Origin of the sequence: Citrobacter sp. Cy070, assembly GCF_030332245.1 — a bacterium.
GTDB classification, from domain to species: domain Bacteria; phylum Pseudomonadota; class Gammaproteobacteria; order Enterobacterales; family Enterobacteriaceae; genus Citrobacter; species Citrobacter youngae.
This window is the reverse complement of the sequence record NZ_JAOWIG010000088.1, coordinates 42,730-100,400: the sequence shown is the minus strand read 5'-3', so window position 1 is coordinate 100,400 and position 57,671 is coordinate 42,730. Positions and strand designations below refer to the sequence as shown.

50 protein-coding genes and 1 pseudogene are annotated in these 57,671 nt (G+C 52.6%); 11 read left to right on the top strand and 40 right to left on the bottom strand.

The window, feature by feature from the left end; genetic code table 11:
• Nucleotides 1–113: 113 nt before the first annotated feature.
• Both OGY19_RS19280 and OGY19_RS19275 read right to left on the bottom strand, forming a co-directional pair.
• Nucleotides 114–623: pseudogene (locus tag OGY19_RS19280) on the bottom strand (transposase); the annotation flags it as partial.
• A 23-nt stretch (nt 624–646) separates the two neighbouring features.
• Nucleotides 647–889: a DUF4102 domain-containing protein gene (locus OGY19_RS19275; protein WP_320337831.1), complete on the bottom strand. Its 243-nt coding sequence runs from the start codon at nt 887–889 to the stop codon at nt 647–649.
• Between the two features lie 152 nt (nt 890–1,041).
• Between OGY19_RS19275 and mutS the strand changes: the two genes are divergently transcribed.
• Nucleotides 1,042–3,603 (top strand): DNA mismatch repair protein MutS, encoded by a 2,562-nt coding sequence (mutS, locus tag OGY19_RS19270; protein ID WP_115601568.1) that lies wholly within the window; start codon nt 1,042–1,044, stop codon nt 3,601–3,603.
• 122 nt (nt 3,604–3,725) lie between these two features.
• Here mutS and OGY19_RS19265 read toward each other — a convergent pair whose 3' ends face one another.
• Genes OGY19_RS19265 through OGY19_RS19255 form a run of 3 tightly spaced genes read right to left on the bottom strand, consistent with a single transcriptional unit; the run spans nt 3,726 to nt 5,993 of the window.
• Nucleotides 3,726–3,962 (bottom strand): non-oxidative hydroxyarylic acid decarboxylases subunit D, encoded by a 237-nt coding sequence (locus OGY19_RS19265; RefSeq protein ID WP_061068471.1) that lies wholly within the window; start codon nt 3,960–3,962, stop codon nt 3,726–3,728.
• A gap of 10 nt (nt 3,963–3,972) precedes the next feature.
• On the bottom strand, nt 3,973–5,400 hold the full coding sequence (locus OGY19_RS19260; protein ID WP_061068472.1) for a non-oxidative hydroxyarylic acid decarboxylases subunit C: 1,428 nt from the start codon (nt 5,398–5,400) through the stop codon (nt 3,973–3,975).
• Nucleotides 5,400–5,993: a non-oxidative hydroxyarylic acid decarboxylases subunit B gene (locus tag OGY19_RS19255; protein ID WP_115601567.1), complete on the bottom strand. Its 594-nt coding sequence runs from the start codon at nt 5,991–5,993 to the stop codon at nt 5,400–5,402. The genes OGY19_RS19260 and OGY19_RS19255 overlap by 1 nt, the downstream gene beginning before the upstream one ends.
• A gap of 159 nt (nt 5,994–6,152) precedes the next feature.
• Between OGY19_RS19255 and OGY19_RS19250 the strand changes: the two genes are divergently transcribed.
• The gene (locus OGY19_RS19250; RefSeq protein WP_048213054.1) at nt 6,153–6,557 is read left to right on the top strand and encodes a MarR family winged helix-turn-helix transcriptional regulator; all 405 of its coding nucleotides are present in this window, start codon (nt 6,153–6,155) and stop codon (nt 6,555–6,557) included.
• A gap of 143 nt (nt 6,558–6,700) precedes the next feature.
• Here the strand turns inward: OGY19_RS19250 and rpoS are convergent, their stop codons facing one another.
• The 12 genes from rpoS to cysD all read right to left on the bottom strand — a co-directional run bounded on the left by rpoS (nt 6,701) and on the right by cysD (nt 16,540).
• Entirely contained in the window at nt 6,701–7,693 is a 993-nt protein-coding gene (rpoS, locus tag OGY19_RS19245; protein WP_000081498.1) for an RNA polymerase sigma factor RpoS, read from the bottom strand.
• A 61-nt stretch (nt 7,694–7,754) separates the two neighbouring features.
• Complete coding sequence (nlpD, locus tag OGY19_RS19240) at nt 7,755–8,837, bottom strand: murein hydrolase activator NlpD (protein ID WP_306308092.1); 1,083 nt, start codon at nt 8,835–8,837, stop codon at nt 7,755–7,757.
• A gap of 186 nt (nt 8,838–9,023) precedes the next feature.
• On the bottom strand, nt 9,024–9,650 hold the full coding sequence (locus OGY19_RS19235; protein ID WP_048213056.1) for a protein-L-isoaspartate O-methyltransferase: 627 nt from the start codon (nt 9,648–9,650) through the stop codon (nt 9,024–9,026).
• Nucleotides 9,644–10,405 (bottom strand): 5'/3'-nucleotidase SurE, encoded by a 762-nt coding sequence (surE, locus tag OGY19_RS19230; protein WP_003825728.1) that lies wholly within the window; start codon nt 10,403–10,405, stop codon nt 9,644–9,646. Before surE ends, OGY19_RS19235 begins: the two co-directional genes overlap by 7 nt.
• Nucleotides 10,386–11,435 (bottom strand): tRNA pseudouridine(13) synthase TruD, encoded by a 1,050-nt coding sequence (truD, locus tag OGY19_RS19225; protein ID WP_115601566.1) that lies wholly within the window; start codon nt 11,433–11,435, stop codon nt 10,386–10,388. The genes surE and truD overlap by 20 nt, the downstream gene beginning before the upstream one ends.
• On the bottom strand, nt 11,432–11,911 hold the full coding sequence (ispF, locus tag OGY19_RS19220; RefSeq protein ID WP_003034167.1) for a 2-C-methyl-D-erythritol 2,4-cyclodiphosphate synthase: 480 nt from the start codon (nt 11,909–11,911) through the stop codon (nt 11,432–11,434). The genes truD and ispF overlap by 4 nt, the downstream gene beginning before the upstream one ends.
• A 66-nt stretch (nt 11,912–11,977) precedes the next feature.
• Nucleotides 11,978–12,673 (bottom strand): 2-C-methyl-D-erythritol 4-phosphate cytidylyltransferase, encoded by a 696-nt coding sequence (gene ispD, locus OGY19_RS19215; RefSeq protein ID WP_115601565.1) that lies wholly within the window; start codon nt 12,671–12,673, stop codon nt 11,978–11,980.
• Between the two features lie 18 nt (nt 12,674–12,691).
• Nucleotides 12,692–13,003 carry a cell division protein FtsB gene (ftsB, locus tag OGY19_RS19210; protein WP_003034163.1) on the bottom strand — a complete coding sequence of 104 codons (312 nt, stop codon included), beginning with the start codon at nt 13,001–13,003 and terminating at the stop codon, nt 12,692–12,694.
• A gap of 215 nt (nt 13,004–13,218) precedes the next feature.
• Nucleotides 13,219–13,542, bottom strand: a complete 324-nt coding sequence (locus OGY19_RS19205) for a DUF3561 family protein (protein WP_048213060.1) — start codon at nt 13,540–13,542, stop codon at nt 13,219–13,221.
• Between the two features lie 47 nt (nt 13,543–13,589).
• Nucleotides 13,590–14,195: an adenylyl-sulfate kinase gene (gene cysC, locus OGY19_RS19200; protein WP_048213061.1), complete on the bottom strand. Its 606-nt coding sequence runs from the start codon at nt 14,193–14,195 to the stop codon at nt 13,590–13,592.
• A complete protein-coding gene (gene cysN, locus OGY19_RS19195; protein WP_286597025.1) occupies nt 14,195–15,622 on the bottom strand; it encodes a sulfate adenylyltransferase subunit CysN in 1,428 nt (475 codons plus the stop codon). Before cysN ends, cysC begins: the two co-directional genes overlap by 1 nt.
• Before the next feature lie 9 nt (nt 15,623–15,631).
• On the bottom strand, nt 15,632–16,540 hold the full coding sequence (gene cysD / locus OGY19_RS19190; RefSeq protein WP_005130891.1) for a sulfate adenylyltransferase subunit CysD: 909 nt from the start codon (nt 16,538–16,540) through the stop codon (nt 15,632–15,634).
• 254 nt (nt 16,541–16,794) lie between these two features.
• On the opposite strand from cysD, the gene OGY19_RS19185 reads away from it, so the two are divergent.
• Nucleotides 16,795–17,838: an aminopeptidase gene (locus OGY19_RS19185; protein WP_061068477.1), complete on the top strand. Its 1,044-nt coding sequence runs from the start codon at nt 16,795–16,797 to the stop codon at nt 17,836–17,838.
• A gap of 44 nt (nt 17,839–17,882) precedes the next feature.
• On the opposite strand, the gene cysH is transcribed toward OGY19_RS19185, so the two are convergent.
• The 3 genes from cysH to cysJ are packed head-to-tail and all read right to left on the bottom strand — an operon-like array spanning nt 17,883 to nt 22,168.
• Nucleotides 17,883–18,617 carry a phosphoadenosine phosphosulfate reductase gene (gene cysH / locus OGY19_RS19180; protein WP_115601563.1) on the bottom strand — a complete coding sequence of 245 codons (735 nt, stop codon included), beginning with the start codon at nt 18,615–18,617 and terminating at the stop codon, nt 17,883–17,885.
• Between the two features lie 39 nt (nt 18,618–18,656).
• Nucleotides 18,657–20,369, bottom strand: coding sequence for an assimilatory sulfite reductase (NADPH) hemoprotein subunit (gene cysI / locus OGY19_RS19175; RefSeq protein ID WP_115601562.1), 1,713 nt, complete (start codon nt 20,367–20,369; stop codon nt 18,657–18,659).
• On the bottom strand, nt 20,369–22,168 hold the full coding sequence (cysJ, locus tag OGY19_RS19170) for an NADPH-dependent assimilatory sulfite reductase flavoprotein subunit (protein WP_115601561.1): 1,800 nt from the start codon (nt 22,166–22,168) through the stop codon (nt 20,369–20,371). Before cysJ ends, cysI begins: the two co-directional genes overlap by 1 nt.
• A 305-nt stretch (nt 22,169–22,473) precedes the next feature.
• Here cysJ and queD point away from each other — a divergent pair, with 305 nt between their 5' ends.
• A complete protein-coding gene (gene queD, locus OGY19_RS19165; protein WP_115601560.1) occupies nt 22,474–22,836 on the top strand; it encodes a 6-carboxytetrahydropterin synthase QueD in 363 nt (120 codons plus the stop codon).
• Nucleotides 22,837–22,932: 96 nt separating this feature from the next.
• Here the strand turns inward: queD and queE are convergent, their stop codons facing one another.
• A complete protein-coding gene (queE, locus tag OGY19_RS19160; protein WP_048213069.1) occupies nt 22,933–23,604 on the bottom strand; it encodes a 7-carboxy-7-deazaguanine synthase QueE in 672 nt (223 codons plus the stop codon).
• A gap of 429 nt (nt 23,605–24,033) precedes the next feature.
• Here queE and OGY19_RS19155 point away from each other — a divergent pair, with 429 nt between their 5' ends.
• Nucleotides 24,034–25,143: an SDR family oxidoreductase gene (locus OGY19_RS19155; protein ID WP_115601559.1), complete on the top strand. Its 1,110-nt coding sequence runs from the start codon at nt 24,034–24,036 to the stop codon at nt 25,141–25,143.
• A 69-nt stretch (nt 25,144–25,212) separates the two neighbouring features.
• Here the strand turns inward: OGY19_RS19155 and eno are convergent, their stop codons facing one another.
• From eno to rlmD, 5 genes are all read right to left on the bottom strand, one after another.
• A complete protein-coding gene (eno, locus tag OGY19_RS19150; RefSeq protein ID WP_003034129.1) occupies nt 25,213–26,511 on the bottom strand; it encodes a phosphopyruvate hydratase in 1,299 nt (432 codons plus the stop codon).
• 86 nt (nt 26,512–26,597) lie between these two features.
• Nucleotides 26,598–28,235, bottom strand: coding sequence for a glutamine hydrolyzing CTP synthase (gene pyrG / locus OGY19_RS19145; RefSeq protein ID WP_005130912.1), 1,638 nt, complete (start codon nt 28,233–28,235; stop codon nt 26,598–26,600).
• Nucleotides 28,236–28,459: 224 nt separating this feature from the next.
• A complete protein-coding gene (mazG, locus tag OGY19_RS19140) occupies nt 28,460–29,251 on the bottom strand; it encodes a nucleoside triphosphate pyrophosphohydrolase (protein ID WP_048213071.1) in 792 nt (263 codons plus the stop codon).
• Between the two features lie 131 nt (nt 29,252–29,382).
• Entirely contained in the window at nt 29,383–31,617 is a 2,235-nt protein-coding gene (gene relA, locus OGY19_RS19135; RefSeq protein ID WP_048213072.1) for a GTP diphosphokinase, read from the bottom strand.
• A gap of 100 nt (nt 31,618–31,717) precedes the next feature.
• A complete protein-coding gene (gene rlmD / locus OGY19_RS19130; protein WP_115601558.1) occupies nt 31,718–33,016 on the bottom strand; it encodes a 23S rRNA (uracil(1939)-C(5))-methyltransferase RlmD in 1,299 nt (432 codons plus the stop codon).
• 57 nt (nt 33,017–33,073) lie between these two features.
• Here rlmD and barA point away from each other — a divergent pair, with 57 nt between their 5' ends.
• Nucleotides 33,074–35,830, top strand: coding sequence for a two-component sensor histidine kinase BarA (gene barA / locus OGY19_RS19125; protein WP_048213074.1), 2,757 nt, complete (start codon nt 33,074–33,076; stop codon nt 35,828–35,830).
• A 127-nt stretch (nt 35,831–35,957) separates the two neighbouring features.
• Here the strand turns inward: barA and OGY19_RS19120 are convergent, their stop codons facing one another.
• The 8 genes from OGY19_RS19120 to syd all read right to left on the bottom strand — a co-directional run bounded on the left by OGY19_RS19120 (nt 35,958) and on the right by syd (nt 44,340).
• A complete protein-coding gene (locus OGY19_RS19120) occupies nt 35,958–37,100 on the bottom strand; it encodes a glycerate kinase (protein WP_115601557.1) in 1,143 nt (380 codons plus the stop codon).
• A gap of 78 nt (nt 37,101–37,178) precedes the next feature.
• Complete coding sequence (gene gudD / locus OGY19_RS19115) at nt 37,179–38,519, bottom strand: glucarate dehydratase (RefSeq protein ID WP_115601556.1); 1,341 nt, start codon at nt 38,517–38,519, stop codon at nt 37,179–37,181.
• Between the two features lie 20 nt (nt 38,520–38,539).
• A complete protein-coding gene (locus tag OGY19_RS19110) occupies nt 38,540–39,880 on the bottom strand; it encodes an enolase C-terminal domain-like protein (protein WP_115601555.1) in 1,341 nt (446 codons plus the stop codon).
• A gap of 2 nt (nt 39,881–39,882) precedes the next feature.
• A complete protein-coding gene (gene gudP / locus OGY19_RS19105) occupies nt 39,883–41,235 on the bottom strand; it encodes a galactarate/glucarate/glycerate transporter GudP (RefSeq protein WP_061068486.1) in 1,353 nt (450 codons plus the stop codon).
• 346 nt (nt 41,236–41,581) lie between these two features.
• Nucleotides 41,582–42,031 carry a flavodoxin gene (locus OGY19_RS19100; RefSeq protein WP_115601553.1) on the bottom strand — a complete coding sequence of 150 codons (450 nt, stop codon included), beginning with the start codon at nt 42,029–42,031 and terminating at the stop codon, nt 41,582–41,584.
• Nucleotides 42,032–42,050: 19 nt separating this feature from the next.
• Nucleotides 42,051–42,833, bottom strand: coding sequence for a tRNA pseudouridine(65) synthase TruC (gene truC / locus OGY19_RS19095; RefSeq protein ID WP_061068487.1), 783 nt, complete (start codon nt 42,831–42,833; stop codon nt 42,051–42,053).
• Nucleotides 42,833–43,162, bottom strand: a complete 330-nt coding sequence (locus OGY19_RS19090) for a YqcC family protein (protein WP_048213080.1) — start codon at nt 43,160–43,162, stop codon at nt 42,833–42,835. The genes truC and OGY19_RS19090 overlap by 1 nt, the downstream gene beginning before the upstream one ends.
• 632 nt (nt 43,163–43,794) lie before the next feature.
• Nucleotides 43,795–44,340, bottom strand: coding sequence for a SecY-interacting protein (gene syd, locus OGY19_RS19085; protein ID WP_048213081.1), 546 nt, complete (start codon nt 44,338–44,340; stop codon nt 43,795–43,797).
• A 68-nt stretch (nt 44,341–44,408) separates the two neighbouring features.
• Between syd and queF the strand changes: the two genes are divergently transcribed.
• The 5 genes from queF (at nt 44,409) to xni (ending at nt 50,912) form a co-directional block, all read left to right on the top strand.
• On the top strand, nt 44,409–45,257 hold the full coding sequence (queF, locus tag OGY19_RS19080) for an NADPH-dependent 7-cyano-7-deazaguanine reductase QueF (RefSeq protein ID WP_048213082.1): 849 nt from the start codon (nt 44,409–44,411) through the stop codon (nt 45,255–45,257).
• 113 nt (nt 45,258–45,370) lie between these two features.
• Nucleotides 45,371–46,735, top strand: a complete 1,365-nt coding sequence (gene ppnN, locus OGY19_RS19075; protein ID WP_048213083.1) for a nucleotide 5'-monophosphate nucleosidase PpnN — start codon at nt 45,371–45,373, stop codon at nt 46,733–46,735.
• 559 nt (nt 46,736–47,294) lie between these two features.
• Complete coding sequence (locus tag OGY19_RS19070; protein WP_003034073.1) at nt 47,295–48,584, top strand: HAAAP family serine/threonine permease; 1,290 nt, start codon at nt 47,295–47,297, stop codon at nt 48,582–48,584.
• 53 nt (nt 48,585–48,637) lie between these two features.
• Complete coding sequence (locus OGY19_RS19065; RefSeq protein WP_042310732.1) at nt 48,638–50,005, top strand: L-serine ammonia-lyase; 1,368 nt, start codon at nt 48,638–48,640, stop codon at nt 50,003–50,005.
• Nucleotides 50,006–50,156: 151 nt separating this feature from the next.
• Nucleotides 50,157–50,912 (top strand): flap endonuclease Xni, encoded by a 756-nt coding sequence (gene xni / locus OGY19_RS19060; RefSeq protein ID WP_115601551.1) that lies wholly within the window; start codon nt 50,157–50,159, stop codon nt 50,910–50,912.
• Nucleotides 50,913–50,987: 75 nt separating this feature from the next.
• On the opposite strand, the gene fucO is transcribed toward xni, so the two are convergent.
• From fucO to OGY19_RS19030, 6 genes are all read right to left on the bottom strand, one after another.
• Nucleotides 50,988–52,136 (bottom strand): lactaldehyde reductase, encoded by a 1,149-nt coding sequence (fucO, locus tag OGY19_RS19055; RefSeq protein ID WP_048213086.1) that lies wholly within the window; start codon nt 52,134–52,136, stop codon nt 50,988–50,990.
• A 27-nt stretch (nt 52,137–52,163) separates the two neighbouring features.
• Entirely contained in the window at nt 52,164–52,811 is a 648-nt protein-coding gene (gene fucA / locus OGY19_RS19050) for an L-fuculose-phosphate aldolase (protein ID WP_005130946.1), read from the bottom strand.
• 142 nt (nt 52,812–52,953) lie between these two features.
• Complete coding sequence (locus OGY19_RS19045; RefSeq protein ID WP_061068493.1) at nt 52,954–53,952, bottom strand: LacI family DNA-binding transcriptional regulator; 999 nt, start codon at nt 53,950–53,952, stop codon at nt 52,954–52,956.
• A 66-nt stretch (nt 53,953–54,018) separates the two neighbouring features.
• Complete coding sequence (locus OGY19_RS19040) at nt 54,019–55,599, bottom strand: FGGY-family carbohydrate kinase (protein WP_286597016.1); 1,581 nt, start codon at nt 55,597–55,599, stop codon at nt 54,019–54,021.
• Between the two features lie 53 nt (nt 55,600–55,652).
• Nucleotides 55,653–56,603, bottom strand: a complete 951-nt coding sequence (locus tag OGY19_RS19035) for an ABC transporter substrate-binding protein (RefSeq protein ID WP_061068495.1) — start codon at nt 56,601–56,603, stop codon at nt 55,653–55,655.
• 73 nt (nt 56,604–56,676) lie between these two features.
• On the bottom strand, nt 56,677–57,594 hold the full coding sequence (locus OGY19_RS19030) for an ABC transporter permease (protein ID WP_213730297.1): 918 nt from the start codon (nt 57,592–57,594) through the stop codon (nt 56,677–56,679).
• Between the last annotated feature and the right edge of the window lie 77 nt (nt 57,595–57,671).

Here is a 57,671-nt window from a genome sequence, read left to right as displayed (position 1 = left end):
TCGATATTCAATAAGATAAAAAAGAGCAACCACGAAATGAATGAGTAATTTGATACAAACTTCACCAGCCACACTTCAATGGTACATTGGGGTGTGGTGTAAATAGACCCGTTTTAGTTCCAGGCATTTTTTGAGATCCCGGCCAGATAATAGTGCTGTCGGTATTCCTCCGGTGTCATATTGTTCAGTGATTCATGCGGGCGTTCACAGTTATATTCAGATAACCATTTCTCCGTGATTTCCCGCACTTCATTCAGCATTCTGAACAGATAAAAATCGGGTATTTCTGTACGGTATGTTCGGTTAAAGCGCTCAATAAAAGCGTTCTGTGTCGGCTTACCCGGCTGGATAAACTCCAGTTTTACTGCATGTTTCTCTGTCCATTCAGCCAGTGCCAGTGAGATAAATTCCGGACCATTATCCATGCGTAGCGTGACCGGATCGCCGCGATTTGCCGCGATCCTGTCGAGCACACGGACCACGCGCAGAGCTGGCTGATTCAGTTCGATTTCAATCGACAACGCCTCACGGTTAAAGTCATCAACGACATTGAACGTGCGAAAACGACGGCCACAGACCTGGGTATCAGGCATAAAGTCGATAGACCAGTTCTGGTTCAGACTCCGGCAGGCCCGACGGAGAAGCTTTAATTCGTGGAGTTTAAAACGTGCAGCAAACGAGAGAAGTTGTGGAAAGTTACCAATTTTAAACTGAACAAGTTTACCAGTCGGGGACTCGCGTAACGGTAGGAAAAAGACTTCATCCCGGTGGCACCACATGAGAGACCTAAACCACGATTTTCGCCCACGTCAGCCTCATCTTTGCCACCAGGCTTCATCATTTTTACCGCTTTAAACGAAAGTGGCTTTCCCTCTTGTTTTACTACCATAAAGACTCCGTTATCATGCACCTTATGCAGTCATGAATTCCTACTATTAACTGTAGGATTTCATGATATTCGATGAGACAACGTGAAACCTAATGATAACCATAAAATTCACTAACTCATTAAAAATTAAGAAATATGGACATCACACTCCAATGAGTACAATAGAAAATCTAGACTCTCACACCCCCATGATGCAGCAGTATCTCAAGCTGAAGGCTCAGCACCCGGAGATCCTGCTGTTTTACCGCATGGGCGACTTTTACGAACTGTTTTATGACGACGCGAAACGTGCGTCGCAGCTGCTCGATATCTCGCTGACCAAACGTGGCGCATCGGCAGGCGAGCCCATCCCGATGGCGGGCATTCCCCACCATGCGGTGGAAAACTACCTCGCTAAGCTGGTCAACCAGGGGGAATCTGTCGCTATTTGCGAGCAGATTGGCGATCCAGCAACCAGCAAAGGGCCGGTTGAACGCAAAGTGGTACGCATCGTCACACCGGGCACCATCAGCGATGAAGCACTTTTACAGGAACGTCAGGACAACCTGCTGGCCGCCGTCTGGCAGGACAGTAAAGGCTTTGGCTACGCCACACTGGACATCAGCTCCGGGCGTTTTCGCGTCAGTGAACCCGCAGACCGTGAGACGATGGCTGCGGAACTACAGCGCACCAATCCTGCCGAATTGCTGTATGCCGAGGATTTCGCAGAAACGTCGCTGATCGAAGGCCGTCGCGGCCTGCGTCGTCGTCCGCTGTGGGAGTTTGAAATTGATACCGCCCGCCAGCAGTTAAACCTGCAGTTTGGCACACGGGATCTGATTGGCTTTGGTGTGGAAAACGCGCCGCGTGGATTATGCGCTGCCGGCTGCCTGCTGCAATATGTAAAAGATACCCAGCGCACCTCACTGCCACATATTCGCTCCATCACCATGGAACGCCAGCAGGACAGCATCATTATGGATGCCGCCACGCGCCGCAATCTGGAAATTACCCAGAACCTGGCCGGTGGCGTAGAAAACACGCTGGCATCGGTGCTCGATTGCACCGTGACGCCAATGGGTAGCCGTATGCTCAAACGCTGGCTGCATATGCCAGTCCGCGATACGCAGATACTGATCGAGCGCCAGCAGACCATCGGCGCGCTGCAGGATTCCACCAGCGAATTGCAACCCGTACTACGTCAGGTGGGCGATCTGGAACGTATTCTGGCACGTCTGGCACTGCGTACCGCGCGCCCACGCGATCTGGCGCGGATGCGTCACGCCTTCCAGCAATTACCGGAACTGCGCACTCAACTGGAAAACGTAAACAGCGCTCCCGTACAGATGCTGCGCGAGAAAATGGGCGAGTTCACGGAACTGCGTGAACTGCTGGAGCGTGCCGTGGTTGATGCCCCGCCAGTGCTGGTACGCGACGGTGGCGTTATCGCACCGGGCTATAACGAAGAGCTGGACGAATGGCGAGCGCTGGCTGATGGCGCAACCGATTATCTGGACAGACTGGAGATCCGCGAGCGCGAGCGCACCGGCCTGGACACATTGAAAGTTGGATTTAACGCCGTCCACGGTTACTACATTCAGATCAGCCGTGGGCAGAGTCATCTGGCACCGATTAACTACGTACGCCGTCAGACGCTGAAAAATGCCGAGCGCTACATTATTCCTGAGCTGAAAGAGTACGAAGACAAAGTTCTGACCTCAAAAGGCAAAGCGCTGGCACTGGAAAAACAGCTGTATGACGAGCTGTTCGACATGCTGTTGCCGCATCTGGCTGATTTACAGCAGAGCGCCAGCGCACTGGCAGAGCTTGACGTGCTGGTCAACCTGGCCGAACGCGCTTATACCCTGAACTACACCTGCCCGACATTCAGCGATAAGCCCGGTATCCGTATTGCAGAGGGTCGTCATCCGGTGGTGGAACAGGTGCTGAGTGAACCGTTTATCGCCAACCCACTTAACCTTTCCCCGCAGCGGCGGATGCTGATTATCACCGGGCCAAATATGGGCGGTAAAAGCACCTATATGCGCCAGACCGCGCTGATTGCATTGCTGGCCTACATCGGTAGCTATGTGCCGGCACAAAAGGTAGATATAGGTCCAATCGACCGTATCTTTACCCGTGTGGGCGCAGCGGATGACCTCGCATCCGGTCGTTCAACCTTCATGGTAGAAATGACCGAAACGGCCAATATTCTGCATAACGCCACTGAGAACAGCCTGGTGCTGATGGATGAGATTGGGCGCGGGACCTCAACCTATGACGGTTTATCTCTGGCCTGGGCTTGTGCTGAAAATCTGGCGAATAAAATCAAAGCACTCACGCTGTTTGCTACCCACTACTTCGAACTGACTCAGTTACCGGAAAAAATGGAAGGCGTAGCGAACGTACATCTGGATGCGTTAGAGCATGGCGATACCATCGCCTTTATGCACAGCGTACAGGATGGCGCGGCGAGTAAGAGCTATGGTCTGGCGGTCGCGGCACTGGCTGGCGTTCCGAAAGAGGTTATCAAACGCGCACGGCAAAAACTGCGCGAGCTGGAAAGCATCACGCCAAACGCCGCGGCAACGCAGGTTGATGGGACGCAGATGTCACTGCTCAGTGCACCGGAAGAGACATCACCTGCCGTTGAAGCACTGGAGAATATTGACCCGGATTCGCTGACGCCGCGCCAGGCGCTGGAGTGGATCTATCGGTTGAAGAGTCTGGTGTAATGCTCGTGGTGCCGGATGACGGCTCCGCCTCATCCGGCCTACGGCCTGATTTGTAGGCCCGATAAGCACAGCGCCATCGGGCAAATTTACCGGGCGGGGCTTCGCCTCACCTGCATTTTTGATTAGCGCTTATCTTCCGCCAACAGCGGGGGGATACTTGGCACCATCGGTGCTTCATCAATATCCTTCTGCGTCATGCGAAACGCCTGCGGGTAGTGCTCACGGCTGGTGCGACGTAGCGGTTCAGTATTACGCCAGGTGTACAGACAATGCTGGCACTGATATACCGTCCAGACGCCTTTTACCGGCGAATTCGCCATCACTTCAATATGTTCATCGGCACAACGTGGACAAATCATCTGCAACTCCTTATTTACGGTTAGCCAGCATGGCGGTCAGCTTTTCAGCCCAGGCTTTCGTTTCCGGTAAATCACATACCGGCTGGCTGTAGTGCCCACGGTTATCCGGCGCGACCGGCGTGGTAGCATCAATAATTAACTTGTCGGTAATCCCCGCCGGACTGGAACCCGGATCAAGCTCCAGCACCGACATATTCGGCAATTGCACCAGATCCCCCGCCGGATTAACCTTCGACGACAGCGCCCACATCACCTGCGGTAAGTTGAACGGATCAACATCCTCATCAACCATAATCACCATTTTCACGTAACCCAGACCGTGCGGCGTGGTCATCGCCCGCAACCCTACCGCACGGGCAAAGCCGCCGTAACGTTTTTTGGTGGAGATAATCGCCAGCAAACCGTGGGTGTACATGGCGTTCACCGCCTGCACTTCCGGAAATTCTGCCTTCAACTGTTGATACAGCGGTACGCAGGTTGCTGGCCCCATCAGATAGTCGATTTCCGTCCACGGCATCCCGAGATACAGCGATTCAAAAATAGGTTTACTGCGATAAGAGACTTTATCAATGCGCACCACAGTCATGTTGCGCCCGCCAGAGTAGTGCCCGGTAAATTCACCAAATGGCCCTTCTATTTCACGCTTGCGGCTTTCAATGACCCCTTCGAGGATCACTTCTGAACCCCACGGTACGTCAAAACCGGTGAGCGGTGCGGTGGCGATCGGGTACGGGCTTTCTCGTAGCGCCCCCGCCATTTCGTATTCAGATTGATCGTACTTCAGCGGCGTTGCCCCCATCAGAGTGATGATCGGATCGTTGCCAAGGGTGATCGCAATCGGTAGATCCTCGCCGCGCTCTTCAGCCTTATGCAGGTGCAGCGCAATATCGTGCATCGGCACCGGTTGCAGGCCCAGTTTACGCTTGCCTTTTACTTCCATACGGTAAATACCGACGTTCTGCTTGCCGAAATTGTCGACATCCAGCGGATCGCGCGAAACCACGCAGGCTTTATCAAGGTAGAAACCACCGTCGCCATCGTTCAGACGAAACAGCGGCAGAATATCAAACAGGTTGATATCGTCACCGTCGACGCTGTTTTCCGCCCACGCCGGGTTGGCACGACGCTCCGGCGTAACCGGAAATTTATCCCAGCGGCGAATGAATTCATCGATCTGTTTTTTCACCGGCGTATTCGGTGGTAAACCCAACGAGATTGCATGGTTCTGCCAGGAGCCGATAGTGTTCATTGCCACACGGGCATCGGTAAATCCACGAATGTTGTCAAACCACAGCGCAGGCGCCCCGTCGCCAATACGTCCGGTGGCATTGGCAGCCGCTGCTAAATCCGGTTCGGCGTTCACTTCTTCACTGATTTTCAGCAATTGTCCCTGGTCGTCCAGCGCCTGCAAAAAGCTACGCAAATCATCAAATGCCATTACTCATTCTCCTGTAAAAAATTCTGCGCCTGCCGTAACCCCTGCCAGCGACGGGCGTTTGGGTGTTCCAGACCAAACTGATCGAGAACGCGAGCGACAATGTGCTGCGTAATGTCATCGACCGTTTGCGGATGGTTGTAAAACGCGGGCATCGGCGGAACCATTGCGACGCCCATACGGGAAAGTGCGAGCATATTTTCCAGATGAATGGTGCTCAGCGGCATTTCACGCGGAACCAGCACCAGCTTGCGCCCTTCTTTCAGCACCACATCAGCGGCGCGCCCCACCAGGCCTTCCGCGTAGCCTGCGCGAATACCGGCCAGGGTTTTCATGCTGCAGGGGATAATGATCATGCCGTCAGTGCGAAACGAGCCAGAGGAAATACTCGCTGCCTGGTCCGCCGGATGGTGGCAGTAGTTCGCCAGCGCAGACACATCGTTAACGCTGTACGGCGTTTCGAGCTCAATCGTCGTTTTAGCCCACTTCGATAACACCAGATGCGTTTCCACTTCCGGCATTTGCCGCAGCGCTTGTAGTAGCGCCACACCAAGCGGCGCTCCCGTTGCCCCGGTCATTCCTACGATGAGTCTCATTCAACCTCTCAACATTGTTCGTGTACGAACATTTTGCATAACATACTCCCACAACCGACTCCGGGCAAGGACACCTGGCACAGATAGCTAAAGTCGCGCTTATTAAAAAATCACGCGTTACCCGCTATGATAGAGACCGATCGTTTGCCCGGAGTTCCCATGGAGTTACGAAATACCGCGTTTCACTTACTACGTCAGCTTTTTCAAAAGCATACGGCTCGCTGGCAGCATGCATTACCGGAACTGACCAAACCTCAGTACGCAGTGATGCGGGCCATCGCTGAACAGCCCGGCATTGAGCAGGTTACCCTGACCGAGGCTGCAGTCTGTACCAAGGCGACGCTTGCGGAAATGCTGAGCCGGATGGAAAAACGCAATCTGGTCAGGCGTGAGCACGACCCGGCGGATAAGCGTCGACGGTTTGTTTATTTGACCGCGCAAGGAGAAGCGTTACTGGCCAGCGCAACCCCATTGGGAGATAGCGTGGATGATGAGTTTCTGGGCCGACTTAGCGGGGAAGAGCGCGAACAGTTTACGCAGTTGGTGCGTAAGATGATGAACTGATTTACCGGATGGCGACGTAAACGTCTTATCCGGCCCACAAAGCCCTGCTCTCCGTAGAGCCTGATAAACGCTGTGCCATCAGGCAACAAACAAAGAAAAAGGCCAGCCTCACCGAGACTGGCCTTTCTTGATAGAACTTGTGCTTACTCGCGGAACAGCGCTTCGATATTCAGCCCCTGTGTCTGCAGGATTTCACGCAGACGACGCAGGCCTTCAACCTGAATCTGACGAACACGTTCACGGGTCAGGCCAATTTCACGGCCCACATCTTCCAGTGTCGCAGCTTCGTACCCCAGCAGACCAAAACGACGTGCCAGCACCTCACGCTGTTTGGCGTTCAGTTCGAACAACCATTTGACGATGCTCTGTTTCATATCATCGTCTTGCGTGGTGTCTTCCGGACCGTTTTCCTTTTCGTCGGCCAGAATATCCAGCAACGCTTTTTCGGAATCGCCACCCAGCGGGGTGTCTACCGAAGTAATGCGCTCGTTGAGTCGGAGCATACGGCTGACGTCATCAACCGGTTTATCCAGTTGTTCCGCAATCTCTTCTGCGCTCGGTTCGTGGTCCAGTTTATGCGACAACTCACGCGCGGTACGCAGATAGACATTCAGCTCTTTTACAATGTGAATCGGCAGTCGGATCGTACGGGTTTGATTCATAATCGCCCGTTCGATCGTCTGGCGGATCCACCAGGTTGCGTATGTTGAGAAGCGGAACCCGCGCTCAGGGTCAAACTTCTCGACGGCACGGATAAGCCCCAGATTGCCCTCTTCAATCAGGTCCAGCAATGCCAGACCACGATTGCCATAACGACGAGCAATTTTCACCACCAGACGCAGGTTACTTTCAATCATGCGGCGGCGAGAAGCGACATCTCCACGCAGTGCGCGACGCGCAAAATAAACTTCTTCTTCGGCTGTTAACAGTGGCGAATAACCAATCTCACCAAGGTAAAGCTGAGTCGCGTCCAACACACGCTGTGTGGCCCCCTGCGATAACAGCTCTTCTTCAGCCAGGTCGTTATCACTGGGTTCCTCTTCACTCAAGGCTTTCTCATCAAAAGCCTCTACTCCGTTCTCATCAAATTCCGCATCTTCATTTAAATCATGAACTTTCAGCGTATTCTGACTCATAAGGTGGCTCCTACCCGTGATCCCTAACGGAACTAGCACGTGAAAGCCTGGTTCCGCCGAATTATCGCTGCGGTAAATAGCGCAGCGGGTTTACGGATTTCCCCTTGTAACGAATTTCAAAATGCAAGCGTGTAGAACTGGTTCCGGTGCTACCCATGGTAGCTATCTTCTGCCCCGCCTTGATTTCTTGTTGTTCCCGGACCAGCATTGTATCGTTATGGGCGTAGGCACTCAGGTAATCATCGTTGTGTTTGATGATAATAAGATTACCGTAACCACGCAGCGCATTACCGGCATATACGACGCGTCCATCTGCGGTCGCGACAATAGCCTGTCCTTTGCTGCCTGCAATGTCGATCCCTTTATTGCCACCTTCGGTAGCTGCGAAGTTTTCGATCACTTTGCCGTCAGTCGGCCAGCGCCAGGTAGAAATCGGCGAACTGGTAGAAGTTGAGCTTGCAGTCGATTCGGTTGCACTAACTGCCGGAGCCGTTACAGGCGCTGTGACGACGGTCCCAGCAGGCTTGTTGTTCGGCAACATTTTGTTAGCACTTTGTTCACCTGAATCCTCAGAATACGTAATTGTTGGTTTCGAAGCAACAGCAACGGTGGAATTTTGTGCAGGGTTGGTCACAACTCCTTGCTGTGCTGCATCCGCCTGGGTGATGGCATTACCACCGGTAATCGGTGCACCCGACGCGTTGCCCACTTGCAGAGTTTGTCCGACATTCAGGCCATACGGGGCCGGAACGTTATTGCGTTGTGCGAGGTCACGGAAATCGTTCCCGGTAATCCAGGCAATATAGAAAAGCGTGTCGCCTTTCTTAACAGTATAGGTACTGCCACCCGTATAGCTACCTTTCGGAATATTCCCATACTGACGATTGTACACAATCCGCCCGTTTTCCATCTGGACAGGCTGTTCTGCAACCGGCTGAACCTGTGTTGGCTGAGTCGCCGGGCGTTGCACCGGTTGGATCTGTGGCGTTTGTTGTACTGTCGCCGTTGATCCCATTTTTGGTGGAGGCGTGATCAGCATGCCGGAGCTGGTGTTCGATGATGCATTGCCGCCAACAGAGCTGACCGGCGCTGGTGGATTCGAGGTGTTTGAACAACCTGCCAGCCATAACGAAACCAGTGACAATGCCGCCATGCGGCGAACGGTAAATTTGTGGCTTCCCGCGCTCATTTATCCCCCAGGAAAATTTGGTTAATACCCAGTGACGTAATCACCGTGCAAGGCATCGGACTGGACACTGGAAAACGTGACCACGATACGCTTACTAATTCCAGAATATCCAGGAAAACTCCAGGTATTCAGCAGCGTTAGCTACGCCAGCTCCCCTTTGACTAAGGGAACAAAGCGTACGGCCTCCACGGTGTCGATAATAAATTCGCCTCCCCGACGACGCACCCGTTTCAAAAACTGGTGCTCATCGCCCACGGGCAAGACGAGAATGCCGCCTTCATCCAACTGCATCATCAATGCCGTTGGGATCTCAGGCGGTGCTGCCGTCACAATGATAGCGTCAAACGGCGCTCGCGCCTGCCAGCCTTGCCATCCATCACCATGACGGGTCGAAACATTATGTAAATCAAGCTGTTTCAGGCGACGACGCGCCTGCCATTGCAAACCTTTAATGCGCTCAACAGAGCACACGTGCTGCACCAGATGAGCCAGGATCGCCGTCTGGTAGCCAGAGCCGGTACCAATTTCCAGCACCCGAGACTGCGGCGTTAGCTCCAGCAGCTCGGTCATGCGAGCCACCATATAGGGCTGTGAGATGGTCTGCCCCTGGCCAATCGGCAGGGCGATATTATCCCAGGCCTTATGTTCAAACGCCTCATCAACGAACTTTTCACGCGGCACGGCGGCGAGCGCATCCAGGACATGCTCATCTCTGATGCCCTGCGCACGTAATTGTTCAAGAAGAGTGTGTACGCGTCTGCTTACCATTGCGTGTCGGCTCCCACGCTGTCTAACCAGTCAGAAACCACCTCATGCGCGCCATATGCGGTTAAATCGACATGCAGCGGCGTGATGGAAACATAACCTTCATCAACGGCAGCAAAATCCGTATCCGGACCGGCATCGCATTTTTCGCCCGGTGGTCCGATCCAGTACAGCGTATTGCCGCGGGGGTCCTGCTGTGGAATCACCTGATCCGCCGGATGGCGGCTGCCGCAGCGGGTAACGCGAATACCTTTGATCTGATCCAGGGGTAAGTCCGGCACGTTGATATTCAGAATGCGACCGGTGCGCAGCGGTTCGCGGCTTAACGCGCGTAAAATCCGGCAGGTTACTGCGGCAGCAGTATCGTAGTGTTTATGCCCATCGAGTGAGACCGCCAGCGCAGGGAACCCCAGATGACGACCTTCCATCGCCGCCGCCACGGTACCAGAATAGATAACATCATCACCCAGATTAGGACCCGCGTTAATACCAGAAACGACAATGTCCGGACGCGGACGCATTAATGCGTTCACGCCCAGATAGACGCAGTCGGTGGGTGTCCCCATTTGTACAGCGATATCGCCATTATCATAGGTAAACGTGCGAAGTGAAGACTCCAGCGTCAGCGAGTTAGACGCGCCACTGCGGTTACGATCCGGGGCAACCACCTGTACGTCAGCAAACTCACGCAGCGCTTTCGCCAGCGTTTGTATACCGGGCGCGTGGACCCCATCATCGTTACTCAGCAATATACGCATAATCACCCATTGTGTTAATAAGTTCCCTTACAACACTGGTGGCGAAGCTACCTGCCGGTAGCCAGAAGCGCAACTCAACGGTTACGTCATCCCACCAGTTCCAGCTTAATTGTTGTGGATACAGCAACATAGCGCGGCGCGACGCGTCGACTTTCTCGCGCAATAACAGAGACTGCAGCGCGGTTTCGTCAGCAATAGCGGCTTCTTCAAACGCCAGCGCATCGCGTTGAGTTCCCCACTCACCGCTGCCCGGCAATGCCGCTGTTATCATCAATTCTTTCTCATCGACGCGACGCTGTAATTCAGTTTGTTCTTCCTGTGTGGCGACAAACCAGCTTCCGCGTCCCGACAATTGTAGCGCATCGCCGTCAACAACTTGATTAAAGTCTGTTTTTTTCAGGCGTTCACTGACTATCTGATTAAACAACGCGCTACGGGCCGCCGACAACCAAAAACTGCGTTTATTGCGATCGCGCACCGGCGCATCGCTTTGCGCCCAGCGCAGCGCCCCTTGCAGGTTGCTGCCGCCGATACCAAAACGCTGAGCGCCAAAATAGTTCGGAACGCCGCGCTCGTTAATTGCCTGCAAACGCGCTTCAACATCATTTCGCTCGCTCACTTCACGCAGCACCAGCGTAAACGCGTTGCCTTTCAGCGCCCCTAAACGCAGCTTACGCTTGTGGCGCGCGTACTCCAGCACTTTACAGCCTTCAAGCTCAAATTTGCTTAAATCAGGCATCGCATTGCCCGGCACACGCGCACACAGCCACTGTTCCGTGACCGCATGCTTGTCTTTCTGGCCAGCAAAGCTGACTTCCCGGGCATGAATTTTCAGGAATTTCGCCAGCGCGTCAGCCACAAAACGGGTGTTACAGCCGTTTTTCAGGATACGCACCAAAATGTGCTCGCCTTCGCCATCGGGTTCAAAGCCTAAATCTTCGACGACGACAAAGTCTTCCGGATTCGCTTTCAGAACGCCATGGCCTTGTGGTTTGCCATGGAGATACGTCAGATCTTCAAACGCAGTCATTTCGTTGCCTTAATGAGTAACGCCACCGCTTCACAAGCAATCCCTTCCCCACGCCCGGTAAAACCGAGTTTTTCCGTGGTGGTCGCTTTCACGTTAACATCATCCATATGGCAGCCGAGGTCTTCGGCAATAAACACACGCATTTGTGGAATGTGCGGCAGCATCTTCGGCGCCTGGGCAATAATTGTCACATCCACATTACCAAGCGTATAGCCTTTGGCCTGAATACGCCGCCAGGCTTCACGCAATAATTCACGACTATCTGCACCTTTAAAGGCCGGGTCGGTGTCCGGGAATAGTTTACCGATATCCCCCAGCGCAGCCGCGCCCAGCAGAGCATCGGTTAGCGCGTGTAACGCTACATCACCATCAGAATGCGCCAGCAAACCTTTTTCATACGGAATGCGCACACCACCAATGATAATTGGGCCAACGCCGCCAAAAGCGTGTACGTCGAAACCGTGTCCAATTCGCATTATGTCTTCTCCTGGTATACACAACATCCTGCAAGCTGCCTCGTTGCAGCGTGAAGGATGAGGTGTCTAGATAGTTCGGGTCAGATAAAATTCCGCCAGCGCCAGATCTTCCGGGCGGGTGACTTTAATGTTGTCAGCGCGTCCTTCGACCAGCAGCGGATGAAAGCCGCAATATTCCAGTGCCGAAGCCTCATCCGTAATGGTTGCGCCTTCGTTGAGCGCTCGCGTCAGGCAGTCGTGCAACAGCTCGCGTGGGAAAAACTGCGGCGTCAACGCGTGCCATAAATCGGTGCGTTCGACCGTATGAGCAATCTCGGTCTTACCAGGCTCGGCACGTTTCATTGTGTCGCGTACGGGAGCCGCCAGGATACCGCCGATACGGCTGGCTTCACTTATTGCCAGTAAGCGGGCTAAATCATCCTGATGCAGACATGGCCGCGCGGCATCATGCACCAGTACCCACTGAGCCTCCCCTGCGGCTTGCAAACCGGCAAGGACAGAATCAGCACGCTCGTTGCCGCCATCCACTACGGTAATTTGCGGGTGCACAGCAAGTGGAAGTTGGGCAAAGCGACTGTCGCCTGAGCTGATAGCGATGACTACTCGCGTCACCCGGGGATGAGCCAGCAGCGCATCCACCGAGTGTTCAAGAATGGTTTTATTGCCAATAGAGAGATACTGCTTAGGACACTCTGTTTGCATTCGGCGGCCAAACCCGGCAGCCGGCACCACGGCGCAAACGTCCAATAAAGTGGCTGCCATGTTAAATCCCTGGACGGTTTATCGATTGTTTTGCCCTGCAGTCTGAGCACGTTTAGACGCGTCAGGCACCAGACGATAAAAGGTTTCGCCCGGCTTAGTCATACTGAGTTCGTTGCGCGCACGCTCCTCAATAGCCTCTTGTCCGCCATTGAGATCGTCAATTTCAGCAAAGAGCTGATCGTTACGCGCTTTAAGTTTCGCGTTTGTAGCTTGCTGCGCAGCAACATCATCGTTGACGCGACTATAGTCATGTATGCCGTTCTTACCGAACCACAGCGAATACTGCAGCCAGACTAATAAAGCCAGCAACAGCAGCGTTAGTTTACCCATCCTGCCCCCTGAAAAACGGCATTAACATCCCATAACTTCCGCAGACAACTTTACATCAACGGTCGGGAATGCCGCGACAACGCGGGCAAATGTACCACATTTGCCCGTTGTTACGTATACCCCGTGTAAGGAGAACATAATCTCATTGTTGGTTACGGTTTGAATTAGAGCTGCCGTTATGCGGCACCACTCACCATGAAAAAAGGGAAGTGAACCTAGCCCAGCAGCCACAGGAACAATGCGCCAAACATCGACCCGACCACCAGCAGGGTAAACGTAACGCTTAGCAGCAGCCGTCCCTGCATAAGCGAATGCAGGGCAATACCCGCCACAATGGCGACGGGCAGCAACGCGAGGAAAAAGGGCCAGGTATAAATGAAAAAAAACAGTGTATTAGGGCCATACATCAGACACGGGAATCCCAGCGCCAACAACCACGCAATAAAACCGACCACGGCCCCCGGTAGTGACCAGGTGGTTTCGTCGTCGGCGGCGAAGGTATCTGACTCTGTAATAGTAATGTTATGGCTGTTACGCATATCTAATCCTGTGACCGTGACTGACCGGGCATGTGAGCTCGGGTGTCTCAGGATCTGATAATATCTTCCTGCCTCAGCAGGTCTAATAATTGGGGTACCAAATTTGTTACCAATTGTTCACCATCAAGATGAATTTCTGGCGATTCAGGCGCTTCGTATACCGAGTCAATGCCAGTAAAATTGCGCAACTCACCCGCCCGCGCTTTTTTATACAGCCCTTTTGGATCACGTGATTCACAGGTCGCCAGCGGCGTATCGACAAACACCTCTATAAAACGCCCTTCGCCAACCCGCTCACGAACCATTTTGCGCTCGGCGCGATGCGGTGAAATAAAGGCGGTCAACACCACAAGGCCCGCATCCACCATCAGGTTAGCCACCTCACCAACCCGACGAATATTCTCCTTACGATCGGCATCGCTAAATCCAAGATCGCTACACAGACCGTGGCGCACGTTATCGCCATCCAGCAGATAAGTGCTAACCCCCAGCTTGTGCAACGCTTCTTCCAGCGCTCCCGCCACCGTGGATTTACCCGAACCAGAGAGTCCGGTGAACCACAGCACAACACCACGATGCCCATGGTGTTGCTCCCGCTGTTGCGGCGTAACAGGATGGGCATGCCAGACGACGTTTTCGTCATGCAGCGCCATTATTTTCCTCCCAGCAGATCGCGCGCACCCCAGTGTGGGAAATGGCGACGCACCAGCGCATTAAGCTCCAGCTCAAACGCGCTGAACTGGGATGTCGTGGCCTGCTCCTGGACGATCGGCTCGCGTACCAGTCCAGCCCCGACGGTAACGTTAGTCAGACGGTCAATGATAATCAGGCCGCCCGTGACCGGATTATGCTGATAGGTATCCAGCACCAGCGGTTCATCAAAGGTCAGATTAACCAGGCCGATGCCGTTTAGCGGCAGCACTTCAACGTCACGTTGGGTAAGGTTATTAATATCGACCTGATACTCCACGCTATCAACACGCGCACGCGTCTTCTTGCCCGCCACTTTGATGTCATAGCTCTGCCCTGGCGACAACGGTTGTTCCGCTATCCACACCACATCAACGGCAGCGCTTTGTACCGCTGGCAACGCTTCACCGGCATCAAGTAACAGGTCGCCACGGCTGATATCGATCTCATCTTTCAGCACCAGGGTGATCGCTTCCCCTGCATGCGCTTCCTGCAAGTCGCCATCGAAGGTCACGATCCGCGCTACGCTGGACTCAACGCCGGACGGTAGCACTTTGACGCGCTGTCCCACCTTCACACTACCGGAGGCCAGCGTTCCGGCATAACCACGAAAATCAAGATTTGGGCGGTTCACATACTGCACCGGGAATCGCATCGGCTGAGTATCGACAACGCGCTGGATTTCAACAGTTTCAAGCACTTCCAGCAGCGTCGGGCCGCTGTACCACGGCATGCTGAAACTTTGCGACGCCACGTTGTCACCTTCCAGTGCTGAAAGCGGTACAAAACGGATATCCAGGTTGCCCGGCAACTGCTCTGCAAAGGTCAGATAATCTTCACGAATCCGGTTAAATGTCTCTTCGCTAAAATCCACCAGATCCATTTTGTTGATCGCAACGATCAGATGTTTTATTCCCAACAGCGTGGAGATAAAGCTGTGACGACGCGTCTGATCCAGCACACCTTTACGTGCATCGATCAGCAGGATCGCCAGATCGCAGGTCGACGCACCGGTTGCCATATTGCGGGTGTACTGCTCATGGCCGGGGGTATCCGCAATAATAAATTTACGCTTCTCGGTAGAGAAATAACGGTAAGCCACGTCGATGGTGATGCCCTGCTCACGCTCGGCCTGCAAGCCATCAACCAATAACGCCAAATCGAGCTTTTCGCCCTGGGTACCGTGACGTTTACTGTCATTGTGCAGCGATGAAAGCTGATCTTCGTAGATCTGTCGGGTATCATGCAACAAACGTCCAATCAGGGTACTTTTCCCGTCATCCACGCTACCGCAGGTTAAAAAGCGCAGCAGACTTTTGTGTTGCTGGGCAACCATCCAGGCTTCAACGCCGCCTTCATTAGCAATTTGTTGTGCAAGTGTCGTATTCATGGCGGCTCCTTAGAAATACCCCTGACGTTTCTTCAGCTCCATGGAGCCCGCCTGGTCGCGGTCAATCACGCGCCCCTGACGTTCACTGGTGGTTGAGACCAGCATCTCTTCGATAATTTCCGGCAGCGTCTGCGCGTCTGACTCCACCGCGCCAGTGAGCGGCCAGCAGCCGAGCGTGCGGAAACGCACCATGCGTTTTTTAATCACTTCACCGGGTTGCAGATCGATTCTGTCGTCATCAATCATCATCAACATGCCATCGCGCTCAAGCACCGGACGCTCTGCGGCAAGGTACAGCGGAACAATGTCGATGTTCTCCAGCCAGATGTACTGCCAAATATCCTGTTCCGTCCAGTTAGAAAGCGGGAATACGCGAATGCTTTCGCCTTTGTTAATCTGGCCGTTGTAGTTATGCCACAGCTCCGGACGCTGGTTTTTCGGGTCCCAGCGATGAAAACGATCGCGGAAGGAATAGATGCGCTCTTTCGCGCGCGATTTCTCTTCATCACGGCGTGCGCCACCGAATGCTGCGTCAAAACCGTATTTGTTCAGCGCCTGCTTCAACCCCTCGGTTTTCATAATGTCGGTATGCTTGGCGCTACCATGGACAAACGGGTTGATGCCCATCGCCACCCCTTCCGGGTTTTTATGCACCAGAAGTTCGCAGCCGTAGGCTTTTGCCGTACGGTCACGAAACTCATACATCTCGCTGAATTTCCAGCCGGTATCAACGTGTAGCAGAGGAAACGGCAGTGAACCAGGATAAAACGCTTTGCGCGCCAGATGCAGCATTACGCTGGAATCCTTGCCGATGGAATACATCATCACCGGATTCGAAAACTCGGCGGCCACCTCACGAATGATATGGATGCTCTCCGCTTCCAGTTGCCGCAGGTGGGTAAGTCGTTTTTGATCCATAACCGTTCCTATGTATTGCCGTTATTTTGCTAACGAAGTTCAGATAACCTGACTATAGGGAGGGCAAGAGAGCGAATGAAATTACGAATTGGAATGAGTAGTTCCTCAAAGGAATAACGATTTGGAAAAGCAAAGTTCAAAAAGTGCTTAAGCCGCCGGATTTCGGGCATTTAGGAGCAAATGAAATTGTTTTACCTCGATCACAGTTTCATACTAGCGGCTGAAAATTTCTGCTTGGTATTTAAGGACTCATTATGTTTTCCGCAACGCGCCACCTTATTGCTGCCATGGCGCTCGGCGCGTGTTTTATCCTTCCTGCACAGGCAACATCCTCCAGACCTGGAGATATCGCAAATACTCAGGCCCGATATATCGCAACATTCTTCCCTGGCCGCGTGACGGGCTCTCCGGCAGAAATGCTATCTGCTGATTATTTACGTCAGCAATTTCAGCAGATGGGCTATCGCAGTGATATTCGAACGTTTAATAGCCGTTATGTTTATACCGCCAAAGACAACCGTAAGAACTGGCATAACGTTACGGGCAGCACCGTCATTGCAGCGCATGAAGGCAAAGCGCCGCAGCAGATTATTATCATGGCACACCTCGACACTTACGCCGCGCTGAGCGATGCCGATTCCGATGCTAATCTGGGCGGGTTAACCTTACAGGGCATCGACGATAACGCCGCAGGTTTGGGTGTCATGCTGGAATTGGCTGAAAAACTTAAAAATGTGCCGACACAGTACGGCATTCGGTTTATCGCCACCAGCGGCGAGGAAGAAGGCAAACTCGGCGCAGAAAATATCCTCAAGCGCATGAGTGCGGCTGAGAAGAAAAATACGCTGCTGGTTATCAACCTCGATAACCTGATCGTCGGGGATAAGCTCTACTTCAATAGTGGGAAAAGAACCCCGGAAGCCGTACGAAAACTGACGCGCGACCGGGCGCTGGCAATTGCACACAGCCGCGGTATCGTCGCCAGTACCAACCCGGGCCTGAACAAAGACTATCCGAAAGGAACCGGATGTTGTAACGATGCCGAGGTCTTCGACAAAGCGGGAATCGCCGTGCTCTCGGTAGAAGCAACCAACTGGAACCTGGGTAAAAAAGACGGCTATCAGCAACGCGCTAAAACCGCCTCTTTCCCCGCAGGTAACAGCTGGCACGACGTGCGTCTGGACAACCAGCAGCATATTGATAAAGCGCTTCCAGGCCGGATTGAACATCGCAGCCGCGACGTCGTACGCATCATGCTGCCGCTGGTAAAAGAACTGGCGAAAGCAGGTAAATCCTGAAGAAGAAGCCCGGTAAAATGTAAACGTTACCGGGCTTTTAGCCGTTACCCTTCGTGCAGCCCGCACTCTCTTTTCAGCCCAAAGAACCGCGTCTCTTCTTCCGCCATCCCCGGCTCCCATTTGCGGGTGGTATGGGTATCGCCGACTGACAGATAGCCTTGATCCCACAGTGGATGATACTTCAGACCGTGTTTTTGCAGATACTGGTATACCGTACGGTTGTCCCAGTCGATAATCGGCAGCACTTTAAATACGCCACGCTGAATAGCCAATACCGGTAAATGTGCACGGCTACCGGACTGTTCGCGGCGCAGACCGGCAAACCAGGTTTGCGCGTTGAGTTCTTTCAGCGCCCGGTTCATCGGCTCAACCTTGTTGATGTCATTGTATTTCTCAATGCCCTCAACGCCCTGCTCCCACAGCTTGCCGTAGCGTGCTTCCTGCCAGGCAGCGCTCTCTTTCGCGCGATAAACCTGGAGATTCAGCTTGAGTTTGTCAGTTAACTCGTCAATAAACTGGTAGGTTTCCGGGAACAGATAACCGGTATCGGTCAGGATCACCGGGATATCCGGGCGAACCTGGTTCACCAGATGCAGGCTGACCGCCGCCTGAATACCGAAGCTTGATGACAGAACATATTCGCCGGGCAGGTTTTCCAGCGCCCACGCCACACGATCCTCGGCACTCAGTTTTTCCAGTTCGGCGTTGGTTTCTGCCAGTGCTAATACGCGTTCGACTTTCGGCAGTTCATTCAGCATGTTTAGATCGAGTTGGGACATAAGTTCCTCACTGTGTGCCTTGCCTGATGGCGCTTCATGTTATTCCCAGAAATCACGCGCTGGATCGAGCACCGGGCGAATGATGCCCGCACGCACCGTAAAGTCGCCGAAGCCTTCACCCGCTTCGCGCTCTTTCGCCCAGCGCCCAACCAGTTCGTCTACGGAAGCGAGAATTTCGGTTTCCGTAATGTTTTCGCGATACATACGCGGAATGCGCGTACCCATGCGGTTACCGCCCAGATGCACGTTGTAGCGGCCCGGCGCTTTACCCACCAGCCCCAGTTCAGCCAGCATCGCTCGGCCACAGCCGTTCGGACAGCCGGTGACGCGCATCACGATGTGTTCTTCAGGAATGCCGTGTTTTTCCAGAATGGATTCCACTTTGTCAGTAAACGACGGCAGGAAACGCTCGGCTTCCGCCATCGCCAGCGGACAGGTCGGGAACGACACGCAGGCCATCGAGTTTTCACGCTGCGGCTTCACCGCATTCATCAGACCATGATCGCGCGCCAGCTTCTCTACCTTCGCCTTCTGGCTTTCCGGTACGCCAGCGATGATCAGGTTCTGGTTAGCGGTGATGCGGAAATCGCCTTTGTGGATCTTCGCGATCTCCAGCAGGCCGGTTTTCAGCGGACGGCCCGGGTAATCCAGAATACGGCCATTTTCAATAAACAGCGTCAGATGCCAGTTATTGTCGATCCCTTTCACCCAACCAATCCTGTCGCCACGACCGGTGAACTCGTATGGGCGGATCGGCTCAAATTTGATCCCCGCACGACGCTCCACTTCCTCTTTGAACGTGTCGATACCAACGCGTTCAAGGGTGTATTTGGTTTTAGCGTTTTTACGGTCGGTACGGTTGCCCCAGTCACGCTGCGTCGTCACCACCGCTTCCGCAACCGCCAGCGTGTGTTCAAGCGGCAGATAGCCGAATTCACTTGCCGTACGGGCGTAGGTTTTCTTATTGCCATGCTCAATCGACAAACCACCGCCGACCAGCAGGTTAAAGCCTACCAGCTTGCCGTTTTCGGCAATCGCCACGAAATTCATATCGTTGGCGTGCAGATCGATATCGTTCTGCGGCGGGATGACGACTGTGGTTTTAAACTTACGCGGCAGATAGGTCGCCCCGAGGATCGGCTCTTCGTCCGTCGTCGCAACTTTTTCCTGATCCAGCCAGATCTCCGCATAAGCGCGGGTGCGCGGCAGCAGATGTTCAGAAATTTTCTTCGCCCACTCGTAGGCTTCGGCGTGCAGCTCTGACTCATACGGGTTAGAGGTACACAGCACGTTACGGTTCATGTCATTGGCGGTCGCCAGCGCATCAAGCCCGACGGAGTGCAGCATCTGGTGCACCGGCTTCACGTTCTTCTTCAGAATGCCATGGAACTGAAAGGTCTGACGGTTAGTCAGACGAATACTGCCGTAAATGGTGTTATCAGTGGCAAATTTGTCGATGGCCTTCCACTGGGTTGGGGTGATCACCCCGCCCGGCAGACGGCAGCGCAGCAGCATCGCGTGGCGCGGCTCCAGCTTCTGCTCAGCGCGTTCGGCGCGAATATCGCGGTCGTCCTGCTGGTACATGCCGTGGAAACGGATCAGCAGGAAGTTATCGCCGTGGAAGCCGCCGGTCAGACCGTCGTTCAGGTCTTCCGCGATGGTGCCGCGCAGGAAATTACTTTCACGCTTCATGCGCTCGGCGTCAGTCAGTTTGCCTTCGACCACTAAAGGCCCTGGGTATTTTTCGCTCATTAGTAGACATCTCGCTGATAACGGCGCTCAACGCGCAGCTCACTTAAAAATTCATCCGCCGCTTCGATGTCCATTGCACCGAATTCAGCAATCACTTCCAGCAATGCCTGCTCAACGTCTTTCGCCATGCGATTAGCGTCGCCGCAGACATAAATGTGGGCACCGTCATTGATCCAGCGCCACAGTTCCGCGCCCTGTTCGCGCAGTTTGTCTTGTACGTAGATTTTTTCTTTTTGGTCACGCGACCAGGCGAGATCGATCCGGCTCAACACGCCCTCTTTGACGTAGCGCTGCCACTCCACCTGGTAGAGGAAATCCTCGGTGAAATGCGGGTTGCCGAAGAACAACCAGTTTTTACCTTCTGCGCCATCGGCCGCACGCTGCTGCATAAAGGCACGGAACGGTGCGATACCGGTACCCGGGCCAATCATGATCACCGGCGTCTGCGGGTTCGCAGGCAGGCGGAAGTTGTCGTTATGTTCGATGAAGACGCGAACTTCGCCCTCTTCTTCCACACGATCGGCGAGGAAGCTGGAGGCACCACCGGCGCGGGCGCGGCCTTCAATGTCGTAACGCACGACGCCAACAGTCACGTGCACTTCACTTTCGACTTCCGCCTGGGAGGAAGCAATGGAGTACAAACGCGGGGTCAGCGGGCGCAGAAGATCAACTAACGCCTGAGCGTCCAGTTGTGCCGGGGAGAAACGCACCATATCGACGATTGGCGTGGTGGCGGCGTAATGCTGCAACTGCGCTTTATCGCCCACCAGCGGCAGCAGCGATTCACTGCGCGTCAGCGTGGCGTAGTTTTCCACGATATTGGCGGTGTTGACCGTCAGCTCAAAGTGCCACTGTAAGGCTTCTGCCAGCGGCAGCGTTTTGCCATTAACCGTGACCGGTTCATCACCCTTCAGCCACAGCAGCTCTGCCAGCTCTTTGACCAACGCGGGATCGTTCTGATACCACACGCCCAGCGCGTCGCCCGGCTGGTAGCGCAGGCCGGAATCGCCGAGATCGATTTCGATATGGCGCACATCTTTTAGTGAGTCGCGACCGGTGATTTTCTGATTCACCGCAAGTGACGCCGCCAGCGGCGCTTCTTTGGTATACGGGCTGGTGTGTACTTCGTTTACCGCACCACTCGCAGCAACTTGCACAGACGGTGCAGCCGGCGCACGGGCTTTCAGAACCTCAACCAGACGCTCACGCCACTGCGCGGCAGCGGCCTGGTATTCGACATCAGCATCCACCCGATCCAGCAGCCGCTCGCCACCCAGTTCAGCCAGCCTGCTGTCGAAATCTTTCCCCGCCTTGCAGAAGAACTCATAGGAGGTATCGCCCAAACCAAACACGGCAAAAGCGGTGTTCTCAAGCTTCGGCGCTTTTTTCGAAAACAGGAATTTATGCAGCGCCACGGCTTCTTCCGCCGGCTCACCTTCCCCTTGCGTCGACGCCACCACGATCAGTAATTTTTCATTGGCGATTTGTTTGAATTTATAGTCGCCAGCGTTGATCAGAGTAACGTTGAGCTTCGCAGCGATCAAATCATCGCGCAGGGCTTCCGCCACACGACGCGCATTACCGGTTTGCGAGGCGGAGATAAGCGTAATACTGGGCATTTCAGCAGCAGGCGCAGGGGCCGCCGCATTGCTGCCAGGCTGCTGATTCAGCACGCCCCAGAAATAGCCAGAAACCCACGCGAGCTGTGCGGGAGTGAAGTCAGTCGTGGCTGCCTGAAGGCGTGCCAGTTGCTCCGGATTTAGCGGTAGCAAAGCGGAAGGTGGGGCCTGTGTCGTCATGCGTTGTCATGTTCCAGTAAGCAAAGCGGATTTCAGCAATAAAACCCAAACTGAAGATAAGGTTAACGGCGGGGATAGTAACAATTAAAGAAGGGATAGAAATAACAAATAACCAAATGGACTAACCTGTTTTAGTTATAGTCATTAACGACAAAAACGATTTAATAACTATATGATATATAAATAGTTATCAAACATTAACAGCGTAAATATAACGTTCTGATGCTTAGCGCCCTTTTAACTAATGATAAAAATTGTACTTTACGGTACCCTACGGCGGTTTTTCGCATTCTTGAGAGTAAAAAATGTCCACCACCTTGTTTAAAGATTTCACCTTCGAAGCCGCTCACCGCCTGCCGCATGTACCAGAAGGGCATAAATGTGGCCGCCTGCATGGTCACTCATTTATGGTGCGTCTTGAAATTACCGGTGAAGTCGATCCGCATACCGGTTGGATCATGGATTTTTCTGAGTTAAAAGCGGCGTTTAAGCCGACCTACGACAGACTCGATCACTACTATCTGAACGATATTCAGGGCCTCGAAAACCCAACCAGTGAAGTGCTGGCAAAATGGATTTGGGAGCAGGTTAAACCGGTGGTTCCACTGCTGAGCGCAGTAATGGTAAAAGAAACCTGCACAGCAGGCTGCGTGTATCGCGGCGAGTGATCCCGACCTTGCCGGATGGCGACGCACCGCGACTGATCCCGGCCTACCTTATTAGCAAGCGTAGGCCGGACAAGCGAAGCGCCCCGGCAAAACTTATCAGGCAATATTCAGATATTTGTGGGTTTGCATCGACAAACGCCAGTTACGCGCAATACAGGTATCAATACACAAACGCGTCGCATCTTCTTTCTGACTGATTGGCTGTAAGGCGATGATTCGTGGTTTTTCGTCGCTCAACGTGGCCAACAGTTCATCCAGTGCTTCAATATCGCGAACGCGACCAACCGGATGTTTGATTTCATTCGCGCGCTCCAGCGCCTGCGACAGCACATCATAACCGCCGCGCATATTTACCTTCGGCGATACGGTCACCCAGGTATTCGGCGTACAGCGCACTTCATGGGTGCCGCTGGTTTCAATCTGGCAGCTAAAGCCGTTCTTTTCCAGCAGGTCAGTCAGCGGCATCAGGTCATGAATGCAGGGCTCACCACCGGTTATCACCACATGACGAGCGGTATAGCCCTGACGCTGAATAACAGCCAGCAGATCTTCACTGCTCGCCGCACCCCATTTATCACTCTCTTTCGTCTTAGCCAGGATGCTGTACAGGGAGACTTCCCGATCCTCAAGCTTATCCCAGGTGTGTTTGGTATCGCACCAGGCACAGCCAACCGGGCATCCCTGTAAACGAATAAAAATGGCGGGGACGCCGGTAAAGTAACCCTCACCTTGCAGGGTCTGGAACATCTCGTTAATCGGGTACTGCATAGTCATCTCTGTTTAGGGTTATGGACGCGTATTATTGCAGATTTGCACTCTCAGGTCTTGCCCCCGGCTGCGCTGCCCCCTGAGTTAAAAATCATGAAACATGATCTCGTGTTTGCTCCTGCAATGATCGAATAGCTGTGATTTAATTTCATAGCTGTTCAGGCAGCGTTTTGATGTAACAAAATATTATTGATAATAACCTTATAAAAATAGTATAAATATTTTAAAAGTAAAATATTTCAAGCATGTACAAACGGATACATGAAATTATGAATTTATTAGCATCACGCATAGTCAAATTCGATCCGCGGTATCTTTTTATATTAGAATAGGCTTAAGAAACCTAAACTTACGCTAATTTTCCATTTAATCTCCGTTTAATTATCCGCGCCTAGAATCCAGTCAACCACCCCTAATGAGACTGCATTCATGAATACACTATTAATTACTGGCGCAACCGGTTTTTTGGGCGGAGCCGTTTTAGAAAACATTCTGAATCAGACAAATGGATTTAATCTGCTGCTTTTAGTTCGTGCCAGTAATGATGTATCTGCGCTGGAACGGATAAAGGAAAATCTGCGCAAATTCAATATTGCAGAAGAAAAACTGGCCACACTTAGCCCGCGGAATATCCTGTTGGGTGATTTAGTAGAACCTGAAGCGTTTCTTAACGACCCGCGTCTGGGCCAGGTTACTCATGTCATCAATTGCGCCGCCGTCGCCTCTTTTGGCAACAACCCGCTTATCTGGAAAGTCAATGTCGAAGGAACGCTGAAGTTCGCCCGGAGAATGGCCTGTGTCGGCAGCCTGCAGCGTTTTCTTCACGTTGGTACAGCAATGTCATGCTCCCCAGACCCCGATTCACTGGTGGCCGAAAGTGCAGAGTTTCGCGAGCGTGCTGAGCATCTGGTTGAGTATACGCACTCTAAATCCACGATAGAACGTCTGATACAACAGGAATGCCCAACATTACCACTGGTTATCGCGCGGCCTTCGATCGTTGTTGGCCATACTCATCACGGCTGTAAACCCTCCAGCAGTATTTTCTGGGTATTCAGCATGGGTCTGATGCTACAAAAATTTATGTGTTCGATGGAAGACCGTATTGACGTGATCCCGGTTGATTATTGCGCCGATGCATTGCTGATGTTACTGAGCAGTCCACTTGCTCGCGGTGAAGTGGTGCACATCTCAGCAGGAGAAGAAAATAGCGTGAGGTTTGCAGATATTGATAACGCGATGGCATCTGCGCTGGAACAAGCTCCCGTCGGCAATAAATACGCACAGGTCAGCTATGAAACGCTGGTCCAAATGCGCCGTGAACTGAAGAATATTTTTGGCCCCTGCAACGAACGACTAATGCTGAAAGCCATGCGTCTTTACGGCGCGTTCGCAACGCTGAACGTGCGATTCAGCAATGATAAGCTGCTCAGCATGGGGATGCCGAAGCCGCCGCGTTTTACCGATTACATTGAGCGCTGTGTACAGACGACACGTGGGCTGACTATTCCACAGCAAATGGCAGTGGACTTTAAATAGGTTGCTATTGTGCAGGCAAAAAAATGCCAGCCCGAAGGCTGGCATTTTTAAATCAGAGAAAGAACAGGATTACGCCTGACCTTTGATCTCTTTACGACCGTTGTACGGAGCTTGTTCACCCAGAGCTTCTTCGATACGAATCAGCTGGTTGTACTTAGCAACGCGGTCAGAACGGCTCATAGAACCAGTTTTGATCTGGCCTGCAGCGGTACCAACAGCCAGGTCAGCGATGGTAGCGTCTTCAGTTTCGCCAGAACGGTGAGAGATGACAGCGGTGTAGCCAGCGTCTTTCGCCATTTTGATCGCAGCCAGAGTTTCGGTCAGAGAACCGATCTGGTTGAATTTGATCAGGATGGAGTTAACGATGCCTTTTTCGATGCCTTCTTTCAGGATCTTGGTGTTGGTTACGAACAGGTCGTCACCAACCAGCTGGATTTTGTCGCCCAGTACTTTAGTCTGGTATGCGAAACCATCCCAGTCAGACTCGTCCAGACCATCTTCGATGGACACGATCGGGTACTGTTTGGTCAGTTCTTCCAGGAAGTGAGTGAATTCTTCGGAGGTGAATGCTTTGTTGCCTTCGCCAGCCAGAACGTATTTACCGTCTTTGTAGAATTCAGACGCTGCACAGTCCATCGCCAGAGTGATGTCTTTGCCCAGCTCGTAGCCAGCTGCTTTAACCGCTTCAGCGATTACCGCCAGAGCTTCAGCGTTGGAACCCAGGTTCGGCGCATAGCCGCCTTCGTCACCCACTGCAGTGTTCATACCTTTGGCTTTCAGAACTTTAGCCAGGTTGTGGAACACTTCAGAACCCATACGTACAGCTTCTTTCAGGGTTTTAGCGCCAACAGGCTGAATCATGAATTCCTGGATGTCGACGTTGTTGTCAGCGTGCTCACCACCGTTGATGATGTTCATCATCGGAACCGGCATGGAGTATTTGCCCGGAGTGCCGTTCAGTTCAGCGATGTGTGCATACAGCGGCAGGCCTTTAGCAGCAGCAGCTGCTTTGGCGTTCGCCAGGGACACAGCCAGGATGGCGTTTGCACCGAAGTTGGATTTGTTTTCAGTACCGTCCAGATCGATCATGATCTTGTCGATGCCAGCCTGATCTTTAGCATCTTTACCCAGCAGAGCCTGAGCAATCGGGCCGTTAACAGCTGCAACAGCTTTCAGTACGCCTTTACCCATGAAGCGGGATTTGTCGCCATCGCGCAGTTCCAGTGCTTCGCGGGAACCAGTAGAAGCACCTGACGGAGCTGCTGCCATACCAACGAAACCACCTTCCAGGTGTACTTCGGCTTCAACAGTCGGGTTACCACGGGAGTCGATGATTTCACGACCGATGATTTTAACGATTTTGGACATTAGGTTTTCCTCAGTACAAGTTAAACTAAAACTCCAGACAAACAATGCACCCTGATGGGTGCATTGCCGTTCTAACTTTTTACTTCTTACTTCGCCTGACGCTTCTGATGTTCACTGGCGGCTTTCACAAAGCCGGCGAACAGCGGGTGCCCATCACGTGGCGTGGAAGTAAATTCCGGGTGGAACTGACAGGCCACGAACCACGGATGATTCGGTACCTCAATGATCTCGACCAACTGATCATCACCGGAACGGCCTGCAACACGCAGACCCGCAGCTTCAATCTGTTTCAACAGCATATTGTTGACTTCGTAGCGGTGGCGATGGCGTTCAACAATTGTCGGCGTACCGTACAGTTGACGAACCAGACTCTCATCGCTCAACTGACACTGTTGCGCACCAAGACGCATTGTGCCGCCCAGATCGCTCTTCTCGGTACGGACTTCGACGTTGCCGTCTTCATCACGCCATTCAGTAATCAGGGCCACCACCGGGTACTTACAGTCTGGCACAAATTCTGTGGAGTTGGCGTTGTCCATTCCCACGACGTTACGAGCAAACTCAATCAACGCAACCTGCATACCCAGGCAAATACCCAGATAAGGAATATTGTTCTCACGCGCAAAGCGCGCTGTCGCGATTTTACCTTCAACACCACGGTAGCCGAAGCCGCCTGGGATCAGGATTGCATCAAGACCTTTCAGGATCTCAACGCCGCGCGTTTCGACATCTTGCGAATCAATCAGCTTGATGTTGACGGTGACACGATTCTTCAAGCCACCGTGCTTCAGCGCTTCGATAACTGACTTATAGGCATCCGGCAGTTCAATGTACTTGCCGACCATACCAATAGTCACTTCGCCTGCCGGATTCGCTTCTTCGTAGATAACCTGTTCCCATTCTGACAGATTCGCTTCCGGACAGTTCAAGCTGAATCGTTTACAAATATAATCGTCAAGGCCCTGGGATTTCAACAGGCCCGGAATTTTATAGATGGAATCGACATCTTTCAGAGAAATCACCGCTTTTTCCGGAACGTTACAGAACAATGCAATTTTTGCACGTTCATTAGCCGGAACTGCGCGATCGGAGCGACAAATCAGGATATCTGGCTGAATACCGATAGAAAGCAGCTCTTTTACCGAGTGCTGAGTCGGTTTAGTTTTGACTTCACCTGCCGCCGCCATGTACGGAACCAGCGTCAGATGCATAAACAACGTGTGCTCACGGCCAATTTCTACGGCCATCTGGCGAATCGCTTCAAGGAACGGCAGAGATTCGATATCCCCAACGGTTCCGCCGATTTCAACCAGAACAACATCATGACCTTCGCCGCCTTCCAGAACGCGTTCTTTAATGGCATTCGTGATGTGCGGGATAACCTGAACGGTCGCGCCCAGATAGTCACCACGGCGTTCTTTACGCAGAACGTCGGAGTAGATACGACCGGTGGTAAAGTTGTTACGGCGGCTCATTTTCGTACGAATGAAACGCTCATAGTGACCCAGGTCCAGGTCGGTTTCAGCGCCGTCTTCGGTAACGAACACTTCCCCGTGTTGGATAGGGCTCATAGTACCTGGATCGACGTTGATGTACGGATCCAGTTTCATCATGGTTACATTGAGGCCACGGGCTTCAAGAATGGCTGCCAGGGAGGCTGCGGCAATGCCTTTTCCCAGAGAGGATACGACCCCGCCGGTCACAAAAATATAGTTCGTTGTCATGCTGGACCTGAGAAGTTAGGGTGAAACGATGGAATTACCAAGACGGGAAAGTAGTATACCCGAACATGACGAGCGCCACAAACTTTCATTATTCCTCCTCTTCACCAGGCTCACATTAACATCGGGAGTGAGAAAATAGCCCCTTTGGGGTAAATGTTTTTGACGTAAATCAAGCGCTTGTTATTTAAAAAATCACACAAATCGCCCTTGACCGATGAAATCCCTTAGAGATCAATTTCCTGTCGTTTTACCTGTTGCCAGACTTCTTCCATTGTTTCCAGATCAACACCTGTCATTTCCAGACCGCGGGCAGCCACAATTCGCTCAACCTCACGAAAACGGCGCTCGAATTTTTCATTCGCTTTCTGCAAAGCAGTCTCTGCTTTTGTCCCTAAATGACGGGCCATATTGACCGTGGCAAACAGCAGGTCGCCCATTTCCTCCTCCAGTTTAGCCTGGTCAACGACAGCCTGCTTCGCCTCGAACATGACTTCGTCAATCTCTTCGTAAACCTTGTCGACAACCGGCCCTAATGTTTTCCAGTCGAAGCCAACATTTGAGCAACGTTTCTGGATTTTCTGGGCGCGCATTAGCGCCGGTAAACTACGGGGAATATCGTCCAGCGCGGAATGTTGTGACTTCTCGGCACGTTCTTCTGTTTTGATTTGCTCCCAACGGGTTAGCACCTCGGTGCTGTTACTGGCAGAAACATCTGCGAAAACATGCGGGTGGCGGCGTTCAAGCTTATCGCTTATCGCAGCACAGATATCATCAAAGTTGAAGCGCCCTTCTTCCTGTGCCATCTGGGCGTAAAACACCACCTGGAACAACAGATCGCCTAATTCACCACGCAGATCGTCGAAGTCTTCGCGCGCAATGGCATCAAGTACTTCATAGGTTTCTTCGAGGGTGTAAGGGGCAATAGTGGCGAATGTCTGCTCTTTATCCCACGGACAACCGTTTTCCGGGTCGCGCAGGCGCTGCATAATACCGAGCAGTCGATCGATTTGGTTCATTGGAATATCCTGAAATTTCAATATAGTAGACCGGATATGGCGACAGCCAACATCCGGCGATATAGCAATGCCTGATGGCAACGCTGACGCGTTGCCATCAGGCCTGCAAGATCATCCGGCCTACAAAATAATTAATTACCGTGCAGACGGCGTGCGTCGATCACATCCGGCACCTGGTTCAGCTTGCCGAGCACACGTCCGAGCACCTGCAGGTTGTAGATTTCGATGGTCATATCAATGGTGGCCAACTGTTGTTTGGTATCACTCCGGCTGGCAACCCCCAGCACGTTCACCTTTTCGTTGGCAAGAATCGTCGTGATATCACGTAACAAGCCGCTGCGATCGTTAGCCTGGACGCGAACCACCAGCGAATACCCTGCCGAGTAGCTTTCGCCCCAAACCGCGTCAACAATTCGTTCCGGCGCATGCGAGCGCAGTTCATTCAGCTGTTCGCAATCCGCCCGGTGGACGGAAATACCGCGTCCCTGGGTGATAAACCCGACAATCTCATCGCCGGGAATCGGCTGGCAGCAGCGAGCGATGTGGTGCATCAGGTTACCCACCCCTTCAACCACCACGCGACCGTCGTCTTTTCGGCGACTCTGCGGCGCCTGCGTTTTCTGCTGAAGTTGTTTCAGCGCGGCGGCATCCTGTTCGGCAGCGCTTGGTTTATTAAACTGCGCCTGCAGGAAGTTCACCATCTGGTTGAGGCGGATGTCTCCTCCGCCAATCGCCGCCAGCAGCTCATCCAGCTCATTGAAGCTATAGCGCGGCAGCAGATGTTTTTCCGCTTCTTTCAGGCTAATACCTAAATGCGCCAGCTCATCGTCGAGGATCTGGCGGCCCGCCAGGATGTTTTTGTCGCGATCCTGTTTACGGAACCAGGCGTGGATCTTCGAACGCCCACGACTGGTGGTTACGTAGCCAAGGTTAGGATTTAGCCAGTCGCGGCTTGGGTTTGGCTGTTTCTGAGTGATGATTTCGATTTGATCGCCCATCTGCAGCTGATAGGTAAACGGTACGATGCGCCCGCCAATTTTCGCGCCAATGCAACGATGCCCCACATCACTGTGAATGTGATAAGCAAAATCGAGCGGCGTTGAGCCCGCCGGTAAGTCCACAACATCGCCTTTTGGCGTAAAGACGTAAACTCTGTCATCAAAGACCTGGCTACGCACTTCATCCAGCATTTCACCGGAATCCGCCATCTCTTCCTGCCAGGCTATCAGTTTACGCAGCCACGCAATGCGGTCTTCATGACCAGAGCGCGCCGCGCCTGAAGCAGTACCTTCTTTGTACTTCCAGTGCGCGGCAACACCCAGCTCAGCATCTTCGTGCATCTGTTTGGTACGGATCTGGATTTCAATGGTTTTACCGCCAGGCCCCAGCACAACCGTATGGATTGACTGGTAACCGTTAGGCTTTGGATTGGCAACGTAGTCATCGAACTCATCAGGCAGATGGCGATAGTGAGTATGCACAATCCCCAGCGCGGCATAGCAATCCTGTAAACGCTCAGCCACGATACGCACCGCACGCACATCGAACAGTTCGTCAAAAGCCAGCTGCTTTTTCTGCATTTTGCGCCAGATGCTGTAGATGTGCTTCGGACGTCCGTAAACTTCGGCTTTGACGCCTTCCGTTTTCATCTCTGAGCGCAAATGACCGACGAATTCATCAATATAATGTTCCCTGTCGATACGACGTTCATGCAGCAGCTTGGCAATACGTTTGTATTCAGCCGGGTGCAGGTAACGGAAGCAGTAATCTTCCAGCTCCCATTTTAATTGCCCGATGCCTAATCGGTTAGCCAGCGGGGCGTAGATATTGGTGCACTCTTTTGCCGCCAGTACGCGTTCATCTTCCGGCGCATCTTTCACTTCTCGCAAATGGGCAATACGTTCCGCCAGCTTGATGACCACGCAGCGGAAGTCGTCGACCATTGCCAGCAGCATGCGACGAACGTTATCGACCTGCTCGGAAGAGACTGAATCGGTATGCGTGGCTTTAAGTTGGCGTATCGCCGCCATATCACGCACACCATGGATAAGGTTAACGATTGACGTGCCTACGCTCTCGCGCAGGATGTCTTCACTCACCACATTGGCATCCGCCAGAGGGAACAGCATCGCCGCTCGCAGCGTGTCGATATCCATGCTCAGCATGGAGAGTATTTCCACCATTTCGACGCCACGCCACAGCAGCAGATCCGCATCCGGATGCCCCTGTGTCTGCTGCAGGCAATACGCCCAGGTTTCGGCTAAGCGTTCACACGACTGCTGGCTGGAGATCCCAAGACTCGCGATCCATTTCTTAGGATCAAACTCACCAGCTTTATTTATATGTGCACTTCTTACCGCAACCATCGTCCTCTCCTTAAGGGGCATGGCCTGTCGAAGTCGACAAGCCGTACCCATTGTCTTTCACGTTGCATTACAACCCGAAATCCAATGGGTATAAAATTCATTACAAACGCTCAAACAGGACCATCGATTCCAGATGTCCAGTGTGCGGGAACATATCGAGCATCGCCAGTCGCCGAACGGTATATCCTGCATTGAGTAACGCTTCGCTGTCACGAGCCAGCGTAGCAGGATTACAGGATACATAAACAACGCGGCCAGGGTTTAACTTTATAATATGTTGCATCACGCCGGCAGCCCCCGCACGCGCAGGATCGAGCAATACTTTATCAAATCCGTTTTTTGCCCATGGTTGTTTGGTGACATCTTCTTCAAGGTTTTCATGAAAGAATGTCACATTGTGTAGTCCGTTATTCCGCGCATTTTCCCGGCCTTTTTCCACCAGCGCAGGGACACCTTCAACACCCACAACGCTCGCTGCTCGTACGGCCAACGGCAACGTAAAATTCCCCATACCACAGAACAAATCGAGCACCCGGTCCTCTCGCTGCACATCCAGCCATTCCAGCGCACAGGAAACCATTTTTTGGTTTACCCCTTCATTGACCTGGATAAAATCACGCGGGCTGAAGGTTAAACGTAGTCCATTTGAATCATACCAGGGCGATTCTTCTGAATTTGATTCCAGTATCTCGCTTTGCGGAGCCAGAAACAAAGACAGTCCCTGAGAATGCGAAAAGCGTTCCAGTTTTTCTTTATCCGCGGCACTCAATGGTGCGGTGTGGCGCAAAATCATCAGGGTTCCACTTCCAGCCTGCACCAATTCGACATGCCCCAAGTGACGCAGCCCCTGCAGACTCTGCAGGCATGCCCGAATTTCAGGCAGCAACGCCTCAAGTTGGGGCACCAAAATAGGGCATTGCTTCACATCAATAATGTCGCTGGAGCCGGACTTGCGAAATCCCATCTGCAATTGCTGCTCTTTCGAGCGATAGTTCAGACTTAAACGCGCGCGGCGTCGATAGCCCCACGGGGTATCGGCGATAACTTCTGTCACCTCACATTTCATTAAACGCGATAACGCTGCACTTTTGCTACGCTGCTGCAACGAGATGCTGGCGTGCTGCTGTTGGCAGCCACCACAGACCCCAAAATGTGGACAACGTGGCACTTCACGTTCCGAACTGTCGTTTAAACGACGTTTGACTTGCGCGCGGGCGAACTGTTTTTTATCTTCAGTTATCACCACTTCTGCGCTTTCCTGAGGCAGCAATTCCGGTATAAACAGGGCTTTCCCGTTATGACGAGCAACGCCCTGACCAAAAGAATCAAGGTCATTGACGGTAACGGTTATGATCTGACGCGTCGTCACGCGTCGTTTTGCAGAGTAGAATTGCGCCATCGACGAGATATTTCTCTATTGAACAGTGTGACCCTAATTGTCCCATAACGGAACTCCATGACCAACTACAGCCTGCGCGCACGCATGATGATTCTGATCCTGGCCCCGACCGTCCTGATAGGTTTGCTGCTCAGTATCTTTTTTGTTGTGCATCGCTATAACGACTTGCAGCGTCAACTGGAAGATGCTGGTGCCAGCATCATCGAGCCACTCGCGGTTTCCAGCGAATACGGCATGAACTTGCAAAACCGGGAATCCATCGGCCAGCTTATCAGCGTGTTGCATCGTCGCCATTCCGATATTGTGCGGGCAATTTCCGTCTATGACGAAAATAACCAACTGTTCGTCACCTCCAACTTTCATCTTGATCCGTCAGAGATGCAATTGGCTACCGGATCGCCGTTTCCGCGAAAGCTGAGCGTAACCCGGCACGGGGATATCATGATCCTGCGTACCCCTATTATATCGGAAAGCTATTCACCTGATGAATCTGCCGTTAGCGATGCCAAAAACACCAAAAATATGTTGGGGTATGTGGCGCTTGAGCTGGACCTCAAGTCCGTGCGATTACAGCAGTACAAAGAGATCTTTATCTCCAGCGTCATGATGCTGTTTTGTATTGGCATTGCGTTAATTTTCGGCTGGCGTCTGATGCGCGATGTGACCGGACCAATTCGTAACATGGTGAATACCGTTGACCGAATACGTAGAGGTCAGCTCGATAGCCGCGTGGAAGGTTTCATGTTGGGCGAACTGGATATGCTGAAGAATGGCATCAACTCGATGGCAATGTCTCTCGCCGCCTACCATGAAGAGATGCAGCACAATATCGATCAGGCGACTTCAGATCTGCGCGAAACGCTGGAGCAGATGGAAATCCAGAACGTTGAGTTGGATCTGGCAAAGAAACGCGCCCAGGAAGCTGCACGTATTAAATCAGAGTTCCTGGCGAACATGTCTCATGAGCTACGTACACCGCTAAACGGTGTCATTGGCTTTACACGCCTGACACTGAAAACCGAGCTCAACACCACCCAGCGCGATCACCTGAATACAATTGAGCGCTCTGCTAACAACCTGCTTGCTATCATCAATGATGTGCTCGACTTCTCTAAACTGGAAGCGGGTAAACTGATTCTGGAAAGCATACCGTTCCCGCTGCGCAGCACACTGGATGACGTCGTAACGCTGTTAGCGCACTCCTCCCATGACAAAGGGCTGGAGCTAACACTGAATATTAAAAATGACGTTCCGGACAATGTGATTGGCGATCCGCTGCGCCTGCAACAGGTCATTACCAACCTGGTCGGCAATGCCATCAAATTTACCGAGAGCGGCAATATCGACATTCTGGTTGAAAAACGCGCGCTCAGTAACACCAAAGTCCAGATTGAAGTTCAAATCCGCGATACCGGTATTGGCATCCCGGAACGCGATCAGTCACGTCTGTTCCAGGCTTTCCGTCAGGCTGATGCCAGCATTTCGCGCCGTCACGGCGGTACCGGACTTGGCCTTGTGATCACACAAAAACTGGTCAATGAAATGGGTGGGGATATCTCGTTCCATAGCCAACCCAATCGCGGTTCCACTTTCTGGTTCCATATCAGTCTTGATCTCAATCCTAATGTTATCAGCGATCGTTCAACCACCCGCTGTCTGGCCGGAAAACGACTGGCTTACGTTGAACCAAATGCTACCGCCGCGCAATGCACGTTAGATATCTTGAGTGAAACGCCGCTGGAGGTGATTTACAGTCCTTCATTCTCTGCATTACCGGCAGAACACTACGATATCCTGCTACTTGGTGTCCCCGTCACTTTCCACGAGCCGCTCACCATGCAGCATAAACGTCTGGCAAGCGCAGCCGCAATGACCGATTTCCTGTTGCTGGCGCTGCCTTGCCATGCGCAGATTAACGCTGAAAAATTAAAGCAAGGCGGCGCGGCGGCATGTCTGTTAAAACCGCTCACCTCAACCCGATTACTGCCTGCGTTAACCGAATATTGCCACCTGAACCAGGGTGCAGAACGCCAGTTGTTAGATGAAAGCAAGATTGCGATGACCGTGATGGCGGTGGACGACAACCCGGCGAACCTGAAGCTTATCGGCGCATTACTTGAAGATAAGGTTCAGCACGTCGAGCTGTGCGACAGCGGACAGCAGGCGGTGGACAGAGCCAAGCAAATGCAGTTTGATCTGATCCTGATGGATATTCAGATGCCAGACATGGACGGTATTCGTGCCTGCGAACTGATCCATCAGCTTCCACACCAGCAGCAGACACCGGTTATTGCGGTAACAGCACATGCCATGGCAGGGCAAAAAGAGAAGTTACTCAGCGCCGGAATGAATGACTACCTGGCTAAGCCGATTGAAGAAGATAAATTGCACAGTTTGCTGTTGCGCTATAAGCCCGGTGCCGGCACATCAGCCCGGGCTATCGTGGCGGCCCCCCCTGACCCCGTGGTCAACCCGAATACGACCCTCGACTGGCAACTGGCTTTGAGACAGGCTGCCGGTAAAAACGATCTGGCGCGGGATATGCTGCAAATGCTGATCGATTTCTTGCCTGAAGTCCGTAACAGAATTGAAGAGCAACTGGTGGGTGAAAACCCTGAAGGGTTGGTGGATTTGATTCATAAACTACACGGCAGCTGCGGTTACAGCGGGGTTCCCCGCATGAAAAACCTGTGCCAGCTTATTGAACAGCAGTTACGTAGCGGGACCAAAGAAGAAGATCTGGAACCAGAGTTTTTAGAGCTTCTTGATGAGATGGACAACGTCGGGCGAGAAGCGAAACGGATATTGGGGTGATATTCGCCGAATGCGGCGTAAACGCCTTATCCGGCCGACAGGTTTCGCTGTTTACCGTAGGCCCGATAGGCGTCGCGCCATCGGGCACATCGCTGGAGCGGCGTAAACGCCTTCTCCGACCTACAACTCAGCGTAATTGCTGCCCTGCTTTAAGCGTTGCGGCCACGTTTCGTGCCGTCATCCGCACATTTTCACTCGCATTATCCAGCGCCTCATCCAGCGTGCAAATGGTATAAATCACGCTAAAAACAGCATCAATTCCATGCTCATGCACCACGCCAACATCTGGTGTCAGGCTGCCTGCAATACCAATGACGGGCTTATTATATCGCTTTGCAACGTTCGCTACGCCCACCGGGACTTTGCCATGGATCGTCTGACTGTCAATACGCCCTTCCCCGGTCACAACTAGATCTGCATCCGCAACGCAGTCGGCGAGGTGTAACGCATCCGTCACGATCTCGATACCACGGCGTAGCTGCGCGCCGCAAAACGCATACAGTGCAGCACCCATGCCTCCGGCTGCGCCTCCACCGGCCAGATCCAGCACGTTAACGTCCAGATCGCGGGCAATCAGTTGTGCATAGTGCGTCAGCGCATTATCCAGACGGGTGATCATCTCTGGCGTTGCCCCTTTTTGTGGACCAAATACTGCAGAAGCGCCCTCTTTACCGGTCAGCGGATTCGTGACATCACAGGCCACTTCGATACGACAGGTGGCAAGGCGCTTATCTAACGCTGAAATATCGATCCTGGTGAGCGCTTCCAGACCGATCCCGCCTTGTGCAATCTGGTTATTCTGTGCATCCAGCAATTTGGCGCCCAGTGCCTGCACCATACCGGCACCACCATCATTGGTCGCACTACCGCCAATCCCGATGATGATGTGTTCTACACCCGCATCCAGCGCATGGCGAATCAACTCTCCGGTCCCCCATGAGGTGGTTTTCAGCGGGTCGCGTAACCCTGCCGGAACTCGCTCTAACCCACTGGCGGCCGCCATCTCGATAAACGCTGAGCGCTCATCTCCTGATACCCCATAAAATGCCTGTACCTTACTTCCCAGGGGCCCCGTAACATCAACATGCACAAGGTGGCCCGCCGTAGCGGCAACCATCGCCTCGACCGTTCCTTCACCACCATCAGCGACTGGTATCTTTACGTAATCCGCATCAGGCCAGATCTCACGAAAACCCTGCTCAATGGCAGTTGCCACCTCAAGCGCACTCAAACTCTCTTTATAAGAATCCGGTGCAATTACTATTTTCATAAGCCGTCCTTACGCATGTTGATTCTGTTAATCATACACCTAGAGATGTGCCGGTTCCTGCCAGAACCGGCATAACACTTAGCGCACCATGCATGGGCGTTTATTATCGAAGGTCCAGTTCGGGATCAGGTACTGCATTCCCATCGCGTCATCACGCGCTCCCAGGCCATGTTGCTGGTACAGTTCGTGCGCTTTCATCACCTGGTCCATATCCAGTTCTACACCCAGACCCGGTTTTGCCGGAACCTGCACCATGCCGCCTTTGATTTCAAATGGCTCTTTGGTCAGGCGTTGATTGCCTTCCTGCCAGATCCAGTGGGTGTCAATCGCGGTAATTTTTCCCGGAGCCGCTGCCGCTACATGCGTAAACATCGCCAGCGAAATATCAAAGTGGTTGTTAGAGTGCGACCCCCAGGTCAACCCAAACTCATGGCACATTTGCGCCACGCGAACAGACCCCTGCATGGTCCAGAAATGCGGGTCCGCCAGTGGGATATCCACAGACTGCAACGACAGCGTGTGCCCCATCTGACGCCAGTCGGTGGCGATCATGTTGGTGGCGGTCGGCAGACCGGTGGCGCGGCGGAATTCCGCCATCACTTCACGACCAGAGAAGCCCTGCTCGGCGCCGCACGGATCTTCCGCATAGGCCAGCGATCCTTTCAGATACTTACCGATCTTGATCGCTTCATTCAACGACCAGGCGCCGTTGGGATCGAGCGTTACGCGGGCCTGCGGGAAACGCTTCGCCAGCGCGACGATAGATTCCGCTTCCTCTTCCCCTGCCAGCACGCCACCTTTCAGTTTAAAGTCGTTAAAGCCATATTTCTCATACGCGGCTTCAGCCAGGCGCACAACCGCATCCGGGGTCATGGCCTCTTCATGGCGCAGACGATACCAGTCGCACTTCTCATCCGGCTGACTCTGATACGGCAGCGGCGTCGCTTTACGGTTGCCGACGAAGAACAGATACCCCAACATTTCCACTTCGCTACGCTGCTGGCCATCACCCAGCAGAGACGCGACATTCACCCCCAGGTGCTGGCCTAACAGATCCAACATTGCCGCTTCGATCCCGGTAACCACATGAATAGTGGTACGTAAATCGAAGGTCTGCAAACCACGCCCACCGGCATCCCGATCGGCAAAGGTATTGCGTACCGTATTCAGTACGTTTTTGTATTCACCTAACGTTTTGCCCACCACCAGCGGAATCGCATCTTCCAGCGTTTTACGGATTTTTTCTCCGCCGGGAATTTCACCCACGCCGGTATGACCGGAGTTATCTTTAATAATCACAATATTGCGCGTGAAGAACGGAGCATGTGCGCCGCTCAGGTTCATCAGCATACTGTCATGACCCGCAACCGGAATAACCTGCATAGAGGTAACCAGTGGGGTAGAAAATTGTGCGCTCATAATTAAGTCCTTATTCAAAATTAGTGGCGGCCGAAAACGGGACGTTTACGGTCAAAAGTCCATCCGGGGATCAGATACTGCATTGGGCCTGCGTCATTACGCGCGCCGCCGGGCAGCGCCTTATAGGCTTCATGCGCTTTCTGCACCTGATCCCAGTCCAGTTCCACGCCCAGACCGGGCGCATCGGGTACCGCAATTTTTCCGTTTTTAATCTCCAGCGGATTTTTGGTCAGGCGGCAATCACCCTCCTGCCAGATCCAGTGGGTATCAATAGCCGTTGGATTACCCGGCGCAGCCGCACCGACGTGGGTGAACATCGCCAGCGAAATATCAAAGTGGTTATTAGAATGGCAGCCCCAGGTCAGGCCCCAGTCATCGCACAACTGCGCCACGCGTACCGCGCCGGAAAGCGTCCAGAAGTGCGGATCGGCCAGCGGAATATCGACTGCATTCAGCATTACCGCGTGGCCCATTTCGCGCCAGTTGGTAGCAATCATGTTGGTCGCCACCGGCAAACCAGTCGCGCGGCGGAACTCGGCCATCACTTCGCGCCCGGAAAAGCCCTGTTCAGCGCCGCACGGATCTTCGGCATAGGTCAGCACATCATTCAGGCCTTTACACAGGGAGATGGCTTCATCCAGCAGCCAGGCACCGTTTGGATCGACGGTAATACGCGCATCCGGGAAACATGCTTTCAGCGCACGGACGGTTTCAATTTCTTGCTCACCCGGCAGCACACCGCCCTTCAGTTTGAAATTTTTAAAGCCATAACGATCCTGTGACGCCTGCGCCAGACGCACCACCGCGTCGCTGGTCATCGCTTGCTGGTGACGTAATTGATACCACTCATGTTTACCCGGCGTACTTTCCAGATACGGCAAATCGGTTTTGCAGCGATCACCTACATAGAACAGATACCCGAGCACGGTCACTGCATCACGCTGCTTACCCGGACCTAACAGCTCGCAGACCGGTACATTCAGCGCTTTGCCCAGCAGATCCAGCAGCGCGGCCTCCAGCGCCGCCACCGCATTGACGCGCAGCTCAAATGTCCAGGCACCTTTGCCGAAAGTATCAAAGTCAGCAGCCTGATTGCCTTTATGTACCTGCTGGACCACCTTATTCAGGCGGGCCACTTCCTGACCCAATACCATCGGGATAGCGTCAACCAGAGTCTGATAAATCACTTCACCGCCCGGCGCTTCACCGACGCCGGTATTACCGGCGTTATCGGTAAGAACCACAATATTGCGAGTGAAATATGCGTTGTGCGCACCACCAATATTGAGCAGCATGCTGTCATGCCCGGCCACCGGGATGACCTTCATATCGGTAATAACGGGGCTTGATTGTGTTGTCATCATCATTGTCCTGCGACAGGTTTCAGTTCGATACGTTTAATATCACCGACCAGCACCAGATAGCTCACCACAGCAATCAGCGCATGCACCCCAACGTAAATCAAGGCACCATTAAACGACCCCGTCGTGCCCACAATGTAGCCAATAGCAATCGGTGTCACGATGCCGGAGATATTACCGAACATGTTGAACAGACCGCCGCTCAGGCCGCTAATCTCTTTGGGGGCCGTGTCTGCCATTACCGCCCAGCCCAGTGCACCAATACCTTTACCGAAGAAAGCCAGCGCCATAAAGCCGATAATCATCCACTCAACGTTGACGTAGTTACAGAACACCATCACCATTGACAGCAACATACCCAACACGATTGGCGTTTTGCGGGCGATATTCAGCGAACCGGTGCGACGCATCAGCCAGTCGGAAATAATGCCGCCGAGCACGCCGCCTGCGAATCCGCAAATAGCCGGGACCGACGCGACAAATCCCGCTTTCAGAATCGACATACCCCGCGCCTGTACCAGATAGACCGGGAACCAGGTGATAAAGAAGTAGGTCAGCGCGTTAATACAGTACTGACCGATGTAGATACCGATCATCATGCGGGAACCCAACAACTGTTTGATTTGTCCCCATTTCACGCTGAACGGAACTTTAGCTTTAGCGGCTGCCTGATCCATGTTGATCAGTGCGCCACCTTCGGCAATGTAGTCCAGCTCTTTTTGGTTTACACCCGGGTGCTGGTTTGGTTCATGAATCACCTTCAGCCAGACAAAGCTGATGATGATCCCGAGTCCGCCCATAAAGAAGAATACGTGTGACCAGCCTACTTCGTGGGTCAGCCACCCCATGATTGGCGCAAAAATAACGGTGGCAAAGTATTGCGCAGAGTTAAAGATTGCGACCGCCGTGCCCCTTTCCTGTGCCGGGAACCACGCTGCGACTATGCGACTATTGCCGGGGAAGGAGGGCGCTTCAGCTAAACCGACAAGGAATCGCAACGTAAACAGCGCAACGATAATGCCGAAGCCGCTAAAGATATCGACGAAGCCCTGCAGCAGGGTAAACATGGACCAGATAAAGATGGACCAGAAATAAACGCGTTTTGAACCAAAGCGGTCAAGCAACCAGCCGCCGGGGATCTGGCCGATAACATAGGCCCATGAAAAAGCGGAAAATACATACCCCATCCCGACGGCATCAAGGCCAATGTCTTTGGCCATCTCAGAGCCGGCAATGGATAAGGTGGCGCGGTCGCCGTAGTTGAAGGATGTGACGATAAACAACATCACCACTATCCAGTAGCGAGCGTTAGTGCGTTTTTCCGCGCTGCTCGCCGCCTGACTTAATGAACTCATTGTTGCACTCCTGAATCGTGGCTTTCGCCAGTTCATTCTGTACAGCACCTGTAGGGTGATCAGAATGAGAGGTTAGTGTGTGGCAGTTTTGGTACAGCTCAGGGCCGTTTTATTCTGACTCGCTGCCTTTTCGGGAACTGACGGGAAAAGTATATGAAGGAGTGCCTCTTACCCTCACCGTGCAAAAACACAACATTGCGAGAGGTGAATGAGGTTGTTTATGGCATAAGCCTAAGGGAATGGAAGATGCTTCACGAAATTGGCGTTTGAGGGGGATTTATTGCCGGGTAATGGCGACGCCTTACCCGGCTTATGATTCGAACTGTGCGGATGGTTGGGTAATATTCTATTTGAGGAGCGTTGCCCAGTGTTCTACCCAAGGGTTGGATTCGCTTTCCGGTTCCGGATGTTCACCGGCATCAATCAGCAGCATCTCACCTACACGCTGGGCGCTCTGTTCCTGCAAAAGCGCATCAAACTGCTTACCACCGCCGCAGAAATTGACATATGAACTGTCACCGAGCGCAATAATGCCGTAGTGAACGTCGGGCTGATAACCCAGTTGGTCTTTAATTCCCTGAAACAGCGGCACGATGCTGTCCGGCAGATCGCCTTGTCCCGTCGTTGACGTTACGACCAGGATGTACTTGTCTTTGTACTTTTCCCAGTCAGCCAGTTCCGGATCTTCATAAACCGTAGCTTTATGCCCCTGATTTGCGAGGATAGCTTCGGCCTCTTCGGCAACCAGCAGCGCGTTTCCGTACATCGTGCCGACAAAAATTCCAATTTCCGCCATAACCGTAATCTCCTGGGACTTAAGAATCTATCTGCTTATCCTGACCTGACAGCCCGCTGAACTCAACCCTTTCATTCTCAGGGAGAAGTCCACGCCAGCCAAACTGTGATAACGCCTGCATCCAGACGTCATCCAGCCCGGCGCGAATAACCAGCGGTTCGCCGGTGAAAGGATGGGTCAGCGCAAGCTGGCTGGCATGCAGCATTAATCGCTGACAACCGAAATGCTCCGCGGCGCTGCGATTTTGTCGCAAATCACCGTGCTTGCTGTCGCCAATAATCGGATGACGCAAATGCGCCAAGTGACGTCTGAGCTGGTGTTTTCGACCGGTTTTAGGATCCAGCTCCACCAGCCCGTAACGGGTGGTCGGATAACGTCCGGTCGCCACCGGCATTTCAACCGTCGCCAGGCCGCGATAATGGGTTACCGCAGGCTGTGGGCCTTTGTCGTCACGGGCAAATTTATCGGCAATCTTGTCCAGCTCTTCCACCAAAGGATAATCCAGCACGGCATCATCCATCAGCCAGCCACGCACAATCGCATGATAGCGTTTTTGGATTTGATGCTGCTCAAACTGCTGTGCCAGCCGTCGTCCGGCCTCGCTGGACAGCCCCATCAACAGCACACCGGATGTCGGTCTGTCGAGTCGGTGGGCGGTAAAAACGTGCTGACCAATCTGGTCGCGCACCGTTTGCATTACCACCACTTTCTCATCGCGGTCGAGCCAACTGCGATGAACCAGCCAGCCCGAAGGTTTGTTGACTGCAACCAGCCATTGGTCCTGATAGAGAATCTCCAGCATCAGGCGTTATCACTGGTAAATAGCGCATCCAGATCCTGCAATGCAATCAGGATCACATCGCGCTGTGGATGATCGGCTGCCAGCGCCATTTCATAATATGGCGCAATAGCGAACGCTTCTGGAAGTGGCTGCGCATTATCAAGCAGCGCATGCATGCGGGGAATCAACACCCACTGCAGCCATTCAACCGGCTCCATGGTATCCATACAAAAAGGCTGCGTGCTGGAAAACAGATGCGCTTCTGGCTCATCCATCCGCCAGTGATTATGTTCACGCAGCAGTGCTTCAAGCGCATGCAACTGCTCGCGCACACGGTCATGAGTCGTCATGAAATTAACCTCAATGATGAAAAATCTGGCGCGAAGAATAGCACCAGTAGAAAGGAAATAAAAAAAGGGAGCACTGTAAAAACAGTGCTCCCGGTTCGTTTCGCAGCATTCCAGCTACTTTTAGTGCTCCCTGCTCATCCGTGACAACTTTTCCTGTGGTCTTGCGACCGCGTTCATCCTGAACTTTTGCATCCTGCTCACATCACCCCGATGTGAAAACTTCATCCTGAAGTGTCCTGGCCATCCTGACCCGCCGAACATCCTGACCGGCTCTCGTTCTCCATCCTGGAGGTGTCCTTTAACGCTTCCCGCGTTTTCCTCTTTGCTTCATCCTGAAACCTGTCCTTGCAGCACCGTCCTGGTGTGTCCTGCCGAAGTGTCATCATCCTGATGTTCACTTCGTTGTGCGACTCCTTGTCGACAGAGATAGAATCGCCTGTTTCGCATTGTCTTACAAGACACTTACAGACATACCCTAATGATTATTTTCATATGAAAGTTATCAATAAAACATTAACCAATTGAATTATAAATAGTTAACATTATATCGGTCGATGAAGTCTTTACTGATCACCTGGCAATCTCCTACAGGGTTTGTAAGAGATCTCTCACACGCCCTAGGGCAAACTGGATTACAGAACAGGCTTAAGTTGAGTGAGAAATTCCGCAAGCGAGGCCGCCAGAACCGTCCGTTTACGGGTTCCCAGCGTTTCCTTGCAGACTTCCCCAGACAAGTTGCACACTGAAATAACATCAAGTTCATTGTCCAGTGTGGCAATAAAAAGTGTAGGAGAGAGCTTAAGGCGTTTTTGCGTAACCAGGTGGCCGATCAGGTTTTCCTGTACGCGCCTGAAGTCATCTTCAGACCAGGTTTGCAGCAGAGTAAGTTTCTCATCCGCAAATTGTGCGTGCATGTCCCCGGCAAACTGGGTGGTATAAAACGCATGAACAGCGGGTTGTACCACAATATCAAAGGCGCGTTCAACCGCGTTTACATTCGGCTCGCCCACAAAAGGCTGCGGTTGCCAGTACACCGCATCGTTCGTGGAGGAGATGATGCACGGAGACGGTACGCCATACAGCTCTTCACTCAGCGGCCAGCTGCCGTTTTTTTCATGCCATGCATCGCAATAACGCGTCGTAAAGGCTGCCAACGCCTGTGCTGTCAATTCGTCCACTGATTTCTCTCTTCACAAAAGCCAGGATACACTTGTCGCATAGTGTATCTGGTTTATGACGGTGAAACATGTCCTCTTATGAAAATCATCAGGCGCTTGACGGCCTGACTCTTGGAAAATCAACGGATTACCGGGATATTTACGACGCCAGCCTGCTGCAGGGTGTTCCGCGCAGCCTGAACCGCGACCCGCTGGATCTTAAGGCCGATAATCTGCCTTTTCACGGCGCCGATATCTGGACGCTGTATGAACTGTCATGGCTGAATGCCAACGGCTTACCGCAGGTTGCGGTCGGCCATGTGGAGCTGGATTACACCAGCGTTAATCTGATTGAATCAAAAAGTTTTAAGCTGTATCTGAACAGTTTTAATCAGACGCGTTTTGATTCATGGGAACACGTCCGTCAGACGCTGGAACACGATCTACGCGCCTGCGCGCAAGGTGATGTCAGCGTAGCGCTCTATCGTCTTGACGAACAGGAAGGGCAGCCGATAGCCCACTTCAATGGCACCTGTATCGACAATCAGGATATCGTCATCGATAACTACCAGTTCAGCACCGACTATCTGGAAAATGCCGTAAGCGGTGAAAAAGCGGTGGAAGAGACGCTGGTCAGCCATCTGCTAAAATCCAACTGCCTGATCACCCACCAGCCTGACTGGGGTTCCATACAAATTCAGTATCGCGGTCGCAAAATCGACAGGGAAAAGTTGCTGCGCTATCTGGTCTCCTTCCGCCACCACAATGAATTTCACGAGCAGTGTGTGGAACGCATTTTCAATGACCTGCTGCGTTTCTGTCAGCCGGAGAAACTGAGCGTATACGCACGCTACACGCGACGCGGCGGCCTCGATATCAACCCATGGCGCACCAACACAGATTTCACTCCCGCAACAGGCAGACTGGTGCGTCAGTAATCTTTTTTCTCAATTTTGCGTGTCGGATTCCGCGCGCAAGGTTGTGAAAGGTCATAAGCCAGGGCTATTGTAATCAGTAGAGGATGATATCTCTCGTCCCGTAAGGAGTTTACTTGATTACACATATTAGCCCGCTTGGCTCAATGGACATGTTGTCGCAGCTGGAAGTCGATATGCTTAAACGCACGGCCAGCAGCGACCTGTATCAACTGTTTCGTAACTGTTCGCTTGCCGTTCTGAACTCCGGCAGTTTGACAGACAACAGCAAAGAGCTGCTGTCTCGTTTTGAAAGTTTCGACATTAACGTGCTGCGCCGTGAACGCGGCGTGAAGCTGGAACTGATCAACCCACCTGAAGACGCGTTTGTCGATGGGCGCATCATTCGCGCGCTGCAGGCCAACCTGTTTGCCGTACTGCGCGACATTCTTTTCGTCAATGGCCAGATCCATAACGCGGGTCGTTTCCAGCATCTGGATCTCGAAAGCTCGGTTCACATCACCAACCTGGTCTTCTCCATTCTGCGTAACGCCCGGGCGCTTCACGTCGGTGAAGCGCCGAACATGGTCGTCTGCTGGGGCGGTCACTCCATCAACGAGAACGAATACTTGTATGCGCGTCGCGTGGGCACTCAGTTAGGCCTGCGTGAACTGAACATCTGCACCGGGTGTGGTCCGGGCGCGATGGAAGCACCAATGAAAGGCGCTGCGGTAGGCCACGCCCAGCAGCGCTACAAAGACAGCCGCTTTATTGGTATGACCGAGCCGTCAATTATCGCGGCGGAACCGCCTAACCCGCTGGTAAACGAACTGATCATCATGCCGGACATTGAAAAACGTCTGGAAGCGTTCGTGCGTATCGCCCACGGTATTATCATCTTCCCGGGTGGCGTAGGGACAGCAGAAGAGCTGCTGTATCTGCTGGGGATCCTGATGAATCCGGCCAACAAAGATCAGGTTCTACCACTGATCCTGACCGGACCAAAAGAGAGTGCGGATTACTTCCGCGTGCTGGACGAATTTATCGTGCACACGCTGGGGGAAGATGCGCGTCGCCACTATCGCATTATCATTGACGATGCAGCGGAAGTCGCTCGTCTGATGAAAAAAGCGATGCCGCTGGTGAAAGAAAACCGTCGCGACACAGGTGATGCTTACAGCTTTAACTGGTCGATTCGTATCGCGCCCGATCTGCAGATGCCGTTCGAACCTTCCCATGAAAACATGGCGAATCTGAAACTGTATCCAGACCAGCCTGTTGAAGTGCTGGCTGCAGACCTGCGTCGCGCATTCTCCGGGATTGTCGCGGGGAACGTGAAAGAAGTCGGCATTCGCGCCATTGAAGAGTTTGGCCCGTACAAAATCCACGGTGACCCTGAGATGATGCGCCGCATGGACGATCTCCTGCAGGGCTTTGTTGCACAACATCGTATGAAGTTGCCGGGCACTGCGTATATCCCGTGCTACGAGATCTGCGCATAACCTTCAACACCCGCTAGCAGCGCTATAGCGGTGACAGTTTTGTCCATATCAAAGCCGGATTTGGCGCATCAGCCAACCGGCTTTTTTAGTGATACCAGTCACATAGCTCACGCAATAACATAAATATCAATTATCTTTCGTCTGGCGAGCCCCAAAACGCAAACGATTACCTCCCAGGGGAAACCGTGATTTATCACCGCAAATTATAATTAGTCATCAGAATTCACTAAAAACAACAGTTTTTATAGCGTACCCCTCGTATCTTCGCGCCCTGTCTTTCATGCCATATGTCGTTAATGTTAGCCTTCACGCCCGTAAATTCGCTTTGACTATTTTTTAACAGATTAATGGTCCAAATTTATCCACATAAAAGGTGGATTATTGCATTTGAGATCGCGATCACTGATACATTCATTACTTAAATGTATCTTTCCGCCCGAAAATTATTACGGCGAAAAATTATATAAAAATCGCTAAACGAATTTCGTTTTACAGTCGGGTATTTTTTCATTGGATTGAACCCAAACCCGACTTTTTAAGCTTCCTCCAGGAGAAACAGATGGAAAACACGCAAACCAGCACTATCGTTACGGGCCAGACCCGCAGCGCATGGCGCAAGACAGACACCATGTGGATGCTGGGCCTTTACGGCACGGCGATTGGCGCGGGTGTATTATTCCTGCCAATTAACGCAGGCGTTGGCGGTATGATCCCGCTGATCATCATGGCCATTCTTGCCTTCCCAATGACCTTCTTTGCTCACCGTGGTCTGACCCGCTTCGTGTTGTCCGGTAAAAATCCGGGTGAAGACATCACTGAAGTTGTAGAAGAACACTTTGGCGTTGGCGCAGGTAAACTGATTACTCTGCTCTACTTCTTCGCTATCTACCCCATTCTGCTGGTTTACAGTGTTGCAATCACCAACACCGTTGAAAGCTTCCTGACTCACCAGTTGGCGATTACGCCGCCGCCGCGTGCAATCCTCTCTCTGATTCTGATTGTCGGCATGATGACCATCGTGCGCTTCGGTGAACAGATGATCGTGAAGGCGATGAGTATCCTGGTATTCCCGTTCGTTGCGGCTCTGATGCTGCTGGCGCTGTATCTGATCCCTCAGTGGAGCGGTGCGATTCTGGAAACCATGTCTTTTGACTCTGCGGCAACCACCGGCAACGGCCTGCTGTTGACCCTGTGGCTGGCGATTCCGGTAATGGTGTTCTCCTTCAACCACTCCCCGATCATCTCCTCCTTTGCCGTGGCGAAGCGTGAAGAGTACGGTGATGAAGCAGAGAAGAAATGCTCCAAGATTCTGGCATTCGCTCACATCATGATGGTACTGACCGTTATGTTCTTCGTCTTCAGCTGCGTATTCAGCCTGACTCCGGCGGATCTGGCTGCAGCGAAAGAACAGAACATCTCTATCCTGTCTTACCTGGCAAACCACTTTAACGCGCCGATTATTGCCTGGATGGCACCGATCATCGCGATTATCGCTATCACCAAATCCTTCCTCGGCCACTACCTAGGCGCACGTGAAGGCTTCAACGGGATGGTGATTAAGTCTCTGCGCGGCAAAGGCAAATCCATCGAAATCAACAAACTGAACAAAATCACTGCACTGTTCATGCTGGTAACCACCTGGATTGTGGCGACGCTGAACCCGAGCATCCTCGGTATGATTGAGACCCTGGGTGGCCCAATCATCGCGATGATTCTGTTCCTGATGCCGATGTATGCGATTCAGAAAGTACCGGCAATGCGTAAATACAGCGGCCATATCAGCAACGTTTTCGTTGTGATTATGGGCCTGATCGCTATCTCCGCTATTTTCTACTCTCTGTTCAGTTAATTCCCCTGCGCCGCTCTTCGGGGCGGCGCACCTCGATACACAATGGACGCCTCATGATTAGCGTATTCGATATTTTCAAAATCGGCATTGGCCCTTCCAGCTCCCATACTGTTGGCCCGATGAAAGCAGGCAAACAATTCACGGATGACCTGATTGCACGCGGAATTCTCACTGACGTAACCCGCGTAGTGGTTGATGTCTATGGCTCTCTGTCCCTGACCGGGAAAGGTCACCATACCGACATCGCGATTATTATGGGCCTGGCGGGTAATCTGCCGGATACCGTAGACATTGATGCTATCCCGGCCTTTATCCAGGATGTGAATACTCACGGACGTTTGCTGCTGGCGGACGGTCAACATGAGGTCGAATTCCCGGTTGATAAGTGCATGAATTTCCATACGGACAATCTGTCCCTGCACGAAAACGGGATGCGTATTACCGCACTGGCAGGCGAAAAAGCCATTTACAGCCAGACGTACTATTCCATCGGCGGTGGATTTATCGTTGATGAAGAACACTTTGGTTTACCGAATAACTCTCCGGTAAACGTGCCGTATCCGTATAAATCCGCAGCTGATTTGCAACGTCATTGCCAGGAAACCGGCCTGTCACTTTCCGGTCTGATGATGCAAAACGAACTGGCGCTGCACAGCAAAGAAGAGCTGGAACAGCACTTTGCTAACGTCTGGGAAGTGATGCGTAGCGGGATTGAGCGCGGCATCACCACCGAAGGCGTATTGCCGGGCAAACTGCGCGTTCCGCGTCGTGCGGCAGCACTGCGTCGTATGCTGGTTAGCAGTGACAAAACCACGACTGACCCGATGGCGGTTGTAGACTGGATCAACATGTTTGCGCTGGCCGTGAACGAAGAGAACGCTGCCGGTGGACGTGTAGTTACCGCCCCGACGAACGGCGCATGCGGGATTGTTCCTGCAGTGCTGGCGTACTATGACAAGTTTATCCGCGAAGTGAACGCTAACTCACTGGCACGCTATATGCTGGTCGCGAGCGCCATCGGTTCCCTGTACAAGATGAATGCCTCAATTTCGGGTGCTGAAGTGGGCTGTCAGGGTGAAGTCGGCGTGGCGTGTTCTATGGCGGCGGCGGGTCTGGCAGAACTGCTGGGCGGTAGCCCGACGCAGGTATGTATCGCCGCAGAAATCGGTATGGAACACAACCTGGGTCTGACCTGCGATCCGGTTGCCGGACAAGTTCAGGTTCCGTGCATTGAGCGTAACGCCATTGCATCGGTGAAAGCGGTGAACGCCGCTCGTATGGCGCTGCGCCGTACCAGTGAACCGCGCGTGTGCCTCGATAAAGTTATCGAGACCATGTACGAAACCGGTAAAGACATGAATGCCAAATACCGCGAAACCTCACGTGGCGGTCTGGCGATGAAGATCGTTACCTGCGATTAATCCCTGGCGCAAGCTTATCCGGCCTACAGTGCCACAGTCATTTGTAGGCCGGATAAGGCGTCAGCCGCCATCCGGCAAAATGTTGTTTCAGATCTTCGCCTCCCCCCACTGTGAATGTTACCCTACAGCCTGATTTATCAGGGAGAACACCGTGGCCGTCCATCTGCTCATTGTCGATGCACTCAATCTCATTCGTCGCATTCACGCCGTCCAGGGGTCGCCCTGCGTGGAGACGTGCCAGCACGCGCTCGATCAGTTGATTATGCACAGTCAGCCCACACACGCCGTGGCGGTATTTGATGACGAAGCGCGCAACAGCGGCTGGCGTCACCAACGCTTACCTGACTACAAAGCCGGTCGCCCGCCAATGCCTGACGATTTACACAAGGAAATGCCCGCCTTACGCGCCGCTTTTGAACAACACGGCGTCTGTTGTTGGGTCTCGAGCGGGAATGAAGCCGATGATTTAGCCGCAACGCTGGCGGTGAAAGTCACCCATGCGGGACATCAGGCCACCATCGTTTCGACAGATAAAGGTTATTGCCAACTGCTCTCCCCAACATTACGCATTCGCGACTATTTCCAGAAGCGCTGGCTGGACGCGCCGTTCATTGAGAAAGAATTTGGTGTAATGCCTCAGCAATTGCCAGATTATTGGGGACTGGCCGGGATCAGCAGCTCAAAAGTGCCGGGCGTTGCAGGTATTGGTCCCAAGAGTGCAACACAGCTACTCATGCAGTTTCAGCATCTGGAAGGGATTTACGCACATCTGGAAGACGTGCCGGAAAAGTGGCGCAAGAAACTGGAGATGCACCAGGAGATGGCGTTTCTGTGCCGTGATATCGCGCGGCTGCAAACGGACTTACATATTGACGGAAATCTCCAGCAGCTACGGCTGGCACGGTAGTCTTATTGCCGGATGGCGCTGCGCTTATCCGGCCTACGCATCGTCCCTCCAGTAGGCCGGATAAACGCCAGGTGATTACCAGGCGGTATGGTAAAGCTCGACAATATCGGCAATGCTTGCTTCACGCGGATTACCGCCAGTGCAAACATCGTCAAATGCCGCCTGCGCCAGCGCAGGAATATCTTCCTTACGTACCCCCACATCACGTAAGTGCGGCGGGATCCCCACATCGCGGTTAAGCGCAAACACAGCATCTACCGCAGCCTTACGCGCCTCTTCCAGCGTTAAACCTTCCACTTTCACCCCCATCACCCGGGCGATATCGCGGAATTTCTCTCCGGTGTATTCGGCGTTGTAGTGCATCACGTGCGGTAACAAAATGGCATTGGCGACGCCGTGCGGAGTGTTATAAAAGGCCCCTAGCGGGTGTGCCATCCCGTGCACGAGCCCCAGACCGACGTTTGAAAATCCCATTCCGGCAACGTACTGACCCAGCGCCATTGCCTCACCAGACTGGCTGTCACCATTAACAGAGCCGCGCAACGCCCCGGCAATGATCTCAATAGCTTTGATGTGCAACGCGTCAGTGAGTGCCCACGCCGCCCGCGTAATATAACCTTCAATAGCATGGGTCAACGCATCGACCCCGGTCGCCGCTTTTAACGCGGCAGGCATACCATCCATCATATCGGCATCAATAAACGCCACCTGCGGGATGTCATGCGGATCGACACAGACAAATTTACGCCGATTTTCTTCGTCCGTGATCACGTAGTTAATGGTCACTTCCGCCGCCGTCCCTGCCGTCGTAGGGATTGCCATCACCGGTACGCTCGCAGCACGTGTTGGCGATAACCCTTCAAGGCTGCGTACATCGGCAAACTCAGGGTTATTGTGGATAATGCCAATCGCTTTGCAGGTATCCTGCGGGGAGCCGCCGCCTATAGCTATCAGATAATCTGCGCCACTTTGCTGAAAGACTCCCAATCCCTCCTTCACCACTGCAATTGTAGGATTTGGGATCACACCGGAATAGATTTCCCACGGCAAACCGGCGGCATCCATACGGGATGTCACCTTATCGACAACGCCGCACTGTACCAGGTTTGCATCGGTGACAATCAAAGCCTTGCGATAACCCCGACGGATGACCTCGTCCGTTAATGCCCCAACAGCTCCCCGGCCAAACCATGCCGTTTCATTCAGAATCATTCTGTTCGCCATCGTATTTCTCCTTTTCGCTATGCGAAATTACTCTTCAATTCGTAATCCGTAAGATTTGAATTTCTCCAGCACAATGGCGATCTCTTCGTCATCCAGCACCGGCACCGGGTCGACAATCGCCAGGGTGCTTAGATAAAGGCGGGCCAGGACTTCGACTTCATGCGCCAGCCATAGTGCTTTTTCCAGATTCGCTTCACAGGCAATCAACCCGTGGTGCTGCAACAACGTTGCCTTACGGCTTTTCAGCGCGACGCTCACATGCTCTGACAGCTCTCGTGTACCAAACGTCGCATACGGCGCACACGGGATAGAGTTCCCCCCAGCCGCGGCAATCATGTAATGGATTGCCGGAATAGGACGGTTCAAAATCGACACGGCGGTGCAATGAATCGCATGGTTATGAACGACTGCATTGGCATCCGGGCGCGTCTGATAAGCCGCCAGGTGAAAACGCCATTCACTGGAAGGTAATTGTCCTTTATCATATTTGCCGTCGTTATCTACGAACACGATCATGTTTTCAGTGAGTCTTTCGTAAGGGATACCGCTGGGTGTGATCAGCATTCCATTTTCATAGCGCGCACTTACATTTCCTGCGGTCCCCTGATTCAACCCAAGACGGGTCATTTCAAGGCAGGTTTCGATGATTTCACGTGATAAACGCATTCTTTCCATAATGATTCTCCGGGTACAGTTGCCCCTCGTCTTTATTGCGAAAAAATGCAGCCGCAGAGTAAGACGGGTCAGGTTTCAGGTATGAGCAGCCACTGAACACATTTATTCAGATTCAGTTGGCCGATTTAGTTAGTGCGACGAATTATTGTTGTCTTACGCGCTTAATTAGTTTCATCTCAACTTTTACAGTTTCTTTAATGGGCTGGTCATCAATAGCACTCATCATCATAGCGAAAGCTTTTTCCGCCCAGACATTTTCATCCTGCTGCATCGACCAGACATTATTCGCGAGGAATCCCAGCATGGGATGTTCATCAAATGTCCCGATATTAATATCCGGTGGAATCACACCGAAACGATTGCGAATAGCAATGACGGCACCTTCCAGTACAGGTAATGATGAGGCAATAAACGCCTGCGGACAGCCCTGTTCGTTGATCAATTTATCCATCAACCGATAACCACCATCCGGCGTATTATCCGGACCTTCACGCACCCAGTCACGATGAGAAATTCCATTATTATTCAACGCGTTAAGGTAACCTTTTAAACGATCGCCAATACTGGGCAATCCGGTATCCCCGACTAAAAACCAGATCGGAGATTTGCCTGCATCAAACAAACTTTGCGTCAGCTTTTCACCGCCTAAAATGTTATGACTTTCAACCAGCGCGTTATCGGTATACTTAAAATCCCTGTCGAGTAGCACCATCGGTTTTCTGACCTGACGCAAATGGTGTTGCTGATTCTCTAATGTTGAAGGAACAATAAACAGGCCATCAACATTACGAGCTATTAACGCTTTCGTTAATTTGTTTTCGTAATCAACATCATCGTAGGTACAACTAATCGTTAATTGATATCCAGAACGACGACAACGTTGTTCAAGTTTCTCGGCCAGTGTGGCAAAAAAGACGTTAGATATATTGGGTACAATCAGCCCCAACGTATCTGTTTTATTCAGTTTCAGGCTGCGGGCTGAATGGTTTATGACATAACCATACCGTTCAACGTATTCATTAATACGCGTTTGGGTTTTGACACTGATACGATATTGCTCAGCCTTCCCGTTCAGCACCAGTCGCACGGTCGTCACCGATAAATTCAGATCGCTGGCTATCTGTTCTACTGTTTTAGCCATTTATATGTCCCAGTTCACATCCAAAAACGTCAATTCACAATCATAAAAGTATTTTAAACTTTTGTCTTACTGCATAACCTGGTTAAGCGCCTGCTGTTGATCCCACATCATCAGATATGCCTGGTATTTACGGTCATAGAAGTCCTGTCGTGCCGGATTCGCTTTAATCACCCCACCTGGGCAAACCATCGCCCGGCAGGCGGAGGGAACATCTGCCCACACCCCGCTGGCCACTGCACCGGTGATAGCCGCACCTAACGTCACCGCATCTTCTTCCTGCATAAGATGAATATCGCATCCGGTGGCGTCTGCATACTCTCGCAACCACAGAGGATTGTGTGTTGCACCGCCACATAGCGTCAGTCGAGAAATGGTATGACCGTTTTCGCGCATCACTTCCATAATGTGTCGCGTGCCGCAGGCAATCGCCTGTAATGTCGCCAGATACAGACGAGCAACCTGCATCTCACCTCGTTCAAGCGTCAAACCGCAAACGCTGCCCCGGGCATCGGGTCGCGCACGCGGGGAACGGTTACCGTGGTGATCGGCCAGCACATGCAGATAACGACCAGGCTCAGACTCCTGCTCCTCAAGTGCGGCAACCCATTCATTAACTAAAACGATGGGATGGCAACCCCGGGCCTCAGCTTTGTGAAACAGCTCAGCGCTGGCACCCGACTCCTGAAGCGTCCAGTCAACCAGCGCCCCAGCCGCGCTTTGCCCCCCTTCCGTCAGCCAGTAACCAGGCAGCATAGCGGACCAGTACGGCCCCCATACACCCGGTGTATGAATCTCCTGCTCGCTGCACAGCATATGGCAATTTGATGTTCCGCTGATCAACGCCAATGTTCCCGCAGGCTCGGCACCGGCAAGCGCCACGCCACCCGCATGCGCATCAATCATGCCACTGGCGACTACCACCGCTGTCGTCAGTCCCAGCGCCTGTGCCGCATCGGGGCTGAGCGTCCCAACGGCCGCGCCCGGGGGCAGGATCCGTGACGGAATTTTGTTGAGTAAATCAGTTAATTCAACCGCATCCAGCAGGGAGTGGCTAAAGCGTTGCTCATGTGCCAGATAGTTCCATTTACAGGTTAAAGTACACAGACCAGCAACATCACAAGCGGTGGCTTTCCAGACCAAAAAATCCGCCAGATCGTAGAAGCGGTGTGCACTCTGCCAGGTCGCGGGGAAATGGTTTTTTAGCCACAACGCTTTGGGTAGTTCCATTTCGACACTGACTTCACCACCGACATAACGCAACGCCGGGTCCTGTGTAGCGTTGATACGCTGCGTCTCCTGCACCGCACGATGATCCATCCACATGATGATGTTATGGTCTGACGGTTCACCAGGTGAAACCGCCAGACCCTGCCCCTGTTCATCCAGAGCCACTAACGAACAGGTGGCATCAAACCCCAGCGAGCGGATCTCCTCAACGCCAACCCCGGCTGACGACACAGCCTCCTTCACGGCATGGCAAACCTGCTGCCAGATTTCGGCAGATGACTGCTCTACCCGCTCGGGGCCAGGTCGAAACTGCGAGATAGGGAATGTCGCAAAAGCCATCCGTTTGCCACTGGCATCAAAAACACCAGCCCTGACACTGGCGGAACCGACATCCACTCCGAGGAAATATCCACTGCTCATAGTAGCTCCCTGACGCTGGCTAATAATGGGGCGAATGTACCGCCCCGGCGGTCTTATTTTTTACCGAATGGGTGCAACAGCTTGTCGATTTCCGGTGTATCAATGTTCTGCGCATTAACAAATTTCACCGGAATATCAATTTCTTTCGGTACTGACTGACCTGACACGGCCGCATTCAGCGTCTTAATACCCTGATAGCCAATCTGGTACGCATCCTGTACAACAAAGCCCTGGATCACGCCAGATTTCAGGAAGGCAATGATTGCTTCGGTGCTATCAAAACCAATCACCTTCACTTTACCTTTCAGGTTTTGGCTATCAATGGCGTTCGCCACACCCAGCGTTGAGCCTTCATTGGTGCCGTAGATCCCGGCAATATCGGGGTTTGCCTGGATCATATCGATGGTTTTATCCATCGCTTTTTGCGGATCGCCATCACTGTACTGAACCGGCAGAACTTTGATATCCGGATATTTTTCCTTCATTCTGGCCACAAAACCTTCCGAACGTTCAATTGCGGAAGAGGTTCCAGCCACGTGCGCAATAATGCCGACTTTCCCTTTGCTACCCACTTGTGCAGCGAGAGCATCTGCCGCTTCAGCCCCTGCTTTACGGTTATTCGTTGCCACAAAGCTGACAGGAATGTCAGAATTTACGCCTGAGTCAAACGTCACCACCTTGATGCCACGTGAATTCGCTGTTTCCACTAATGGCGCAAGCGCATTGGCGTCTAATGCCGCCAACAGTAACCCATTAGGTTTTTGCGCCATTGCGTTTTCAACCAACTGAATCTGCTCGGCAATCTGAGTTTCATCAGCAGGCCCAACATAGCTGGTCTTATCGCCCAACTCTTTCGCTGCCGCTTCGGTACCCATTTTTACGGTCTGCCAGAATTCATGCTGGAAGCCTTTACTGACCACAGGAAGGTTCATATCTTTAGCCAGTGCGCTGGATGTCATGCAGGCCAGCAGGGATAACGCATAGACAAAATTCCTGGTTCTCATTGTTTTACTCCGTTCTGAGTGAGTCACCCTAAACGTCAGGGTTATGTTGTCCCGTGACTTCCGGGTGCGTAAATCAACGAATTTTTTTGCGTAAAGTGTCGAGATAAACCGCGGCGATAACGACTACGCCCATGGCCACCATTTGCCAGAACTGCGAAACGCCCATCAGGTTCAGACCATTTTTCAACACGCTCATAATGAATGCGCCGATAATGGTGCCGCCAATAGTGCCAATCCCCCCCATCAGGCTGGTACCGCCAATGACCACCGCAGCAATGGCTTCCAGTTCATAGCCCACGCCGACGGTCGGCTGGCCCGAGTTCAAACGAGAGGCCAGAATGACCCCGGCAATCCCGGTCAGCAGACCACAAAATGCGTAGACGAAAATTTTCACGCGCTGGACTTTAATCCCGGAAAGATGCGCAGCAACCTCATTACTGCCCACGGCATAGACATAGCGGCCAATCACCGTTTTCTTGAGGATATATGCGGCGATCAGTGCGACAACCACGAGGTAAAAAACGGGGTAAGGCAGCACATCGAACAAGCGTCCCTGCGCCAGCATCTTGAAGGTGGGATAATCAGCAAAGTAAATTGCCCGGCCGTCAGTCATTACCATATTGATGCCTCTGACGGACATCATCAGACCCAGGGTGGCAATAAAGGGCGGAATAGTCATTTTAGTAACCAGCAATCCATTGATATAGCCGCATAACCCACCCGCCAGCACACCCGCCAAAATACATACGGGCAGAGGTAATCCCAGCGTGGCGCTGATACCTACCGCAACACCAGAAAAGGCCACTACCGAGCCAAGAGAAAGGTCGATTCCTGAAGTGATAATGACGAAGGTAACGCCAATCGCCATGATGCCAATCACCGAGGTTTGCAGGGCAATTGTCATAATGTTTTCAGTGTTAAAGAAGAAAGGTGATCCAAAACTAAAAAATATCACCAGAATAATCAGACTCAAAAGCGGCGCCAGGCGCAGGTGATGCTGCCAACTTACTGATTTAGTGTATGATGGTGTTTTTGAGGTGCTCCAGTGGCTTCTGTTTCTATCAGCTG

Coding starts and splice junctions, on each gene's coding strand:
- OGY19_RS19090 (WP_048213080.1), bottom strand. CDS start 43,162: ATGACGACTCATGACCGTGTGCGCGAGCAGTTGCATGCGCTTGAAGCA.
- fucO (WP_048213086.1), bottom strand. CDS start 52,136: ATGGCGAACAGAATGATTCTGAATGAAACGGCATGGTTTGGCCGGGGA.
- ispF (WP_003034167.1), bottom strand. CDS start 11,911: ATGCGAATTGGACACGGTTTCGACGTACACGCTTTTGGCGGCGTTGGC.
- cysC (WP_048213061.1), bottom strand. CDS start 14,195: ATGGCGCTGCATGACGAAAACGTCGTCTGGCATGCCCATCCTGTTACG.
- OGY19_RS19255 (WP_115601567.1), bottom strand. CDS start 5,993: ATGAGACTCATCGTAGGAATGACCGGGGCAACGGGAGCGCCGCTTGGT.
- truC (WP_061068487.1), bottom strand. CDS start 42,833: ATGCTGGAGATTCTCTATCAGGACCAATGGCTGGTTGCAGTCAACAAA.
- cysH (WP_115601563.1), bottom strand. CDS start 18,617: ATGTCCCAACTCGATCTAAACATGCTGAATGAACTGCCGAAAGTCGAA.
- OGY19_RS19260 (WP_061068472.1), bottom strand. CDS start 5,400: ATGGCATTTGATGATTTGCGTAGCTTTTTGCAGGCGCTGGACGACCAG.
- OGY19_RS19265 (WP_061068471.1), bottom strand. CDS start 3,962: ATGATTTGTCCACGTTGTGCCGATGAACATATTGAAGTGATGGCGAAT.
- ispD (WP_115601565.1), bottom strand. CDS start 12,673: ATGGCAGCCACTTTATTGGACGTTTGCGCCGTGGTGCCGGCTGCCGGG.
- OGY19_RS19155 (WP_115601559.1), top strand. CDS start 24,034: ATGAATACACTATTAATTACTGGCGCAACCGGTTTTTTGGGCGGAGCC.
- OGY19_RS19045 (WP_061068493.1), bottom strand. CDS start 53,952: ATGGCTAAAACAGTAGAACAGATAGCCAGCGATCTGAATTTATCGGTG.
- queE (WP_048213069.1), bottom strand. CDS start 23,604: ATGCAGTACCCGATTAACGAGATGTTCCAGACCCTGCAAGGTGAGGGT.
- pyrG (WP_005130912.1), bottom strand. CDS start 28,235: ATGACAACGAACTATATTTTTGTGACCGGCGGGGTCGTATCCTCTCTG.
- surE (WP_003825728.1), bottom strand. CDS start 10,405: ATGCGTATATTGCTGAGTAACGATGATGGGGTCCACGCGCCCGGTATA.
- OGY19_RS19120 (WP_115601557.1), bottom strand. CDS start 37,100: ATGAAAATAGTAATTGCACCGGATTCTTATAAAGAGAGTTTGAGTGCG.
- gudD (WP_115601556.1), bottom strand. CDS start 38,519: ATGAGCGCACAATTTTCTACCCCACTGGTTACCTCTATGCAGGTTATT.
- OGY19_RS19205 (WP_048213060.1), bottom strand. CDS start 13,542: ATGCGTAACAGCCATAACATTACTATTACAGAGTCAGATACCTTCGCC.
- barA (WP_048213074.1), top strand. CDS start 33,074: ATGACCAACTACAGCCTGCGCGCACGCATGATGATTCTGATCCTGGCC.
- eno (WP_003034129.1), bottom strand. CDS start 26,511: ATGTCCAAAATCGTTAAAATCATCGGTCGTGAAATCATCGACTCCCGT.
- ftsB (WP_003034163.1), bottom strand. CDS start 13,003: ATGGGTAAACTAACGCTGCTGTTGCTGGCTTTATTAGTCTGGCTGCAG.
- OGY19_RS19250 (WP_048213054.1), top strand. CDS start 6,153: ATGGAGTTACGAAATACCGCGTTTCACTTACTACGTCAGCTTTTTCAA.
- OGY19_RS19110 (WP_115601555.1), bottom strand. CDS start 39,880: ATGACAACACAATCAAGCCCCGTTATTACCGATATGAAGGTCATCCCG.
- OGY19_RS19070 (WP_003034073.1), top strand. CDS start 47,295: ATGGAAAACACGCAAACCAGCACTATCGTTACGGGCCAGACCCGCAGC.
- OGY19_RS19040 (WP_286597016.1), bottom strand. CDS start 55,599: ATGAGCAGTGGATATTTCCTCGGAGTGGATGTCGGTTCCGCCAGTGTC.
- cysD (WP_005130891.1), bottom strand. CDS start 16,540: ATGGATCAAAAACGACTTACCCACCTGCGGCAACTGGAAGCGGAGAGC.
- queF (WP_048213082.1), top strand. CDS start 44,409: ATGTCCTCTTATGAAAATCATCAGGCGCTTGACGGCCTGACTCTTGGA.
- mazG (WP_048213071.1), bottom strand. CDS start 29,251: ATGAACCAAATCGATCGACTGCTCGGTATTATGCAGCGCCTGCGCGAC.
- relA (WP_048213072.1), bottom strand. CDS start 31,617: ATGGTTGCGGTAAGAAGTGCACATATAAATAAAGCTGGTGAGTTTGAT.
- truD (WP_115601566.1), bottom strand. CDS start 11,435: ATGACTGCGTTTGAAGATCTGACGTATCTCCATGGCAAACCACAAGGC.
- rlmD (WP_115601558.1), bottom strand. CDS start 33,016: ATGGCGCAATTCTACTCTGCAAAACGACGCGTGACGACGCGTCAGATC.
- fucA (WP_005130946.1), bottom strand. CDS start 52,811: ATGGAAAGAATGCGTTTATCACGTGAAATCATCGAAACCTGCCTTGAA.
- OGY19_RS19235 (WP_048213056.1), bottom strand. CDS start 9,650: ATGGTAAGCAGACGCGTACACACTCTTCTTGAACAATTACGTGCGCAG.
- gudP (WP_061068486.1), bottom strand. CDS start 41,235: ATGAGTTCATTAAGTCAGGCGGCGAGCAGCGCGGAAAAACGCACTAAC.
- OGY19_RS19185 (WP_061068477.1), top strand. CDS start 16,795: ATGTTTTCCGCAACGCGCCACCTTATTGCTGCCATGGCGCTCGGCGCG.
- queD (WP_115601560.1), top strand. CDS start 22,474: ATGTCCACCACCTTGTTTAAAGATTTCACCTTCGAAGCCGCTCACCGC.
- OGY19_RS19100 (WP_115601553.1), bottom strand. CDS start 42,031: ATGGCGGAAATTGGAATTTTTGTCGGCACGATGTACGGAAACGCGCTG.
- cysI (WP_115601562.1), bottom strand. CDS start 20,369: ATGAGCGAAAAATACCCAGGGCCTTTAGTGGTCGAAGGCAAACTGACT.
- mutS (WP_115601568.1), top strand. CDS start 1,042: ATGAGTACAATAGAAAATCTAGACTCTCACACCCCCATGATGCAGCAG.
- OGY19_RS19065 (WP_042310732.1), top strand. CDS start 48,638: ATGATTAGCGTATTCGATATTTTCAAAATCGGCATTGGCCCTTCCAGC.
- cysN (WP_286597025.1), bottom strand. CDS start 15,622: ATGAATACGACACTTGCACAACAAATTGCTAATGAAGGCGGCGTTGAA.
- rpoS (WP_000081498.1), bottom strand. CDS start 7,693: ATGAGTCAGAATACGCTGAAAGTTCATGATTTAAATGAAGATGCGGAA.
- OGY19_RS19035 (WP_061068495.1), bottom strand. CDS start 56,603: ATGAGAACCAGGAATTTTGTCTATGCGTTATCCCTGCTGGCCTGCATG.
- cysJ (WP_115601561.1), bottom strand. CDS start 22,168: ATGACGACACAGGCCCCACCTTCCGCTTTGCTACCGCTAAATCCGGAG.
- OGY19_RS19275 (WP_320337831.1), bottom strand. CDS start 889: ATGGTAGTAAAACAAGAGGGAAAGCCACTTTCGTTTAAAGCGGTAAAA.